The sequence below is a fragment of the Thomasclavelia ramosa DSM 1402 genome (genome assembly GCF_014131695.1).
In the GTDB taxonomy this organism is placed as follows: domain Bacteria; phylum Bacillota_I; class Bacilli_A; order Erysipelotrichales; family Coprobacillaceae; genus Thomasclavelia; species Thomasclavelia ramosa.
The window spans coordinates 3,170,176-3,227,846 of sequence record NZ_CP036346.1; the positions used below are offsets into that span (position 1 = coordinate 3,170,176).

At 31.3% G+C, this 57,671-nt stretch carries 51 protein-coding genes (2 of these 51 only partly in view); 13 read left to right on the forward strand and 38 right to left on the reverse strand.

Going from position 1 to position 57,671, the window contains the following annotated elements; translation table 11 throughout:
• On the forward strand, window positions 1–2,717 hold the 3' portion of the coding sequence (locus EYR00_RS15160; RefSeq protein WP_003535656.1) for an MBL fold metallo-hydrolase. Its footprint begins 154 nt before the window's first position; 2,717 of the gene's 2,871 nt are visible here — the last part of the coding sequence; its start codon lies beyond the left edge, outside the window; its stop codon occupies window positions 2,715–2,717.
• A gap of 160 nt (window positions 2,718–2,877) precedes the next feature.
• On the opposite strand, the gene EYR00_RS15165 is transcribed toward EYR00_RS15160, so the two are convergent.
• The 5 genes from EYR00_RS15165 to EYR00_RS15185 all read right to left on the reverse strand — a co-directional run bounded on the left by EYR00_RS15165 (window position 2,878) and on the right by EYR00_RS15185 (window position 9,338).
• On the reverse strand, window positions 2,878–3,054 hold the full coding sequence (locus EYR00_RS15165; protein WP_003535655.1) for a hypothetical protein: 177 nt from the start codon (window positions 3,052–3,054) through the stop codon (window positions 2,878–2,880).
• Between the two features lie 2 nt (window positions 3,055–3,056).
• Window positions 3,057–4,811 carry a hypothetical protein gene (locus EYR00_RS15170; RefSeq protein ID WP_003535654.1) on the reverse strand — a complete coding sequence of 585 codons (1,755 nt, stop codon included), beginning with the start codon at window positions 4,809–4,811 and terminating at the stop codon, window positions 3,057–3,059.
• Between the two features lie 11 nt (window positions 4,812–4,822).
• Window positions 4,823–6,166, reverse strand: a complete 1,344-nt coding sequence (gene mgtE / locus EYR00_RS15175) for a magnesium transporter (RefSeq protein WP_003535653.1) — start codon at window positions 6,164–6,166, stop codon at window positions 4,823–4,825.
• Window positions 6,167–6,472: 306 nt separating this feature from the next.
• Entirely contained in the window at window positions 6,473–7,948 is a 1,476-nt protein-coding gene (locus tag EYR00_RS15180; RefSeq protein WP_003535652.1) for a sialate O-acetylesterase, read from the reverse strand.
• The gene (locus tag EYR00_RS15185; RefSeq protein ID WP_008792586.1) at window positions 7,929–9,338 is read right to left on the reverse strand and encodes a PTS sugar transporter subunit IIC; all 1,410 of its coding nucleotides are present in this window, start codon (window positions 9,336–9,338) and stop codon (window positions 7,929–7,931) included. Before EYR00_RS15185 ends, EYR00_RS15180 begins: the two co-directional genes overlap by 20 nt.
• A 189-nt stretch (window positions 9,339–9,527) precedes the next feature.
• Between EYR00_RS15185 and EYR00_RS15190 the strand changes: the two genes are divergently transcribed.
• Entirely contained in the window at window positions 9,528–10,295 is a 768-nt protein-coding gene (locus EYR00_RS15190) for a MurR/RpiR family transcriptional regulator (RefSeq protein ID WP_003535649.1), read from the forward strand.
• A gap of 35 nt (window positions 10,296–10,330) precedes the next feature.
• Here EYR00_RS15190 and EYR00_RS15195 read toward each other — a convergent pair whose 3' ends face one another.
• The gene (locus tag EYR00_RS15195; RefSeq protein WP_003535648.1) at window positions 10,331–12,865 is read right to left on the reverse strand and encodes a bifunctional diguanylate cyclase/phosphodiesterase; all 2,535 of its coding nucleotides are present in this window, start codon (window positions 12,863–12,865) and stop codon (window positions 10,331–10,333) included.
• Between the two features lie 231 nt (window positions 12,866–13,096).
• On the opposite strand from EYR00_RS15195, the gene EYR00_RS15200 reads away from it, so the two are divergent.
• Window positions 13,097–13,468 carry a nuclear transport factor 2-like protein gene (locus EYR00_RS15200; protein ID WP_003535647.1) on the forward strand — a complete coding sequence of 124 codons (372 nt, stop codon included), beginning with the start codon at window positions 13,097–13,099 and terminating at the stop codon, window positions 13,466–13,468.
• Window positions 13,469–13,489: 21 nt separating this feature from the next.
• Window positions 13,490–14,458: an HD domain-containing protein gene (locus EYR00_RS15205; protein WP_003535646.1), complete on the forward strand. Its 969-nt coding sequence runs from the start codon at window positions 13,490–13,492 to the stop codon at window positions 14,456–14,458.
• A gap of 47 nt (window positions 14,459–14,505) precedes the next feature.
• Here the strand turns inward: EYR00_RS15205 and EYR00_RS15210 are convergent, their stop codons facing one another.
• The 10 genes from EYR00_RS15210 to EYR00_RS15255 form a co-directional block, all read right to left on the reverse strand.
• A complete protein-coding gene (locus tag EYR00_RS15210; protein WP_003535645.1) occupies window positions 14,506–15,366 on the reverse strand; it encodes a YitT family protein in 861 nt (286 codons plus the stop codon).
• Window positions 15,363–16,097: a copper homeostasis protein CutC gene (locus EYR00_RS15215; RefSeq protein ID WP_003535639.1), complete on the reverse strand. Its 735-nt coding sequence runs from the start codon at window positions 16,095–16,097 to the stop codon at window positions 15,363–15,365. Before EYR00_RS15215 ends, EYR00_RS15210 begins: the two co-directional genes overlap by 4 nt.
• 15 nt (window positions 16,098–16,112) lie before the next feature.
• On the reverse strand, window positions 16,113–17,213 hold the full coding sequence (locus tag EYR00_RS15220; RefSeq protein WP_003535636.1) for a Sapep family Mn(2+)-dependent dipeptidase: 1,101 nt from the start codon (window positions 17,211–17,213) through the stop codon (window positions 16,113–16,115).
• Between the two features lies 1 nt (window position 17,214).
• Window positions 17,215–18,171 carry a glycosylasparaginase gene (locus tag EYR00_RS15225; protein WP_003535635.1) on the reverse strand — a complete coding sequence of 319 codons (957 nt, stop codon included), beginning with the start codon at window positions 18,169–18,171 and terminating at the stop codon, window positions 17,215–17,217.
• A 58-nt stretch (window positions 18,172–18,229) separates the two neighbouring features.
• Window positions 18,230–18,751, reverse strand: a complete 522-nt coding sequence (locus EYR00_RS15230; RefSeq protein WP_003535633.1) for a GrdB-related putative oxidoreductase — start codon at window positions 18,749–18,751, stop codon at window positions 18,230–18,232.
• Window positions 18,752–18,762: 11 nt separating this feature from the next.
• Complete coding sequence (locus EYR00_RS15235) at window positions 18,763–20,130, reverse strand: PTS sugar transporter subunit IIC (protein WP_003535632.1); 1,368 nt, start codon at window positions 20,128–20,130, stop codon at window positions 18,763–18,765.
• Window positions 20,131–20,146: 16 nt separating this feature from the next.
• Window positions 20,147–20,467: a PTS sugar transporter subunit IIB gene (locus EYR00_RS15240; RefSeq protein WP_003535631.1), complete on the reverse strand. Its 321-nt coding sequence runs from the start codon at window positions 20,465–20,467 to the stop codon at window positions 20,147–20,149.
• A gap of 24 nt (window positions 20,468–20,491) precedes the next feature.
• Window positions 20,492–20,815, reverse strand: coding sequence for a PTS sugar transporter subunit IIA (locus EYR00_RS15245; protein WP_003535630.1), 324 nt, complete (start codon window positions 20,813–20,815; stop codon window positions 20,492–20,494).
• 86 nt (window positions 20,816–20,901) lie between these two features.
• Complete coding sequence (locus EYR00_RS15250; protein WP_003535629.1) at window positions 20,902–21,480, reverse strand: RDD family protein; 579 nt, start codon at window positions 21,478–21,480, stop codon at window positions 20,902–20,904.
• A 10-nt stretch (window positions 21,481–21,490) separates the two neighbouring features.
• The gene (locus EYR00_RS15255; protein WP_003535628.1) at window positions 21,491–23,398 is read right to left on the reverse strand and encodes a BglG family transcription antiterminator; all 1,908 of its coding nucleotides are present in this window, start codon (window positions 23,396–23,398) and stop codon (window positions 21,491–21,493) included.
• Window positions 23,399–23,565: 167 nt separating this feature from the next.
• Between EYR00_RS15255 and EYR00_RS15260 the strand changes: the two genes are divergently transcribed.
• From EYR00_RS15260 to EYR00_RS15285, 6 genes are all read left to right on the forward strand, one after another.
• On the forward strand, window positions 23,566–23,916 hold the full coding sequence (locus EYR00_RS15260; protein ID WP_003535627.1) for an arsenate reductase family protein: 351 nt from the start codon (window positions 23,566–23,568) through the stop codon (window positions 23,914–23,916).
• On the forward strand, window positions 23,916–24,701 hold the full coding sequence (locus EYR00_RS15265) for a zinc dependent phospholipase C family protein (protein WP_003535626.1): 786 nt from the start codon (window positions 23,916–23,918) through the stop codon (window positions 24,699–24,701). Before EYR00_RS15260 ends, EYR00_RS15265 begins: the two co-directional genes overlap by 1 nt.
• A gap of 202 nt (window positions 24,702–24,903) precedes the next feature.
• Window positions 24,904–25,686, forward strand: coding sequence for a zinc dependent phospholipase C family protein (locus tag EYR00_RS15270; protein WP_003535625.1), 783 nt, complete (start codon window positions 24,904–24,906; stop codon window positions 25,684–25,686).
• Window positions 25,679–26,902, forward strand: a complete 1,224-nt coding sequence (locus EYR00_RS15275) for an MFS transporter (RefSeq protein ID WP_003535624.1) — start codon at window positions 25,679–25,681, stop codon at window positions 26,900–26,902. Before EYR00_RS15270 ends, EYR00_RS15275 begins: the two co-directional genes overlap by 8 nt.
• A 121-nt stretch (window positions 26,903–27,023) precedes the next feature.
• Window positions 27,024–28,451, forward strand: a complete 1,428-nt coding sequence (locus EYR00_RS15280; protein WP_040434129.1) for a hypothetical protein — start codon at window positions 27,024–27,026, stop codon at window positions 28,449–28,451.
• Window positions 28,432–29,817 (forward strand): hypothetical protein, encoded by a 1,386-nt coding sequence (locus tag EYR00_RS15285; RefSeq protein ID WP_003535622.1) that lies wholly within the window; start codon window positions 28,432–28,434, stop codon window positions 29,815–29,817. Before EYR00_RS15280 ends, EYR00_RS15285 begins: the two co-directional genes overlap by 20 nt.
• 667 nt (window positions 29,818–30,484) lie before the next feature.
• Here the strand turns inward: EYR00_RS15285 and EYR00_RS15290 are convergent.
• From EYR00_RS15290 to EYR00_RS15365, 16 genes are all read right to left on the reverse strand, one after another.
• Complete coding sequence (locus EYR00_RS15290; protein WP_003535604.1) at window positions 30,485–30,691, reverse strand: hypothetical protein; 207 nt, start codon at window positions 30,689–30,691, stop codon at window positions 30,485–30,487.
• A 96-nt stretch (window positions 30,692–30,787) separates the two neighbouring features.
• A complete protein-coding gene (locus EYR00_RS15295; RefSeq protein ID WP_003535603.1) occupies window positions 30,788–31,471 on the reverse strand; it encodes a response regulator in 684 nt (227 codons plus the stop codon).
• Entirely contained in the window at window positions 31,464–32,924 is a 1,461-nt protein-coding gene (locus tag EYR00_RS15300; protein ID WP_003535602.1) for an ATP-binding protein, read from the reverse strand. The genes EYR00_RS15295 and EYR00_RS15300 overlap by 8 nt, the downstream gene beginning before the upstream one ends.
• A gap of 44 nt (window positions 32,925–32,968) precedes the next feature.
• On the reverse strand, window positions 32,969–33,679 hold the full coding sequence (locus EYR00_RS15305; protein WP_003535601.1) for a response regulator: 711 nt from the start codon (window positions 33,677–33,679) through the stop codon (window positions 32,969–32,971).
• Window positions 33,672–36,362: a sensor histidine kinase gene (locus tag EYR00_RS15310; RefSeq protein ID WP_003535600.1), complete on the reverse strand. Its 2,691-nt coding sequence runs from the start codon at window positions 36,360–36,362 to the stop codon at window positions 33,672–33,674. Before EYR00_RS15310 ends, EYR00_RS15305 begins: the two co-directional genes overlap by 8 nt.
• A gap of 108 nt (window positions 36,363–36,470) precedes the next feature.
• A complete protein-coding gene (gene kdpC, locus EYR00_RS15315) occupies window positions 36,471–37,076 on the reverse strand; it encodes a potassium-transporting ATPase subunit KdpC (protein ID WP_003535598.1) in 606 nt (201 codons plus the stop codon).
• Window positions 37,077–37,089: 13 nt separating this feature from the next.
• Window positions 37,090–39,162: a potassium-transporting ATPase subunit KdpB gene (kdpB, locus tag EYR00_RS15320; RefSeq protein WP_003535596.1), complete on the reverse strand. Its 2,073-nt coding sequence runs from the start codon at window positions 39,160–39,162 to the stop codon at window positions 37,090–37,092.
• 15 nt (window positions 39,163–39,177) lie between these two features.
• Window positions 39,178–40,911, reverse strand: coding sequence for a potassium-transporting ATPase subunit KdpA (gene kdpA / locus EYR00_RS15325; RefSeq protein ID WP_003535594.1), 1,734 nt, complete (start codon window positions 40,909–40,911; stop codon window positions 39,178–39,180).
• A gap of 208 nt (window positions 40,912–41,119) precedes the next feature.
• A complete protein-coding gene (locus EYR00_RS15330) occupies window positions 41,120–41,854 on the reverse strand; it encodes an amino acid ABC transporter ATP-binding protein (RefSeq protein ID WP_003535586.1) in 735 nt (244 codons plus the stop codon).
• Window positions 41,855–41,870: 16 nt separating this feature from the next.
• Complete coding sequence (locus EYR00_RS15335; protein WP_003535585.1) at window positions 41,871–42,575, reverse strand: amino acid ABC transporter permease; 705 nt, start codon at window positions 42,573–42,575, stop codon at window positions 41,871–41,873.
• 2 nt (window positions 42,576–42,577) lie between these two features.
• Complete coding sequence (locus EYR00_RS15340; protein ID WP_003535584.1) at window positions 42,578–43,399, reverse strand: transporter substrate-binding domain-containing protein; 822 nt, start codon at window positions 43,397–43,399, stop codon at window positions 42,578–42,580.
• Between the two features lie 338 nt (window positions 43,400–43,737).
• Window positions 43,738–47,187 (reverse strand): choice-of-anchor I family protein, encoded by a 3,450-nt coding sequence (locus EYR00_RS15345; RefSeq protein ID WP_003535583.1) that lies wholly within the window; start codon window positions 47,185–47,187, stop codon window positions 43,738–43,740.
• Between the two features lie 377 nt (window positions 47,188–47,564).
• Window positions 47,565–48,359, reverse strand: coding sequence for a helix-turn-helix domain-containing protein (locus EYR00_RS15350; protein ID WP_003535582.1), 795 nt, complete (start codon window positions 48,357–48,359; stop codon window positions 47,565–47,567).
• A gap of 111 nt (window positions 48,360–48,470) precedes the next feature.
• Complete coding sequence (locus EYR00_RS15355) at window positions 48,471–48,938, reverse strand: VOC family protein (protein WP_003535581.1); 468 nt, start codon at window positions 48,936–48,938, stop codon at window positions 48,471–48,473.
• Entirely contained in the window at window positions 48,935–49,198 is a 264-nt protein-coding gene (locus EYR00_RS15360) for a DUF3795 domain-containing protein (protein WP_009008832.1), read from the reverse strand. Before EYR00_RS15360 ends, EYR00_RS15355 begins: the two co-directional genes overlap by 4 nt.
• A gap of 29 nt (window positions 49,199–49,227) precedes the next feature.
• The gene (locus EYR00_RS15365; RefSeq protein WP_003535573.1) at window positions 49,228–50,034 is read right to left on the reverse strand and encodes a helix-turn-helix domain-containing protein; all 807 of its coding nucleotides are present in this window, start codon (window positions 50,032–50,034) and stop codon (window positions 49,228–49,230) included.
• 178 nt (window positions 50,035–50,212) lie between these two features.
• On the opposite strand from EYR00_RS15365, the gene EYR00_RS15370 reads away from it, so the two are divergent.
• Window positions 50,213–51,559: a hemolysin family protein gene (locus tag EYR00_RS15370; RefSeq protein WP_003535569.1), complete on the forward strand. Its 1,347-nt coding sequence runs from the start codon at window positions 50,213–50,215 to the stop codon at window positions 51,557–51,559.
• On the opposite strand, the gene EYR00_RS15375 is transcribed toward EYR00_RS15370, so the two are convergent.
• Entirely contained in the window at window positions 51,546–52,853 is a 1,308-nt protein-coding gene (locus EYR00_RS15375) for an MATE family efflux transporter (RefSeq protein WP_003535568.1), read from the reverse strand. The two genes, EYR00_RS15370 and EYR00_RS15375, sit on opposite strands and share 14 nt — an antisense overlap.
• Before the next feature lie 223 nt (window positions 52,854–53,076).
• On the opposite strand from EYR00_RS15375, the gene EYR00_RS15380 reads away from it, so the two are divergent.
• Window positions 53,077–54,471 (forward strand): ROK family protein, encoded by a 1,395-nt coding sequence (locus tag EYR00_RS15380; RefSeq protein ID WP_003535567.1) that lies wholly within the window; start codon window positions 53,077–53,079, stop codon window positions 54,469–54,471.
• 26 nt (window positions 54,472–54,497) lie between these two features.
• Window positions 54,498–54,809 (forward strand): PTS sugar transporter subunit IIB, encoded by a 312-nt coding sequence (locus tag EYR00_RS15385; protein ID WP_003535566.1) that lies wholly within the window; start codon window positions 54,498–54,500, stop codon window positions 54,807–54,809.
• A gap of 11 nt (window positions 54,810–54,820) precedes the next feature.
• Here the strand turns inward: EYR00_RS15385 and EYR00_RS15390 are convergent, their stop codons facing one another.
• From EYR00_RS15390 to mnmE, 5 genes are all read right to left on the reverse strand, one after another.
• Window positions 54,821–55,633 carry a MurR/RpiR family transcriptional regulator gene (locus EYR00_RS15390; RefSeq protein WP_008792558.1) on the reverse strand — a complete coding sequence of 271 codons (813 nt, stop codon included), beginning with the start codon at window positions 55,631–55,633 and terminating at the stop codon, window positions 54,821–54,823.
• A 97-nt stretch (window positions 55,634–55,730) separates the two neighbouring features.
• Complete coding sequence (locus tag EYR00_RS15395) at window positions 55,731–56,372, reverse strand: NUDIX hydrolase N-terminal domain-containing protein (RefSeq protein ID WP_003535564.1); 642 nt, start codon at window positions 56,370–56,372, stop codon at window positions 55,731–55,733.
• The gene (locus tag EYR00_RS15400) at window positions 56,335–57,207 is read right to left on the reverse strand and encodes a mechanosensitive ion channel family protein (RefSeq protein ID WP_003535563.1); all 873 of its coding nucleotides are present in this window, start codon (window positions 57,205–57,207) and stop codon (window positions 56,335–56,337) included. Before EYR00_RS15400 ends, EYR00_RS15395 begins: the two co-directional genes overlap by 38 nt.
• A gap of 8 nt (window positions 57,208–57,215) precedes the next feature.
• On the reverse strand, window positions 57,216–57,443 hold the full coding sequence (locus tag EYR00_RS15405; RefSeq protein ID WP_003535562.1) for a hypothetical protein: 228 nt from the start codon (window positions 57,441–57,443) through the stop codon (window positions 57,216–57,218).
• Window position 57,444: 1 nt separating this feature from the next.
• A protein-coding gene (gene mnmE / locus EYR00_RS15410) for a tRNA uridine-5-carboxymethylaminomethyl(34) synthesis GTPase MnmE (RefSeq protein ID WP_003535561.1) crosses the window boundary here: on the reverse strand, window positions 57,445–57,671 show its final stretch. It continues 1,108 nt past the right edge of the window; 227 of the gene's 1,335 nt are visible here — the last part of the coding sequence; the start codon falls outside the window, past its right edge; its stop codon occupies window positions 57,445–57,447.

Consider the following 57,671-nt stretch of genomic DNA (forward strand, 5'->3'; position numbering starts at 1 on the left):
TTACTGATGATGGATATGCTGAATTAGGAAGGTACAAAGTAGAGAAAATCAAGGATAATATTTATCACTGGGATGAGGGAACAAAAAAACTTCCTGGTGGTGCAACAGATGAGAGCGGCGTAACAAATAACCCATCATCTATGTATTTTGTACTAGAAGAAGACGGTGTATTATTAGTTGATTTAGGAAATGGCTCTGAAAACGATGAAGATATTCAAAATGCAAAAACAATCGTAAATTCAATGACAGGAAATAAGCCGTTATCAATTATTATTACTCATAGTCATGGTGATCATACTGGCTTTGGACGATCAGAAACAGTATTCGCAGACGTTGACGTTGAAAAAGTATATATCAGTGAACCTGATTATGCTGCTGCCGCGGAAGCAATCACTCAATTTGATAGTAAAATCACAAAAGTTAATCATGGTGATACTGTTAACATTTATGGTGCCCCATATGTATTCAATGTTGTCAGTGCTCATACCGAAGGCTCTCTTATGATTACAGATACCACTCATGGAGCATTATTTACTGGTGATACATTTGGCAGTGGATTTATTTGGGCACTTTTTGAAACAAATGGTGGAAACCCAATTGCTGCTTTAAACGAAGGATGTGCTTTAGCTAGAACTATTTTAAATGAAAATCCTTCTCTATCTATTTTAGCTGGTCATCGCTGGCAACAATTTTGGGAAGACAATGCCCAAAGACCTAACGAAATGTCAATTCAATATTTCAACGATATGGCACAAGTTATTAGCGGTCTATTAGATGGTACAACTATTTCACAACCTTATCCAGAAGTTGCCTGGGCGCCTGATGCAATTGAGCTTTCAAGCAATGGTGCAAAGGCTAAAATAGATACATTACCAAAGTACGTTGAAGCTTACAAGGCCTCAGTTAATGAAATGAGCGAAGCCTATGTTTACAGTGGTAGCGATAAATTAAGTATTGAATCAGTCAATGCTGCCGCTGCTGCAACTTTCGTTGTTTATCCTGATGGAAATTTAACAGATGAAGAAGCACAAAAATATATTAATGAATCAGGAATAAAAGATATTGTTGATCGGGCGGCAAGCAAAGTTTATGTTGCTAGACCTGCTAATGGCATTTCTTTTACTGATGATGATGTTATAGGTTTTGAAACGATCGTAGGTAAAATTGGTGTTTCAAATAACTTTAAATTAATTGGGATTGGTGATGGAGCAACTTTCATTAATCAAAACTTAACATCTTATATGAACTTTGTATCTGGACTTGCTTTAATTAATCCAGCTCAAGGGCAAGAAGTTAAAGTATCTGTTCCTACTTACTTAGTAACTGATGATCAAGCTGTTATCAATAGTTATGTAAAAGCAAATAATGCTGGTAAGGTAAAAGATGGATATTATGAAAACCCAGAAAGTCATTATGAAATCGTTGTTGTTAATAGCGATACAAAAACAAGTGCTGCTGATGCAACAAAAGATGCATGGAATACTGTTTTAGAAAAATTTGGAAGAATTGGTAACTATAGTGAAGTCTATAAACAAACAGCAACTTGGTACTCTAGACCATTACTTTCTGGTGATAAAGAAGCTGATCAAGCAAGAAAATACCAATATTTTGATTCTGTTGATGCAATCGATAATATTGAGCGTCATGTAGTTACTCAAGATTTAGATAAAGATGGTACTGATTCATTATGGTATGAATATATTCCTGAACAATCTAAAGATGCTCAACCAGGAAGTGTCCCAGTAGTTATTCTATTCCACGGTAATACAAATGATCCTAGAACTCAATATGATACTTCAGGATGGGCACAAATAGCAAGTGAAGAAGGTGTAATCTTAATTTGTCCTGAGTGGCAAGGTCATACATATCAAGGATATACATACGATCCAATGACTGATGATTCTAATGAAACTCCTGATTCAGATGTTATTACAATGTTAAAGATCATTGAAGAGAAATATCCACAGATCGATCAATCAAGAATTTATATTTCTGGATTATCTGCCGGAAGTAGAAATACAACAAATGCCGGTCTATCAGATGCTAAATACTTTGCTGCTGGAGCTGGTCATTCCGGGCCATTCGGTGCAAGTGACTTAAATAAAGAAGCTGTTGCTGCTAATAAAGATAAATATGATATGCCAATTATTTTCTTCACTGGTGATGGTGATGAATATTGTAAAGATGCATTTGATACAACAGAATTAAATGCAGGATTACAAGTAGCTCAACTTTATCAAGAATTAAATGATATGGAAGTTACTCAAGTTGAAGACATCAAAGATGAAGATGCATATCTATATGGTGTTCCTTGGACAAAACGCTATACAATTGAGCCAACCGCTGAAAATATTGCTAAAATCGATGTTGGTGCAATTGAAAATGCCAAAGGTGTAGAAATCAGCATGGCTCGTATTTATGGTTGGGGACATTGGAACTATACTCCAGATGCTAAATTAATGTGGGAATTTATGAGTAAATATGCTCGTGATTTAGAAACTGGTGAAACAATTCGTTTGGATCTACAAGAGCCAGATACTCCTACTGATAATCCTAGTGATACTCCTAACGATACTGAAAAACCAGCAACTCAACCATCAACATCTACAAGTGTTAAAACTGGTGATTCAACAATGATTGCACCATTTGTTATTGTTGCAAGTTTATCATTATTTGCATTAGTAACTGTTATTAAAAAAAGCAAAGCAATAAGATAATCACATACAGTTTTAAATAATTATAGAAATAAAAAAAGCAAAGGTTTATTAAAAACCTTTGTTTTTTTATCCCTAATTGACTACAAAAACATATTAAACAGACAGCTATCTTCTTTAATAATAAAAAGCAACTGCACTAATTACAGCAATTGCTTATAATTTACTTACCTTTATTCATTACTTTATTAAATAATTTTTCAGTTTCTTCAAATTGTTTTAAGATTGCATCATTACTTGGTTTCTTTACTTTTACTGCATTTTTTTCATCAACTAAAATTTGTAAATTCTTATCAATATTTTTTAATAACACAATCATCTCATCTAACTTTTCTTCCATCTCTATCCTCCTATATCTCCCCATCGATTTCCTAAATATTTTTTACCATCAATTCGATAAAGAAAATCTGTTGTTTGTGAAGTATCTGTCGCAATCACTGGCTCTAGCATGGTTAATCCAACATTGACACTACAATCATCACCAACTCGGGCTGCCAAATAATAATTACCAACTTTTCTAATTCGATAGTAATAAGTATTTTTAACTTTACCAATATCTTCAACATCTTGGCGATCATTTGTTGCAACACCAAATTCCTCAAGACTGCCAGACATTATAGTAATCCCTAGAATTTGTGTATCTATTTTCTTATCAGTATTATTTATAATTGTGAATTGTTTTGCCACCTCTAAAACAATTTCATTATAATCACTACTGTCAGCTTTTATTTTAACAAAATCTTCATTTGATTCAAAGGCTGTAATATTAATACTATCCATCTTTTTTATCAACTTTTCACCATTACTTACTTTAATCTCATCACTAACTACATGGTCTGTTTCAGTTTGTGCATCTATTTTATTTTCAGACTTATTATTTGGTTGTGGTCTTACCTTTTCATCATCTGAATCTTTTAAAATATACAAGTTTTGTTTACCATCATTAAGATTAGAAATAACCAATTCCCAAGAACGACGATATTCGTCATCATCATAACCTTTAAAATAATTAAAAATTAAACACTTTTTCACTTCATTATCTTTATATATTTCGAGAATATAACCATTAACCAGCTTTAGTTTATCATAATCATAAACCGCTCCATTGTAATCTATAATAGCTAGTTTACCATCATTAAAAGTTATATGCAAAGCTCCGTGAGTAAAAGTTTTCCCATTATAATAAGCAAAGATCTGCTCTTTTGAATTATTATTTTTTACATCTCGATGGACAATATACTGTCCTGATATATTCGTTCCTTGATACACAATTACTTTTTCATAATTGGTTAAATCTGCAACTTTATAACTATCTAAATTATTAATCGTTTTATCTAAAATTCCATATTCTGCGATAATATCTTTATAAATATTTAACTCACGTTCTTTCATGATACAAGCAAACTTCCCATAATAATCATGGTATGTTTTTATTTTAACAGACTGTCCCCATACAATAAATCCTACAATAATTACAATTATAATGATCACTGTTGCTTTTTTATTTTTTAACCGGTTATATACAAATAGTGCTAGCAAAATACTTATTAATTTCAAAACTCGAACAACTATGCCAAGACTATTAATAATCTCATAGTTATAGTTTAAGCAAGAAATTATTCCAAAAATTAAAACAAATAAATTATAAAAGAAATATATCCCTAAACCATAAATAATTAAAAGTGAAACTCTTTCAAAATTAATAAGACGACCATTATATTCAATCATTGTAACGCCTTGTTCTTGAAGTTTATCGAGCAAAACTTCATGGTATTTTGTTACAATATTAGCAAAACCATAATTCATTTCAATTCTATTATTATCATAAATAACTTTTTTTATCTCGCGATACTCCAAGGTTCCCAAATGATCAACTAACCCTTGTTCACCAATTTCAACATTGCGACAAATTTGTCCTTTTTTATTAAGAATAATAATTACAATAAAAACCACGATCGCAACAATCAAACATGTCATATAATTAAAAATATGTTTAAACCAAATCAATGCAAAAGCTGCTCCAAACAGCATCATAATAATGAAAAATAGACTAATTATGATTTTAGCAATATTCTTTTTCACATATTTTACTTCCATACTTAATTACCTCAAATTAAATATGGCAAAAATACTGTTGCCAATCCTAAGAAAAAGAAAAATCCCAATACATCAGTTACAGTTGTGACGAAAACTCCGCTTGCTAGAGCTGGATCAATATGAAATTTTTCCAAAATAACCGGAATAAAATAACCCGCAATATTTGCTAAAATCATATTTAAAAACATGGCTAATCCCGTTACTAAACCAAAAACTGGATTTCCTTCAAATAACATTGAGCCTAACGCAACTATAATTCCTATTATCACACCACTGCAAAAACCAACAGCTACTTCTTTTAACATGATCCAGGTTGCATTCTCTTTACTCATTTCACCTAATGAAAGCCCTCGTACAACGATTGTTAAAGACTGAGTTCCTGCATTACCGCCCATTCCTGTAACTATTGGCATAACAGTTGCAAGTGTAACTACTTGAGCAATCGTTCCTTCAAAAAAGCTAACCACGGAAGCCGCCATTACTGCCGTAAATAAATTAACAATCAACCAGGGAATCCGACTCTTGACCGATTCTCCAACAGATGAATCTAGTCTTTCTTCAGAATTTACTCCCCCTAATAAATTAATATCTTCTGTACTTTCTTCTTGAATAATATCAATAATATCGTCAAACTCGATAACTCCTAATAAATGGTCCATTTCATCAACTACCGGCATCATGATAAATCCATATTTTTGAAATTTTTTTGCTACTTCTTCCTGATCTTCATTATATAATACAGTTTTTACATTTGTATTAGTAATATCCAGCATAGCTGTATCAAACGAGCTAGTAACAATATCTCGTAAAGATACAACACCCTTTAAAATATTTTGTGGATCAACTACATAAAGATAATAAGTTGTATCTTCTTCGGTGTTTTCTTGAAGAAATTTTAAAGTTTTTTCAACGGTATTGCGCGCACGAATACTAATATATTCCGTCGTCATGATCCCACCGGCCGTATCAGGATCAAACGTTAACAGTCGCTCAACATCTTCTTTATCTTCTTTGTCCATCTTATCTAAGATAGCCTGTTTTTCATCTTCTTCAAGTTCACCGATCAAATCAGTGATTTCATCATTAGACATTTCATCTAAGATTTCTTTTTGTTTAGCATCTGAAAATAATTTCAGTAAATCATACTGGTCATCTTCATCATCTTCCTCTTCAATAATGCTGGCAACAACATCATTAGGAAGATTGTCCATTAATGCTTTAATACTATCCTCGTCTTCATGAAGAATATCTAAAATATCAGCCGGATGAATATTAGTTATTACTTTTTTTATTGTTTCTGGCGTTCCATTTAAAAGAATATCCTTCAGCTCATCGCTGGTAATTGTATCGATCATAAGTTTCCTCCTTTATTGGGGATTAGATACCTGATCTTAGTGGTAAATGATCCTCTAGACTATCGCAACACTGGGGTACAGGCTCGACTTTCATTTTTTACCACCTTCTTTCTCCAAGTCATTTTAACACAATTATGCGATTATAGGGGACTTTTTGAATAAAATTAAATAGTAATTTAAGATTCTGAAATTCTTTTTCTTTTTGCTGAACTAAAAAGAAAAAGAGCCGATTGTAGTGACCGCCTAAAGTTACCCTAACTTTTTAGGACACTACAAATATCATTGCTCTTAAATAAAAATGACAGATTATTTAGTTAATTGTATTTTAAAAGGTGCAATAGGTAAATTATTTTCTCCAAAAATGCTTATCTTACAATAATTTTGATATCCATAACTAATTGTTCTAACTTGGGCAGGTCGCTCAACCAGCAGTTTATTTTCTTTAATTATCCCAACTGTCTCAACTTGATGATCTGGTAATTCTAAAATAAAATTATTAATACCTCTACTGTGTAATTTTTGATCAAACTCAATTATAATTTTAGAATTATTTTCAATATTTATTATCTTCGGAGAATGCCCATTAAATTGATTATCATAAAAAAGTTCTTTGATTCGCCAAAAAATACGATGACCGACTGTTTTTTTATTTTGGGGATGGATATTAAATTCTTCCCCGCAATTCATTGTTACAACTAAATAGCAAGCAGGTACTTCTCTACAAACCTGCTGCTGGGCATCTCTTAAAATAGGCCAGTTATCATTCTTATCATCATCATATTCAGGTAATTGCACAATAATAAAGGGAATTTGAGCTTTCATATCTTCACGCCAATTTTCAATCACCAGTTGTAGCAATTGATGATATAAATAAGCATTTTTAGTATCCTCTTCCCCTTGATACCAAATAACTGCCTTACCACTATATTGACAGATTTTTTTAAACATCGTGTAATATAGTCCTGCTGGACGACAAAAATCTTTTTTCCCCCGCGGTCCCGGCCATGGTGTATGTCCAACATCTTTTTTTAACTGGCTCATATTACGTTCTGGATAAGTTTGCTGATATAATGCCACTTTTTGCTGGTACTGCTTAACACGCTCTTTATATTTAGCTATTTCTAAATCTTCTTGTGCTTCTGTTTGATTCATGATTGCTTGATAATATTCATCATAGTATACTTTTTTGATTTCTTGATTTTTTTGAAGATATGTTTCATTTATCCAGCAAGAACCTGATGTACCACCTTTATTAACTGCAATTAATCCGATTGGGATGTCTATATCATGACGCAAATAATAAGCAAGATAATAACCGATTGCTGAAAAATCATTAATCGTTTGATTATCACATATTTGCCAGCCTTGATTTCTAATGGGCGGTATTTTGATATTTTCATCCTCATATTCAATTTGTGGAACTTCATAATACCTTAAATATCGATCATAGCATACTTCCTGATCAACTTTTACTGAATCACAATCTTTAAATTTAAATTCAATATTAGATTGACCTGCTAAAAAATAAACATCTCCAATTAAAATATTTGATAACGTAATAGTTTCTAATCCAGTTGAAACTATTAATGTTTCATCCGTACTTATTTCTAGCGCCGGCAGCGTAATCAACCAATTATTATTTATTATTGTTGTTGTTGCGGTTTGTCCTTGAATAGTAATAGTTACTTGTTGATTTGTTTCACCGGTTCCAAAAATATTTATTTCTTTGCCATGTTGCAAAACCATTCTCGATGTAAAGATTTCAGCTAATCTTAGTTTCATTTTTTCTGCCTCTTAATAAACTTACTCTTTTTGTCTCCACCGCTTCTAATTTCTCGGTTTCAGTCATTTTATCTAATTCCATTTTATCAGCTATTTTAACAAATGGGTAATATATTGCCATTGATATAACTAGATTTATTAGTTGCACTAACCCGCCTGCAATTGTTCCAGTAAACAAAATTCCCGAAATAATCGGTGGTACTGTCCAAGGAACATTATTACATACTACTGGGATAAAACCAATCTTAGTAAAAAATACCGCAATATAGAAACACAATGGTTGCACAATAATAAAGGGAATAAAATAGATTGGATTTAAAATGATTGGTAATCCAAATGTAATCGGTTCACTAATATTAAAAATTGCTGGAGCTAAAGCCACTTTGGTAATCTTTTTATTTTGTTTTAGTTTTGAGAAAAATAATATCGATAATACTGGTGCTAAAGCAAATGTTCCCGCTGCAATAGTTGAATAATTCATAAACATCGTTGTATATAAATGTTTAGCAACACCTAAAACATTTTCGTTTCCAGCAATATCCCAGGTCATTCCAAAAATTGCTCCCCAAATAGCAGTTGGATGAATTCCCAGCCACTGGAATAATGGCCATGTAATTTGGGAAACTAGAGCAAACGCTGCGGTTTTAGATATTGCTAAAGCTGGTGCTTGAAGCGTTGTTAAAATAAACTCCGGTAATGATTCACCAGCAAAAGTATTACTAATAACGGTTGCAATAATAAAGACAAATAATGTCAACATCCCCGGCACTAAAGATTCAAAACTCTGAGCTACAGCTGGAGGTACCGAATCCGGCATCTTTATTGAAATATTTAACTTAGATAATTTATTAAATATAAATGTAGCACTACCTGCAACAATCAGTCCAAAAAAGATTCCTTGTTGACCTAAAAAATTCGAATTAATAATTCCATTAATATCGACCTCGATTCCCTTAGCACTTGTATAATTAAAATCCCAAGGCAAACAAATAAAAAATGCTGCTAAAGCATACATCACTGAAACCATATGCTCACGATTATCACTAAAATATTTTCTTGAGACATTATATGAAAAAATCACCACAATCAACAGAGCGTTGATCGACATAGCCCCTTTACTAAAAAAATTAAAAATATTTTGTCCTTGTACTAGCATTTGAGCAAATCCTGATGCTAAGAACTCTTTCTCACTTCCAAAGATCATCTCCCCTAGACCAAGTCCAGATGAACCAAAAATAATCCCATTGGGGTCAATAAATACAGAACTGATCATAATTGCAAATCCAGCAATTAATGTCAGTGAAGCAACCAATACAAAAGAATCCCTCAATACATTTAAAAAGCGATTTCCTGATACTTTACAGATCAGTGCAGTAAATTTATCTTTCATTTTTCTCTCCTTTTTTGTTTTAGACATCTCCGGATAATGTCCAAAAGCCCTCTTATGTAAAAGCGTTTACATTGCAATTATATCACCGTTGAGAAATTTATCAATATTATTTTTTGTTATGGGAATTTTCTCTATTGTAATTAATTTGGTTTATCGATATAATTATAAATAAGAAAAAGAGGTATTAATATGGACTTTAAAAAAACAGTTGCCATTCATTATACTGAGTTTACACCTAGTGAACGTAAAATTTGTGCTCGTATCTTAGAAGATCCTCAAATCGTTAATAACTCCATTGTTGTTTTAGGCGACCTTTGTGAAACTTCTAAGTCTGCAATCCTACGTTTCTATCAAAAGCTTGGATACCGTGGATACTCAGAATTCAAATATTCTGTTGAAGAAAGTTTTAAAAATAACGATGAAAAAAAACTCAGCAACGAATCATTACTGAGTCAGATTTCTCAAGAATACAGTAATACGATTTTAGAACTTGGTGCTCTAGATTATGATCATCAACTAAAAGAACTAGCATCATTGATTGACAAATATCCACATGTCTTATCAATTGGGATCAACAATACCTATTTTGCTGCTAGTCAGTTAGAATATTCTTTATACTCTCATAATCGCTTTATTCAAAGTGTACGCGAGGATATTCAGCTTACCTATCTAATTAACTCTATTAATCAAGATTATCTTTGTATTATCTATAGTGTTTCTGGTTCTACTTATACTTATGAAAACTTTATTAAAGAAGCTTCTGCTAAAGGTGCAAAAATAGTTTTAATCACGATTGATGGTAATTCTGAATTATTACCTCTAGTTGATTTAGCATTTGTTTTACCTTCGATTTCCTTACCAATTAGCAGTATCGATTCTATTATTCAAATTGATAATCGTATTATGTTATATTATTTTTCTGAAATTATCTCCTATTACTATGGATTAAATACGTAAAATTAAAAATGCTATGATAACATAGCATTTTTAATTTATATCAACTTATTCGTAATTTCTTCTTCACTTTGAGGACGTCCAAACAAGAATCCTTGAATATAATCTAATTCCATCGGTTCAACAACATTAAATTCCTCTTCTGTTTCAATTCCTTCCAACAATACCTCAATATCAACATCGTGGCAAATTTGAGCAATAAAACGAATAAAAGTTTTATCAAATTTACTAATCTTAATATCACGTACAAACGTTTGATCAATCTTGACAATATCAGCAGGAACAGTCTTTAAAATTTCCAATGAGGCATACCCCGTTCCAAAATCATCCATTGCAATTTTAAATCCCAATTCGCGAAGCTGCTCAAAAATTGTTCTTAGTAAATCCATGTTCCTAACCATATAGCTCTCTGTTAATTCTAAGACAATATTTTTAGGTGCCAGCTTTTCTTTTTTCAGAACCTTTTTTACATCTTTCACAAAATCACTATTTAACATCTGAAGCGCAGATACATTAATACTAACAGAAAATTCAGGATCATATACGACCCACTTCGAACAAGCCTGAATTGCTTTCTTTATAACCCATAGACCAACTGGGATAATTAGCCCGCTCTCTTCAAGAATGGGAATAAATTCAACTGGTGATACTTTTCCTAATTCTTGACACTGCCATCTTAACAATGCCTCAACTCCTTTGATTTGTTTACTACTCACCTCAACTTGGGGCTGATAATTTAACTCGAAGCCACGATAATCATCACTTACACTTTCACGAATATATTTTAAAATTTCTAATGAACGCATCTTATGCTCAAGGATGTAGTTTGAAAAGAAAGTTAATTTATTTTTTCCATTATCCTTGGCATATTGTAATGAATAATCAGCATATTTATTTAGTTCATTATATGTTAACCCATCTTTAGGATAAATTGCACATCCAGCTGAAATTTGAATCGGACATTTATAACGTTTTAATAGTTGTTCATGCAATAATTGTTTCTGTATCTCATTATATAATTTAGTAATTTCCAATTCGGTACTATTTTCAATCAACAGCCCCATTTGATCGCTATCCAATTTATAAATACTAGTATTACCTGGCAAAACTGCCTGAGTCAATTGGGCTACTGTTTTAATAATAAAATCCCCAAATGAACGGTCATATATTTCGTTAATATTTTTAAAGTCATCAATATCAATAACCATAATTCCAAGATTATCGATTGCTTTATCTTTAGTCTTAAGCTCAAAAGCTTTCGCAAATTCTTGACGATTATATAAATGAGTTAGGGGATCAATTTTATTTTGACGGTCTAACTGTGTCATTATTCCAGCAAATAAATTAGGCTCACCAAATTCATCGCGCATTAACTGTCCACGACATTTTAACCAAATATACTCACCATCACTATTCATCGCTCGAAATTCAACAGAATGATAATCCATCTTATTTTCGCCAATTGCCATATTTGATTTATAAAAACGTTCCCAATCTTGGGGATGTACGATTGCCTTCCAAAATGGTAAAGGATGGTCAATAATTTCTCCTGGTAAATTAAAAACTTTTACTTGGGCTGGTGAATATCTAAAAATACCTGTCTTCATATTACATATGTAAATAAAATCATCGGTACTTTTGATCAAAGCTTCATAAAGTTGTGTTGGATCATATTGAAAACAAGCTACATTAGTAGATCCTACTGAAACATCTTCCAACTCTGCTAACTGAGTTCGACGATATCGCAACTTTTCCTGATACATTTGTTCATCTGCTCTAGTTATCACATCATTAACAGTCAATTTATTAGTTGGTAAAACTGTATACATTCCAAAAGCATATGAAAATCCGTAAGGCTTATTGTATAAAGCTTGCAGCTTTTGTATATTTTTTTGATTCTCAATTAAAAATTTAGCACTATCCTTAGTATTTTTATGCCCAAAAACTAGAACAAATTCATCTCCACCTAATCTAAAGATAAGATCTTCCTTATCAAGATCCTGCTTTACTGCATAAGCAATTTGTTTTAATAAAAAATCTCCTTCTTGATGACCAAAAGAATCATTTACTCTTTTTAAATTATTTATATCTAATAAAGCAATTGTAAAGCTTTCTTTAGCTTTTTTCTTTTTCACCATAAACTCGAGCAGTTTTTCTTTTCCAGCACGACGATTTAATAATCCACATAAGTCATCAATACTAGCCTGGTGACTTAGGATTTCAGAATCAGTAATATCGATTGACTGTTGCATGTGAACAATTTTACCATTTTCCCATTTAATTAAACTATCATAGTTTTCAAAAATACGATTAGTAAGATCACTATTTTCACGCCAGCTAATCGACTGATATAAATTATTAATTTGTTTTAATTTGATAAGTGGACAAAATGGACATGGTCCGCTTTGATTCTTTTGAAGTGTTTTCCAACATATTTTACCTTCTGGATCTTTCAAATTATAAGTTTCTTTCATCTTATTATTCATAAAAATTATTTCATTTGTTTGAATATCTGTAAGATATAAATTAATTTGCATATTATCTACCAGCTGCTTAAAATCATCAAAACCCATTGTTAACACTCCTTTACTCCAAATTTCAACTATCTTTATTATACCATACTAACAATTACTAAAGGTAAAAACTATTTTTAAATTATAAAAAACATTAGTTATCATTAAATATAAAACTTTATCCCCAAAAACTTTGAAGATATTTGCTTTGGACTTAGATAAGAAAATGACGAGTATCACAAATAATGCTATACTTTAAGTACTATTAATAATTTAGAAAGGATAATTTTTATGAAAGAAGATCTAATAATTGAATGGTTTCAATCATGGTTTGATTCCCATTGGAATAATTTTGAAGTGATTTTTGAATCCGATGCTTATTATAGTGAATCTTGGGGTCCTGAATACAAAGGAATCATTGAAATAAAAAAATGGTTCAATGACTGGCACGAACACTTTAAATTAGATAAGTGGGAAATTAAACAATTTATTCACACTAATAAACATTCTATTGTTGAATGGCACTTTAGTTGTATTGACTTAGATGGCGTTCATGAATTTGATGGTATATCTTTGATTGAATGGAGTCCTAATAGTCTTATAAAATCATTAAAAGAATTTGGATCATCACTTCCTAAATATGATCCCTTTGAGCAACTATAATTAACACAGGGAGAGATAATAATGTTTTATAAAATATATCATGATACGATTCCACCGTATCTTTTAGAAATCATGAACACAAATATCTTTACTCGCCTCAAAGATATTGGAATGAATTGTGGAATGGAATATACACAGTTTCAAACATTTAAAAATAGTTTTGGAGTTTCAAGATATGATCATAGTATTGGCGTTTCTTTAATAACTTATCATTTTACTCATGATAAGCATGCTACTGTTGCAGCTCTATTACATGATATAGCCACCCCTGTATTCGCTCATGTTATTGACTTCTTGAATAATGATTATGAAAAACAAGAGTCTACTGAAGCTGAAACAAAAAAGATGATTTTTAATAGTCGTGAATTACAAAAAATTTTTCTTAAATACGAGATAGATATTAATCTAATCTATGATTATCATAAATATCCAATTGCCGATAATGAAAGTCCTAAATTATCAGCTGATCGATTAGAATATACTCTTGCAAACGCATATTATTATAATTTTTTATCAGTCGAACAAATTAAGTCAATTTATTACGATTTAATAATTAATGATAAAAAAGATGAAATTATCTTTAAAAGTAAAGATAAAGCAATAATGTTGACAAAAGTAATGTTTCAATGCAGTCGTGTTTACACCTCTGATGAAAATCGATATTGTATGGAATATTTAGCTAATCTATTAAAAACTGCGTTGACAAAAAAGCTTATCACACAAGATGATTTATATACTAATGAAAGTTCTGTCATTAAAAACATCTGCAAAGACAAAGAATTAAGCGATAAATGGGAAGCTTTTTGTCATTTTCATCAAGTTGATATTAGTCATAATAAAAAAGCAGGTTATTATAAAATAAATGCTAAACATCGCTACTTTAATCCTATGATTGGAAATCAGCGAATCATCAACCAGTCTCCCAAATTTAAAAGTGAACTAAACAGTTTTTTAGGAGATCATTTTGATCGTTATGTTAAAGTTACTTAAAATAAGTTATTCTCAAAAAAACAACTGCTAAATAAAGCAGTTGTTTTTTATTCAATTGGGCGTTGATAAAAACCGCCAAAGAAATTTTCCGTAGGAATAACATTAATTATCGCCTTTTCATCAGATTCATGCATTAATTGAACAATATCTTGAACCTCATAAGCAGATACAACCGTATGAAGTAAACTCATTGGATTTTTACTATAACCACCATAACCATTAACAACTGAAACACCATGACGATAATCTTTAACATATCTTTCAATTATCTGTTCCGGGTGGGTTGTTGTAATCTGCAATGTTACCCGCTTATACCTTTGGTAAAATGATGAGATTGTTTTGGTTGAAATAAACTGGAAGACAATTGAATAGCCTGCATATATCCAGCCAAACATATAACCAAAGATACAAAGAATCAAGGCATTGAAAATAAAAACATACTCCCAGATGGATTTACCCATTTTATTAGAAACATATAAAGCAATAAAATCGGTACCAGCTGATGAAGTATTCCCTCTTAATGCAATTACTGTCGACATCCCATAAACAAATCCACCAAAAAAAACATTTAAAATAACATCATTAAATAACGGTGGGAATGTACAAATCCTTAATAAAAAGCTTGTTAAAAAAACTTGGCACAAAGAAGAAATAACAAATTTCTTTCCAATACTTTTAAAACATAAGATTGCTACTGGTACATTTAAAACAATCAGTCCTAAAGAAGTAGAAAAATTAAAGCCATATAATGAAGTAATTCGATCAATTAAAATTGCTACACCAGTAAAACCACTAGATAACAGATTAGCTGGTTCTACAAAAACTTTGATAGCGTATGTTTGCAAAAAAGAAGATGCAATTACTGCTACAATCGTTATTAGATATCGAAACCAGAGTTTGTTTTTCATAATCCTAATTTCACTAATTTTTCAACTAATTCCTTACTAACCATGTCAAAATCATCTTTATGCTCTGCCGGTCCATAGCAATAGTTTACAAATTCTCCACTTGTAGTTGGATCATTTTGCCAATCTTTACATGAAGAATGAATTTGAGCGATTCCTGTATATTCCATGATTGCTTGTCCGTTTGTACTGTTAATTCCACTTCCAGCTAATATTTCTATTTTATCGCCATACTTTGTTTGTAATTTTTTGATTAAATCTTTACCATCAGCGGCTTTAGCTCGTAGTCCGCTCGTAAGCAAGCGATCAATGCCTAAATTAATTAATATCTCAATACTGGCATATGGGTCTTTTACACAATCATAAGCACGGTGGAAAACCGCTTCTTTTTGATAAGACTTTATTAGTGAAACCATTTCCTTGGTTCTTTCAATATCAATTTCATTATTTTTTAATAAAAATCCAAAGGCTATACCATCGGCTCCATTTTCTAATAGATCCTTAGCTTCTATCATCATCTGTTTAAATTCAATATCTGTATAACAAAATCCCGCTCCACGTGGTCGAACCATGCAGATTACCTTTAAGTTTGTAGTATTTTTTGTCAATTTTAATGAACCAATGCTAGGTGTTAGACCACCTAAATGTAAGGCACTATTCAACTCAATTCTTTTTGCTCCACCATAATATGCATTTAGAGCATCTTCATAACTTCCACAACATATTTCAATCACTCTGCATCCCTACTTTCATTTTGCTAGATTATATAAACTTAAGGCGTAAATCTTAGCATTTGTAATAATATCTTCAATTGTCATCCATTCATTAGGTTGGTGACCAATTCCTTTTTGACCAGGAAATGATGGTCCAAAAGGAACAATATTAGGCATCAACTTAGCATATGTCCCACCGGTTGTAGTAACTGGTGTTCCATCATCTCCAGTTACCTTTTCATAAGTATGGACTAATGTCTTTACTAATTTACATTTTAGCGGGAATTTTACAGGATCATAATTTCCCACTAAATTAACTTCAAAATTGCTAACTACCATCTTTATATTATTGACTATTGTTTCCACTGTGACACTCGCTGGATAACTAACACTAAATTGAATACTTGGATCTCCGTCTAATTCTAATTGATAATTTCGAACTTCTAATAATCCAAATTCTTGATCTTGAAAATCAATATTAAACCTTTCACCATTATTTTTAGCATTTAAAATATAATTATTGACCAAATCAAAGAATTCTTTTAATCTATCCTTTTTCCCGCATATTTTAATTATAGCCCGTCCACGCTCACCATAAACAACAGGATATTTACAATCTGGTGTAAATCCCATTAACGGCGGTCTTTCTTTACTTAAATAATATTTTAAATCTTCAAAACCAGATTCTTCATCACAACCAAAGATAATTCTAATCTCATGAGCTAATTCAAGTTTTAATTCTTTAAGTGCATAAAGAGCAAATAGACATGATAAGATTGGTCCTTTATTATCTAAAATTCCCCGACTATAAATCACCCCATCTTCTACATACCCACTAAACGGAGGCTGTTTCCAGCCTGTCCCAACTGGAACAACATCTAAATGACCAATAGCACAAATATAATCTTTACTTTCACCATAACTTGCATATCCGATATAATTATCAATATTTGTTGTTACAAATCCCAACGAAGCAGCTAAATCCAAAGCAGCATCTAAAGCTGCTTTGACCCCTGAGCCAAATGGAGCATTTTCTAAAGGAGCTGTTTCAACACTATCGATTTTTACAATTTCAATAATACTTTTAATCATTTGTTCAGCAATATCATCAACTTTTTTTAAAATTATATCTTCCATCTTATTTTTCTTCTAAAGGGGCTGTTCTTGTAGCCATATAATTATCTAACCATTCTTGACTAGCTACCGTATGTATACATTTTCCATCTTTATTTTCTGTCAAATAAACAATTGGTTCTTGGTCAGCAGTAGCAACAGCAAATGAAAATCCTTCAATATTTGTAGCAACACCCCATTCTCCTTTATTATTCATTGCTACCAAAGACATATCACCTGCTTGACCACGGCGTTCTTTTAATTCTAAATCAAACATATTAACCGCTTTTTCACAAGCAGCCTGAGGATGCATTCCATCTTTCATTAAACGAACAATTTCATAAGCTACGCACCCTTTCATAACATCCTCTCCTAAGCCAGTTGCACTTGCACCACCGACTTTACTATCAACATAGAAGCCCGATCCAGAAATCGGTGAATCTCCGACCCGACCAGCTTTTTTCATAAATAAGCCACTTGTAGAAGTAGCCGAAGTCATTTTACCATGAGTATCTAAACATACCATTCCAACCGTATCATGTCCTGAATAGGGTTTAATTTCCAATGCTTGAACTTCTTTTACACGATTACGATAGTGAATTTTAGCACGATCAGTCAACATATTCTTTCTTTCAAAACCTTCTTTATGAGCAAATTTTTCAGCGCCTTCACCAACTAACAAATTGTTCACTTTTTCTTTTGATAATCGTCTTGCAATACTTACTGGATTTGCATAATCTTTGATTGCCGCTACCGCACCAATATCTAATGTATCACCATCCATAAAAGCCGCATCTAATTCAACTTCCATTTCTTCGTTTGGCAACCCGCCATATCCAACTGACTTATAGTACGGAAAGTCCTCTACCTCTCTAACCGCTATTTCGATTGCGTCACCAGCGTCACCACCTTCTGCTAAAACTTGACTTGCTTTACTGATTCCTTCTACGGCCATTCGCCATGTTGCAATAATACCCCACATCTAAGAGTTCCTCCTTTATTTTTTGATAAAAGGATGCGTTATCCGCATCCTTTTTAGTTTAGAAACAATACTTTGAAGTAATCGGATTTAGATCTTCATGATCAACTAATGCTTTCGCTAATTTGCACATTCCATCTAATGATTCATTTAAGCCAATCCCACCTTTTTTTGGTGTTTCAATAATATGAATTTTATCTTTAAATTCATTAATCGTTTCTTCATTTTCTTTTGACATTGCTGCAAATGCAGGAATATCTGTTGTCTGATTAATATCATAGGCAATATTAGCTGCCATCTTGCCATAACCTAAATAGTTAAATGCTGGTCCACACATTACTACATCAGGTTTTAACTTATTAACCATCGCGCATAGTTTACGACTAACTTCTTCAGGATTTGCTTCATAATACCCATCACCACAATATAAACATGCCATCACGCGTCCGTCAACTGTTTTTAAATATTGTTCCATCATAATTGCTGGTCCAACCGGTTCTTTTTTAGCTCCTAAAGGAATCATATGGTCATCTTTGATTCCTGCACCAGATTGAATTTGATCATAAATCATAATTACTTTCATAAAATTGCCTCCTATAAATCATCAAATGATAAGTCATCTAATGAAAAATCGTCTTCTTCTGCTTCATGAACTGCATTAGCTTCGTCGTTAATATATTGCTTATCCATAATTTTAATAAACGGCATGTAAATAAAGATTCCTAATACTAGTAAGACTGCTTGCAAAATAGCACCAACCCAGTTAGTTGCCAAAAATCCAGAAATAATTACTGGGGTTGTCCATGGAATATTAATCCCTGAGCAAATCGGTACTAACCCCGCAGACATCGCAAGATAAGAAATAATAATATTGATTGTTGGCACCAAAATAAACGGAATAATCATTGTTGGATTTAACACGATTGGTAACCCAAATACGATTGGTTCATTGATTCCAAAAATCCCTGGTACTAATGATAATTTTCCTAATTCTGTAATTCGTTTAGATTTACAGAATAATAACATTGCAATAATCAATGATAATGTTGAACCACAACCCCCGAAAGTTGCAAATAAATCTTGGAATTGTTGACAAATAATATGTCCTTCACCAACACCCGTTTTAAAGAATTCAATATTTTCTACTGACAATGTTTGTAAGATTGGATTAAATACAGCACCAACTACTGAACCCCCATTTACTCCGAAGAACCAGAATAAATGCAAGAAGATATAAGCAATAATCATCGCTCCTAAAGTATCTCCTAAATTAAGTAATGGTGTTTGTAAGAATTCAAATATAATTTGAAACACATTTGTCCCTAAAAAACCAAATAATAAGTTAATTGCAAAGAAGAAAGTCATTACAACAGTTGCTGGAATTAAAGCCGCAAACGATTGTACGACAGTAGGCGGTACTCCTGCCGGCATTTTAATTACCCAGCCTTTTTTCTCAACCCATGAATAAATATGCACAGCTACAAATGCACAGATAATTCCAACAAAAATACCTTTTGCCCCAACCCATCCAGTTGGGATACCTGTTAAAGATATTGGTATTTCTTTACCTGCCATTTCTACAGTTCCTTCTACCGTATAAGGCATGATCAAGAACCATCCCATGATAGCTACCGCTGCTCCAAATATTTTATCAGTCTTCATCTGACGAGCAAATGAATAAGCAATCCCTACTACAGCAAAGACTGCCATAATAGTAAAGGTTGCTCCTGATGGCTTTTCAATAAAAGCAGCTAATGTCTCCCCTGTATTTGAATTAATGACTACTGAACTTAACCATTCTGTCCATGCAGGAATTGGAAAATTTGCAATCAGTAAGAAAATTGAACCGGCAATCAATAATGGTGTTGATACTAAGAACCCATCACGAATCGATACTAAATATTTATTACGGCCAATAGCTTCGGCTAAAGGCATTAATATTTTTTCAAGTTTTTTAATCATTCTTTTACCCTCCTTTTTATTTATTTGCTTTTATCAGTCTAATCGCTGATTTAAGAACTTTTTCACCATTCATCATGCCATAATCACCTTGATCGATTACAGCTATAGGAATTCCTTGGCTACCAAATTGTTCTACCGTTTCCTCATACATGTATTTCACTTGTGGTCCTAATAAAATACAGTCCGGACGATCCTCTGAGATAATCTCCTCTAATTTATTGTGGGGAAAGGCAGCAACTTTAATAGGTAAATTATGTTGATTAGCAACATCCTGCATATTACTTGCCAACATACTTGTTGACATTCCCGCACTACAAAATAGATAAACTTTTTTCATTTCTTTGTCCTCCCTTTGTTATTGTTAATATTTTTCTAATGCTTTGACCCGTTCATTTAAACGAATAATTTCTAAAGCCATGACCTTAATTGTTTCAGCTGACATTAATTGATCTTCGGCATGCATTAACAGAATACTTGGTACAACATGATTTCCACTAGCTTCTTGTTGAATCAATTCACTATGGGCTAAGTGTCCACCGTTAAAAGATTCTTCACCTTCCTTGATTTTTGCTCTAGCTACATCAAATTCACCATTAGCAGCAACCTTCATTGCTTCGATAAAACTTGATTTAGCCATTCCTACAGCTGATATAATTTTAAAACTCACTAACTCTAAACCATCCATTTTTTATCCTCCAATACCCTTACAATCAACATTATAAGTAATTAATTTTTTTATTGTTGCTAGTCATCTTTCCTAGACTTAGGAAATTATTTACATAGCACTACTTTAGTATTTCCTAAATAATCATGCAAAGTACGATGTTCTCCTTTAAATAAATAAAGTAAAATACTGATTCCACTAATTACAAATCCTGCATACATCAAAGGTGTAACAAAATTTGTTTGGGTAATAATCGTAACCAGTTCATGCCAGATTGCACTTGCAGTATATAAAACACCCTCAATTACAATAACTCCCAATAATTGTCTTAATAGCATATTTTTTATTGTTACTTGCTCATTATTCACTTTAACAATTTTGATTTTACAAATTTTCTTGCCGAGCGTTTGCCCCGGATAAATATAAGCTGGAACAATTACAAAGTAAAAAATTGCAAATAAAACAGCTAAAATTCCTGCAATGATCCCATATGGCTGTTTAAATTCAACAATGTTTTGATTTAACATTGTATTCGTTAACTTTTGTGAAATAATCGCAATCGGAATCGCAGTACATAAAGCCCCGACATACCAGTCAATTAAATAGCTTATAAATCGTTTTACTAATGGAGCATCTTCATACCTTATTTTTCTTTCTTTTTTCGCTTTTACTACTTTAGTTGCCATCTTTCTCTCCTTACATTATTACTTGTTCCATAAATTCTTGATGTTCCCGAACTTCTAACAGTTGGGTGAATTTATTTGAATCACTGACAATACTACTCAACCAGTCAAAAAAGATTTTCAATAAATGATTATCTGTTTCTCTGATTGCAAGAAGAATAATCAATTTCACTTCAAAACCACCCCAAATCACCGGTTTATCTAAAATTAAAGTTGATATACATGATTCATTTGCTGATACTTCAATTGAATGTGGTACCGCAAATCCATTTACAAAAGAAGTTGCAGAAACTGCTTCACGCCTAAAAACATCTTCTTTATAGCTTTGTGTTGCTAACCCTTTTTCAATCAGTTCATCACATAAATAATCAATGATTTCCTTAGGATTATTCATAGTATTTTTTACATGAAATAAATCTTCACGCATCAATTCTTTGATCAATGAAACAAAATCATCATGATAGCGATGCTTATCTAAAATATTTAGTGTCTGAAATACTTTACTTTCATCTTCATAATTAATAAATAAAGTTACTTGGACTGTTGGGATATTTAAATTATGTTTTAGTGGTACTGTTGTAATAATCAAATCCGGTTCTTCTTCCTTAACCATCGATTCTTCAAAAAAGCCATAGCTTTGAACAATCATCATTCGTTCTTCAAAACGAATTTTTAACTTGTCCCGACACATCTTTGATAGCATCTGATTATTAGGAATGATCATAATCGCACGATAGCGTTTTAAAGAATTGACCCGATCGTACGCTGCTCCTAAATGCAAAGCTAAAAACGCTAATTCATTTTCATTAATATTAACCTCACAAGTTTCAGCTAATACCTCGCCTGCACGCACTGCCATTTCAAATACTAAAGGATACTTACGTTTAATTTCTTGAAGATAGACATTAGTTACTTGAACATTATTTTTTTGACGCTCTAACAATGATTGTAAGTGCATTGCTAAACCCACTTTTAAATCCTTATCTTTTGAAAAATCAATATCAAAATATTCCTTAACTTCAACAATTACTGCTTCAACTAAATGTTCAACATCGACTGCCAGCTTTTCTTTGATAATATCCTTACGATAATCATTTGCCCTTTTTCCCATTAATAATAAAGCAAATAAAATTACTTCATCAGTAACAAGTTCAATATTGATCATCGTACTAACCTGTGTAAAGAAGTCATATGAAATCTGATATTCTCGACTGCTTTCTAATTTTTCACTAATTGTTTGATTCTTAATATAGTTATGATTAATGATCCGCTCAATCGCCACTCCGGCATGAATCATGATCATTGGAAAAGTCATCTCATGAATCTGATAATCATATTTTTCACAAATTTCTTCTAGTATATCTTTCACTTCTAATAGATCAAAACTATTCCATAATCCTGCAATTGAATTTAAATTCATAAAATTCCCTTGTGTCTCTGCCGTCAATAACTGTTTGTATAACTTTCGCTTATCTGTTTCATTTCCTTCTAAACTAATATAATTTTTAGATCTAACTAGTTTTAAACTAGGGTAATCATTAATCATTTTACGGATCTTTTTTATATCATTATCAATTGAATAACCACTTACAAAAACCTGATCCTGCAAGGCAATCAAATTAATTTCATGACTTTTAAACAAAAGTTCTTGAATAATATATATACAACGTTCTTGGGAAGTTTGTGGGATTATATCTTTAGTTTCAATATCCTGCTTATGCAATAATGTCTCATCTAAACGATATCCTAGACGTTTATTAGCCTGAATCAGTATACAATCATAATAATTATTAATATTCTCTATATCTGAACGAATTGTTCGGTCAGATACATTTAGAACTTTTGCGATTTCTTTACCAGTAATCCATTTTCCATAATCATTTAAAAGATCAATAATATTTGTTTGGCGTTTGTTTAGCATTTCTTTATCAGCTCCTTTTATAATATATCACGCATTCATTTTCCTAAGTTGCAATCTTTTTTCCTAACTGTTAGGAAAAATATCCGGGTTAAATTATAACTTATTTTTCTATGCATAACATTGTTAAAATAGGATAAAATGAGTTAAACTATAGACGAGGTGAGAATATGATAAATTTTATTGAATATCCAAAATGCAGTACTTGTAAGAAGGCCAAGAAATATCTTGATGAACTTGGGATTGATCACCATGATCGACATATCGTTGAAGAACGTTTAAGCAAAGAAGAATTAACTGCTTTGTATCAAAAAAGCGGCTTACCGCTCAAACGCTTCTTTAATACTTCTGGCTTAAAATACAAAGAACTCCAATTAAAAGATAAACTTCCCACAATGACTGAAGATGAGCAATTAGAATTGTTAGCTACTGATGGGATGTTAGTAAAAAGACCAATTGTTGAAACTAAGGATAGTGTATTAGTTGGTTTTAAAGCCAATGAATACGATAATCTAAAATAATGCCGGCAGCTTATAGTCATTATCGTCTTGGACAATTAGTGCTTGATGAATTAAATCAGCCCCTTAAACATGTCTTGGAAACTAATCAAGATCTATTTGATATTGGATTACATGGTCCTGATATTCTTTTTTATAACCGCCCGTATATCCATAGTAAAATCAATCGTTTAGGTAGTGCTATGCATAAAGAAAGAGCTGACATCTTTTTTTACCAAGCTTTAGAAATCTTAAAAGAAACCAAAAGTGCCCCACAATTTGCTTATCTTTGTGGTTTCATCTGTCACTACATTCTTGATAGTAACTGCCACCCGTATATTAATACGATTATCAAAGAAACTGGTGTAACTCATTTTGAAATAGAAACTGAGCTCGATCGTTATTTTATGGTCAAAGATCGTTTAGATCCTCTAAGAACTAAATTAACTGATCACATTAAGGTTAATGATCATACGCTCAACAACATTGAGCCATATTTTAAAGCAACAAAAAAAGAACTCTATAAGAGTCTTAAAGGGATGAAGTTCTATGATCGTTTATTATTAGCACCACAGTTTTATAAACGGGGCTTGATTTACCTAGTTTTAAAAATCACGTTTACATATAAACGATTCCAGGGGTTTGTTGTAAATTACAGACCAAATAAATTAGTCGACCCATACTTAGAAAAGTTAGAAAGTTTATTTAATCAAAGTATTAGTGAATCATATGAAGCAATCTACAATTTTATTGATGTAATTAAGTATGATCGTTCTCTATCATATCGATTTGAACATAATTTCAAATAAAATTATTGCTTTTTAAATATAATCTATTGAACTGTTCATTATAAATGAACAGTTTTATTATTAATAAATTGTAATTATTCTTCGAATTACAGTATAATTTAATCAAAAGATTTCTTAAATAAATATTTACCTAATCTTAAACTAATCATGCTCGTTCAACAAATCATATCTTTATATAATATCCAAGAATGGGAGGTTAACTATGCCGGCAAGTTATACACATCAGCAATTTGGGAATCAAGTTTTAAATAAGCTTGAAAATACTACAATTAAAAAAATTATTAATGATAATTTAAATCTCTACAATATTGGTCTTCAAGGCCCTGATATTTTATTTTTCTATCAACCGCTTAAAAAAAATCCTGTCAATACTTTAGGTAATCAGCTACACCAAGATATTGCACGAGCTTTCTTTGAAAATGCAATGAAACTTCTAAAAGAACAACCAAACGAAAAATCATTAGCCTATATTTTGGGTTTTATTAATCACTTTATTTTAGATAGTGAATGTCATGGTTACATCGATAAAACAATGATTAATCGTGAAATTGGTCACTTTGAAATCGAGCGAGATTTAGATCAGCGATTTATGATACTAAACCATGAATCATTTAACTATTCAACCCCAAAACATTACCAGATCAATCTTGAAAATGCTAAAATTATTGCTCCGTTTTTTAATTTAGCTCCAGCCACGATCTTAGCTTCTTTAAAATCATTTAAACGCTTTAATCATCTTTTTGCTTGCCGGAGTGTTTTAAAAAGATCTTTGATTCTAACAGGAATGAAAATTGTTAATGCTAAGTTATACTGTGGAATGGTCATGACTGCAAAACCAGAAAAAAGAATTGAAGAAAACATTGATATATTAGTTAATCTTTTTAACCAGTCGATAAATATTGCCACAAAGGAGATAATCGAATATTATTACAGTTACCAGAACAATACTGCAATATCAAAACGATTCAATTACAACTATGAATAAACTAACAAAATTAGAAAAGTATTGGGTTTTATATGATGTCGGAAATTCAGCATTTGTATTATTAGTATCAACTATTATTCCAATCTATTTTAAAAACTTAGCTACTGAAGCCGGAATATCTTTAAGTGATTCTACTGCTTACTACAGCTATGCTATTTCAATTTCAACATTGATTGTTGCATTAGCAGGACCTATGCTGGGAAGTATTGGTGATCGTAAAGGTGTGCGCAAACCAATCTTTACATTCTTTATGATGATGGGAGTATTAGGCTTAGCTGCCCTTTCTATTCCAGTTGGCTGGATTGTATTTTTAGCTATTTTTATCGTTGCTAAAACGGGGTTTGCGACCAGTTTGATCTTTTACGATTCTATGCTGGTTGATATTACGACATATGAGCGGGTTGATCAAGTTTCTTCACACGGATATGCTTGGGGCTATATCGGTAGTTGTATTCCTTTTACAATCAGTCTACTATTGATTTTAGGTTGTGATACAATTGGCCTTTCAACTGTTATGGCAACAGCAATTGCCTTTATCATGAATGCTTTGTGGTGGTTTTTTATTACTATCCCATTATTGAAAAACTATCAGCAAATTAATTATACAACCGCTAAAGAACCAATTATTAATAATTTAAAACGTGTTCTAACTAGTATTAAAAATAATAAAAAGGTACTCTTCTTCCTTATCGCATTCTTTTTCTATATTGATGGTGTTTATACTATTATTGAGATGGCAACTTCATATGGAAAAGATGTTGGAATTGATGATAATAGTTTACTACTAGCTTTATTACTTACTCAAGTAGTAGCTTTTCCATTTTCTTTGATTTTTGGAAAACTTGCTAAAAAATTCCCTGTTAAATCATTGATCCTTTCTTGCATTATTGGATACTTTTTCATCGCTGTCTTTGCTTTATGGCTTGATACAGCTTGGAAATTCTGGGTATTAGCTGTTTTTGTTGCTGTTTTTCAAGGCGCAATTCAAGCATTATCGCGATCATATTATGCTCAAATCATTCCAGAAAGTCAGGCGAGTGAATATTTTGGAATTTTTGATATATTTGGTAAGGGAGCCTCATTTATGGGAACTTTATTAATGGGGATTACTACTCAAATTACAGATAATTCAAAATACGGAGTTGTGGTGATTGCATGTATGTTCGTTATTGGTGGCATTATTTTCAAGTCTAAATGCCATAATCAAGCAGACTAAAGTCTGCTTTTTTATTATCTTACAAGTCTTTAAAGCAAAATAATGATAAAATTAAAAAAAGGGGAAATTATTAATTTACTTGATAAATTTGATTACTATATGATGAAAGGGGAAATCAATCATGTTACGACTAAACAAATTTACCAAAATAACAAGTATCTATATTATCACCATGATGATGATTACTACAATCTTCACTTACTTTGGCTATTATGCACATAAAGCAACAATAAAAGATGACTGGCCAACTAAATATGTTGCTGATGATATTAATGATGATTTAAAATATAACTATTCACGGTTTACAGATGTTGTTATAGCTAATATTGATCGAAACGTCACATCAGTTTATCTAGCCTTTGATGAAGATTTTCAACCATTCTTAGCCCCTCATGAAAGATGGCGCTTTGCTGCTAAAAATGGTGATAATATTGCTGAGGTTTCACTCAGTGAAATCAGCTATCAAAAATTAAAATCAATATGTGAAAAACTTATTGCCTTGATGGATGAAGATAAGACTAAAACAATCAATGTAACTTTTAATTATTCTGCAATTACCGATAACCATATTATCGTAAGTAATTTAGTTTACTTTGCAATCAATGACGAAGTATATATCTCTAATGACTCTACTGCTACCATTACTTGCGAACTCACAAATCTATATACACCATTTCTAGATATTCAGATTCCATCAGATGAAGACTGGAATGGTTATTATTATAATTCAAACATTAAAATATATAACTATTTAGAAAATTTCTTTAAGCAAAATTATACAAAAACTCAAGATGACGGTTACTATAAACTATCGACCCCTGATGATGATCCGTTTAAAATAAATAACGAAGCAGAAGAAAATGCATATAATTTTAGTTACTGTATCCAAAAACTGTCACGCGAATATAGTCATCATGACTCATTTTCAGCTAAAGAATTTGATTATCCTGATGATCGTCTTGGCTATCTAGTCTGGAATCAAGTAGACGATTATTATCAAAAATATACTATTTTTAATTATTTTACTGACTATTACTATATATATCTTCTTATTGGCATAACTAGTATTCTCTTTATTTTAATCTTAAAACGAAATATCATCACTTTACCACAATATGAAACAATTGTTCTTAATCCAGTTCCCGCAGTTACACCAAAGAATGTTGAAGATGTTGACATTGAACCGATTATTACTGAACTTATTGATAATAGCTCAAACTTATTACAATTTAAAAAATTGATTTTATCATATCAGCCTCAGACAACTATTATTAAAGGGAATCGTAAACAAATAACAAAACTTATAACTACTTTATATAATTTTGCGATTAGATATAGTGCTAGTAATGATAATTTATCGATTATTTTTATCGAAAACGGACTATCCTTCACTAATGATAATTTTACTTATACTACTGAAAACTTAACTGCATTAAATGACTGTTTAGAAATTATTAAAATTCATAATTATGAGTATACTTTTGACCACAATAATTTATTATTTAAACAAATAATTAAAGGAGCAACCGATGAAACGAATCCACTTTAATAAACTTGCTAAAATAATGATTCTTATAACTTTTAGTATCGCTATCATAATAAGCTTTTTTACATACCAAGATTATCAAAAGGCTAAACAGATCTATAAAGACGATTCACCTGTTAAAATTGTTGCTGATAGTATTAATGATGATTTAAAAATTTCTTCATATCATGTTGAAGATGCCGTTAATGCACAATTCGAGCGTATTCTTACAAATACCTATATTGTTTATGATGAAGAGCTTAATCCCTATTTACCAGCCAGTGAAACTTGGTCAATGACTATAAATAGTAATAATAAAGAATCAGTTATCTCATTAAAGCAGCTAAATTATGATCAATTAAAAATTTTAAGCCAATATCTACTTTCTCAAGTATCAGAAAATAATATTGAAACAATTAATGTTACATTAAATTATGATCAAAACAACAATGATTTTATTGAAGTTTCAAAACTATCATATTTAGCCTTTGATGAACAAGTTATTTTAGGGCAAGCAAATTCTTCAACAATTACTTGCCAGCTTGTCAGTCTAGACTGCCCTTTAATTACTATTTATGAATATGATAGCGACTATGCTTACAATTATACCCTGCAATCTTATGAAAATTTAGAAAAATGTTTTAAAAAAAATTATCAAAATCTTGATCAAAACGGTTATTATCAAAATATTGATTCTAATCAAAAGCAGATTCTAGAAACAACAAGTACAATTACATCAAGTATTTGTATTCAAGAATTATCAGGAAAATATAGCCAGCATACTGACTTTAATGAGCTATATGGAATTAATGATTTTAATGAAAAAGGCTATTTAGTCTGGTATCAATTTGATGGTTTATTTGAAGAGTATACCTTTTTTGATTATTTAGCAACACACTATTATAACTATTTATTAGCGCTCATCCTTTTAGGGATGATCTATCTTGGAGTAGGAATAATCTTTGCTGAAAAAAAACAAATTCCAGTTTCTCCTGATTCTAAAGCTTCGAGTTTTGATTCGATTCCAGAAAATATAGAAGAAATAGATATTTCACAACTAATCACCCAATTAGTACACAACAGTGCTAATGTGTTGAATTTTAAAAAGATAAAGTTATCCTATAAACCACAAATGATGATTATCAAAGGTAATCGTGAACAGATAATTGATTTGGTTACAAGGTTATATAATTTTTCTCTGCGCCATAGTAATCAAAACGACGAACTAATTATTGAATTAAATCATCATAAAATAACTTTTTCAAATAATAATTTTAATTATCTTGATGATGATCTAAAAACCCTTAATGACTGTATTGAGATTATTAAAAGACACCAATATCACTATTCTTTTACTAATCGGAGCTTATCAATAAAGATCGGAGCATGAAATGAAAAGAATCGATATTAGCTATAGAGCTAAACTTATCACTCTTGCTTTTACAATAATTATTAGTCTATTTAGTTATTAAAATTATATTAATTTTTTAATAAATCACCAAAGTGAGAACCCAGTAAAAAATTAGCTAATGCTGTTAATAAATCCAAGCGATAATTAGAACCAGTATTTGTATCAAGAAAACCATTTGCTTGCGGAAATATTTTTAATGGCAATCATCATTTTAATAATCAAAGATAATACAAATAAAGTAGTCTTCATTTCTTCAAAACAAGGCTTGTCTAACAAAATAAAAAATTTTTACTTAGATCAATATATTAATAAATTAATTGATAAAAATATTAATCTTGTTTTATATCTAGCTTCTATCATAATTACTGAAAAAAACTATGATAATTATTATTGTTGAACAGCTATTTAATTTCATAATTGATCATAGTTTAGCAGATAACACCATTGCAAGACAAACATTATCTTTTGGATTGCCTATTACTAGTACGATTCCATTTAATAAAAATAATTTAGTTATTTTAAACGAATTAAAACTATTCCTAAAAACATTAAAATATAAATCTAAATTTGTTAATAACACTGATAGTTACCAAATACTTATTAAAAAACATAGAGTTTTTACCCTATGTCTTTTTATCTAAATTGATTAAATAAATAATGATACAACAAAGTATGGCATTCCTACAACAAGGAATAATCCGCCAACCATTAATGCACCAGTCAATAGCATTAATAAAGCCAATTTGAAAACACAAAATACATCAGTAATAAAATATTTTGTATAGTTTATAATCTTTCCTCTATTTACAATACTTGGGGTATTATGAGGATAAATATATGCTGTTTTCAACATATATAATCACTCCCTTTCTACACTGATATCGTAGCATGGAAAGGAATAAATTTTCTATTTATAATCTTAGCCCTAAATATAAAGATTATATTAATATTATTCAACAAACCGATATCCTACCCCAACTTCAGTAATAATGAAATGTGGTGAGGAACTATCAATTTCAATTTTACGACGAATATTAGCCATAAATACTCGTAATGATTGGTAATCATCTGTAGTTTCATATCCCCAGACATTTTCTTGAATAAAATGATGGGTTAATACTTTTCCACGATTAGTAATCAATAAGACTAACATCTTATATTCAATTGGTGTTAAATGAATTTCTTGATCTTTGACCCATACGTGTCGTCGTTCAAAATCAACTTTCAAATAATCTAATTCAAATATTGGTTCGCTAACTTTTTCTTTTAAGCAATGCCGTAGTGCTGCTCTAATTCGTGCTAATAGTTCTGCGGCATTAAAAGGTTTAGTCACGTAGTCATCACTACCATAATCAAGTGCCATAACTTTTTCAGTTTCTGATGAACGAGCTGAAACGACGATAATTGGTATACTTGAATTTTGACGTATTTGTTTAAGCACCTCAATTCCTTCAATATCCGGCAAACCTAAATCAAGTAAAACTAAATCTGGTCGATTGGCATAGAAAAGTGATAAACCGCTTAGTCCAGTTTCGGCAATAATATAGTTATAATTTTGAGTTTTTAAAGTTACTTTTAGAAAGTTTTGAATTGTTTTGTCATCTTCAACAATTAGAATTGTTGTATTATTCATTGTTCTCTTCCTCCAACGGTAGGCTTAATTCAAATGTTGCCCCACCTAAATCGTTATTAAAGGCCTTGATTTCACCCTTATGCGCTTCAACAATTGCTTTGCATATTGCTAGACCTAGCCCAATTCCACGTTTATGATCACCATTATCTAGACTGGTTGTAAAGAAATCGTCAAAGATATGATTGAGCTGCTTTATTTCAATTCCTTTACCATTATCAATTACTTGAAAAATAATATTATTATTTCGAACAAATGCTTTTAACATCACTTTACTAGCGTCAGGAGTATGTTTAAAAGCATTATCTAATAAATTAACGAGTACTTGAACAATTAATTGAGCATCACAGGGAAACAAAATAATATCTTTGGTTTCTTTAACAACTAATTCATGATTTTCTTTACGATTAGTAATTGCTGAAACTGCTGTAGATATAATATCGTCAACTACTTCTAGTTTTTTATTTATTTTAAAATTTCCTTCTTGAATCCTTGTCATGTTTAATAGGTTTTCAACCATCCCATTTAAACGCATTGCTTCTTTACTAATATCTTGAATAATATTTAGACTAGTATCAGACTCAACTATATCCAAATTATTTACTAAAAAATTAGCCCCACCAGCAATACTAGTTAATGGTGTTCTAAGATCATGAGAAATACTTCTTAATAAAGTACTTTTTAATTTTTCTCGCTCCACTTGTAATCTAGCTTCTTCTTTTTCATGGCTTAAAAGATCTCTTTGTAATACTAAAATCAACTCCGCAATTATTGTTTTTATATAAATAAGATCTTCATCAGTAATAGTTCTTTGATTACAATCAAATTTGATCGTACCATACGTATAATTATCCTTTTTGATTGGTAAATATACTTCCTTTAAATATGTGAATTTCTTTTGATCCTTTCCACATGGTTCACCATGACAATAACACCACCATGCCATTAAATCTTGAAACTCTTTATTTTGATATAGAAATACTTCATTTTTTATTTTCGTTAAATTATATAAACTGTCCTGGCAATAAGTCCTTATTTCCTCATAACCCGATAGATTTAAAAAGCCACTACTAATTTGATTTATTTTAGATGTCACTTCTTCTTGATACAAAGCAATCTCACGCTGTTTTTTTAGTCGATTTGTTAATGTAGAAACAATTATTGCAACAATAATAAAAATAAAAACAGATATTAAATAATTAGGATCATTAATCAAAAAAGTATATCGAGGATCGGTATAAAGATAATTGAAAGTCATAATATAAATTATTGCTGAAATTATTCCCCAGGCAATATTACTTGTTTCAATAATACTTATCAGTACTCCAACAACATAAATTAAAAGAATGTTTTCAACCCTTATTTTAAAATAATCTAATATTAATGATGAAATTGTTGCTAATATCCATATAACAATGATTTTAGTTAAGTTAACATAATTATCCTTATTCTTCATATTAACCTCCTAGCCTGCTACTCAATGATTCAAGAGAAAGTGATTTACTCTTTCTCTCTTTCTACTCTCAACATTCGATAACCAACCCCTACATGAGTTTGAATATATTTAGGATTAGTTGTATCTGATTCTATTTTCTTTCGTAGAGTTGCCATAAAAACTCGTAAAGATGGGACATCACTTTGAATTACATCACCCCATACTTCTTTTAAAATATAATTATGAGTCAAAACTTTATCAATATTTTTTGCTAATAAACACAATAACTTATACTCGATAGGGGTTAAGTGTAATTCTTGATCATTTAAATAGGCACAGCCAGAATCAAAATTAACTTTTAAATCCCCATTAGTAAAAACAACATCTTCAATTTCTTGATGTTCAAGATATTTTAATCTTCGCATCGTTGCCCGAAGCCGTGCTAATAACTCATCTATACTAAAAGGTTTTGTCAAATAATCATCAGCTCCAGTATCCAAAGCTTCTATTTTACTCTTATCTTCGCTCCGAGCACTAATAACAATGATTGGCACAATTGACCAGCTCCGCACTTTTTTAATAATCTCAATTCCATCCATATCGGGTAAACCAAGATCTAGTAAAATAATATTAGGACGACGAGAAACAATTTCCAACAGTGCCTGTTGGCCATTTTGGGCTGTAATATATTTATAATCATGTGTATCTAATGTTGTTGTTACCAAACTTCGTACAGCACGATCATCTTCTACGACTAAAATTAATGGTTTATCCATGTATATCTACCTCCTCTAATGGCAAATTAATTACAAAAATTGATCCTCGGGGATAATTATCGATTACTTTAATTTTTCCGTCATGAGCTTCAACGATTGATTTACATAAAGCCAGACCCAATCCTAACCCACGACGACTATCTCCGTTTAAGTTATTACGAGTATAAAACATTTCAAAAAGTTTTTCTTTTTGATCATCAGGAACGCCTTCTCCATCATCACTGATTTCTAGTGATAATACCTGATTAAGCTTCTTAGTTGTAATTTTTATAGTTGAACCTAACGGTGTATATTTTATTGCATTATTTACAATATTAATAATAACCTGCATAATCAGTCGGGCATCTATTTTTACAAAAATGAACTCATCTGATAAGTCCAATTGAATAATGTGATCTGCACTATCTTTACTAATATGATGCATCGCTTCTAAAACAATTTCATTAATTAATTGTGCTTCCTTATTTATTTGAATATTCCCATTTTCAATCCTTGTTATTGAAAGTAAATTCTCTACTAAATCAATCAACCACATTGAGTCTTCGTAAATATCACTATATATTTCTATTTTACGTTCATTAGATAGTTTATCTGCACTATCTAATAAAACTCCCGCATTGCCAGAAATGCTAGTCAATGGTGTACGCAAATCATGAGAAATAGAGCGTAGTAAATTTGCACGTAGTTCTTCTTGATTCGCTTTAATTTCAACTTCACGTTTTTTACTATTTGAAGCTTCTTTTTCTAAAGCCATCGCTCCTTCATTTAAAATAGCCATTAATAAATTGTTTTCAAAATCATCGATCGCTGTCTTATCTAAATAGATTCCAATTACTCCCAAAACACTATCTTCACAACGAACAGCTAAGTATAGACATTTTGCTCCGGGTAACGTCGTTGTTGAAGCACCAGCATGTTTATTATTATTAAAAACCCAAGAAGCTACCGCTTCCTCATCTTTATTCAAATAAATTTTTTCATCTTCCTGTTCATTACTTTTAAATACGAGTGGTTCACTTAGTTCATGATTTTCAACAGGATAAAAAATAATTGTCTTATCTAGAAGTTTAAATAATTGTTTAGAAATCTCATCAATTATTTCTTTTTTTGTTTTAGCCCGTTGCAATTTTTGACTCGATTTTAATAGAACTTCTGTTCGAAAAGCTTTTATTGCTGATAGACGAGCTTGTTCTTTTACTCGTTTAGTTAGAGTACCTGTGATAAAAGCTGTTAAAAACATGATTACAAAAGTTATTGGATAACCTTTATCATATGCTGTAAATGAGTGCATCGGAATAGTAAAAAAGAAATTAAAAGATAGCACACTTACTAAAGACGACAAAAGAGTATAAATTAGATTTTCCGTTAATAATGAAGTTGCTAAAACACCTAGAATATGCACCATAATAATATTAGCTTCACCAAATCCTAAATCTCTAAACCAAATTCCTAATAATGTAACAATAAGAATAATTACAATTGAAAGGATGGTATCTTTAATTGATAAAGAAAAAAATTGTCGCGGTTTTAAAGACGTATGCTTATAATTGTTTCTAATTTTATCTGGGATGATATAAATATCGATCGTTGGTGTTAAAGCGATTAATTGATCTGCAAAACTATTGTGCGAAAAACGTCGTTTAGTATTAGTTCTTCCTAATACGATTTTTGATACTCCAGCAAACCTTGCATATTCACTAATTTGTTCAGGAACATTATCACCATACAAATTTACTATATTAGCCCCTAATTGAGAAGCCAATTTAGTATTGGCTCTTAATGCCTGTTTAACTTTAGTCGGCATTTTTTCAAAATTAGGCGTCTCTACAAAAACTGCTGTAAATTCACCAAAGAAAGCATTAGCCATTCGAGCGGCTGTTCTAATAACTTTTTGATTTGAAGGAGCTGGTGATAAACAAATTAGAATATGTTCATTGGTATAATGATGTTCGCCGTTTTTAGGTTTAATTTGCTCAAATTTTTTATTAACACGATCAGCTGTACGACGGAGTGCAATCTCTCTTAAAGCAATCAAGTTATCAAGCATAAAAAAGTTTCCTAATGCTCGTTGAACCTGATTTTTCTGATATATTTTCCCAGCCTCTAAACGCTTAATTAAATCTTCAGGCTCTATATCAACTAGTTCTACCTGATCGGCATTATCAAAAATATAATCGGGGATTCGCTCTTTGACCACAACTGCAGTAATTGAAGCAATAATATCGTTTAAACTCTCAATATGTTGAACATTTATCGTTGTATAAACGTCGATGCCATGATCTAGTAATTCATTAATATCCTGATATCGTTTTAAATGCCGACACTGCTCATCATTTGTATGAGCCAGTTCATCAACCAATATTAAATCGGGATTTCGTTTTAATGCACCATCCAAATCAAACTCATTGAGCATGATTCCGTTATGAGTAACTTTTAAAGGAGGTAAGACCTCTAATCCGTCCAATAATTTTGATGTTTCCGGACGCTGATGCGGCTCAACATAGCCTGCTACTACATCGACACCGGCATGATAAGCAACATGAGCTGCTTCCAACATGGCATAAGTCTTTCCAACACCCGCTGCGTAGCCAAAAAATATTTTTAATTTACCGCGCTGTTTAGCAATCTCTTCTTGTTTAATCTGTTTTAACAATTCTTCGGGATCTGGTCTTCGTTCATCCATTACACTTCCTCCTTTACTGTTATTTTTATTATAGCGCCTAGGATATTAAAAAAGTATTAAGATTGCTTTGTTAAAATAAGTGCCTATCATAATGACAGACACTTATTTTTATTTCAAAATGCCATCAAGAGCCAAATTGACTTTAAGGACATTTACTGTTGTTTCTCCAAAATAACCAAGAAATCCATGATCAGTATATTTATCAATAATCTTTCTAATTTCAGCTTCACTCTTTCCTGTTGTTCTTACTAAACGTGGAATCTGATATTCCGCAGCTGCTAGAGAAATATGTGGATCAAGTCCAGAACCAGATACAGTTACTAGATCAACAGGTATTTGTTTACCTTTCTGCTCCGGATTTGCAGCCTCAATCATTGCAACCCTTTCAGCAATAACCTTTTCATAATCTTCACTAGCAGGAGAACTGTTAGATGCTAGACCATACATTGTCTTTTCACCATCTTTATTTGTGAAAGTTTCACCATCAATTATCATGATTCTACCCCACATATGAGTATCATCGATAAATTGTTGACCTAATAATTCACTACCATATTTTTTTCCATCTACTTCAATAATGCTTCCATTTGCTTTGTCAGGAAAAACAATTTGAGCAAAACCAGTAATAGCAGCAGTATAAATAACTCCACAAACAACTGTAAAGATCAGAAATATTTTTAAAGCGGGTAGAACGCTTGTTTTAAGATGTTTCATTAAACTTCTCCTCCTACGATACAATATGCAAAGCAACAATAATTACATCAATAATTTTAATACAAATAAAGGGAGCAATAATTCCACCTAATCCATATACTAATAAATTTCTTGATAATAACTTACCAGCTGACACTTCACGATATTTTACTCCTTTTAAAGCTAATGGAATCAACGCAATAATAATTAATGCATTATAGATGATTGCTGAGAAAATCGCACTATCCTTACTGTGTAATCCCATAATATTCAAAGCATCTAATCCCGGATATAAAGTAATGAATAGTACAGGAATAATTGCAAAGTATTTAGCTACGTCGTTAGCAATTGAAAAAGTTGTTAAACTTCCTCTTGTCATTAATAATTGTTTCCCAATACGAACAATATCAATCAATTTAGTTGGTGAAGAATCTAAGTCAACCATATTTCCAGCTTCTTTAGCTGCCTGAGTACCTGTATTCATTGCTACTGCAACATCTGCTTGAGCCAAAGCTGGAGCATCATTAGTTCCATCACCAGTCATTGCAACGAGGTGACCTTTAGCTTGAAGTTCTCGAATCATTTCTAATTTGCCTTCTGGCGTAGCTTCAGCTAAAAAATCATCAACTCCAGCTTCAGCTGCAATTGCAGCTGCTGTTAAAGGATTATCACCGGTTATCATAACCGTTTTAATTCCCATTTTACGAAGATCAGCAAACTTTTCTTTAACCCCTTGTTTAATAATATCTTTAAGATGAATTACTCCTAAAACCTTTTTATTTTTAGTTACAACTAATGGTGTTCCTCCAAGATTAGCAATCTCAGTAACTACCTTTTCACACTCATCACTATATATATGTCCGTTTTCTGTTACATATTTTTTAATTGTATCAGCTGCACCTTTACGAATTTCATTACCTTGATAATTAACACCACTCATTCTCGTTTTTGCACTGAATGGTACAAATTCCATATGCATTTGATTAATACTTCGTCCCCGAAGATTAAATTGTTCTTTTGCAAGAACAACAATACTACGTCCTTCAGGAGTTTCGTCAGCTAATGAAGCCAATTGAGCAGCATCAGCCAACTCTTCGCTCGTTACCCCATCTACGGGAATAAATGCACTAGCTTGACGATTACCCAGTGTGATTGTTCCTGTTTTATCAAGTAATAAGGTATCAACATCACCGGCTGCTTCAATTGCCCGACCACTCATGGCGAGTACATTAGCTTGATTTAATCGAGACATTCCAGCTATCCCAATTGCTGATAACAGTGCTCCGATTGTTGTTGGTGCTAAACATACTAGTAAAGCTACTAATACTGTCACCGAAGAAGGATTATCCATCCCTGCTTGTTTAGCTCCAAAAGCTGAATATGCGTAAAGTGCCATAGTTACTAAAACAAAGATAATTGAAAGGGCTACAAGGAAAATTTGTAAGGCCATTTCGTTTGGTGTTTTTTTTCGGTTGGCACCTTCAACCATGGAAATCATCTTATCTAAGAAACTTTCTCCAGGTTCACTTGAAATTTGAACAACGATCCAATCTGATAAAACTGTAGTCCCACCGGTTACTGCACTTCGATCACCACCGCTTTCACGGATAACCGGTGCTGACTCTCCAGTTATTGCACTTTCATCAACTGAAGCTACACCATCAATAACTTCACCATCACCAGGAATTTGTTGTCCTGCTTTAACAAGTACGATATCACCTTTTGTTAGCGTTGCTGATGATACAATTTCAACTATATCTTTTTGATCAATGCTTGGAATCTTATAAGCTTCAACATCTTTCTTAGCTGCTCGCAATGAATCTGCCTGCGCTTTTCCGCGTCCTTCAGCAATCGCTTCTGCAAAATTAGCAAACAGCACTGTAAACCATAAAATTACTGCTATTCCTAGAGTAAATCCAGAATTTGCATCTTTAATCCCAAATAACGAAATAACAAACAAAGCCGTCGTTAAAATAGCTGAAATATATACTAATAACATTACGGGATTCTTTGCTTGCGTCTTAGGCGCTAATTTATAAAAAGAATCTTTAATAGCACGAATGACCATTTGTTTATCCATTAAAGCACTCTTTGTTTCTGTTTTCATATATTTATCCCCCGATTAAAACATTCCAAAAAATTCTGCAATTGGTCCTAGAGCTAAAGCCGGAAAGAAACTTAGTGCTCCAACTAATAACACTACGAATACTAATAAAAAGACAAATAGTGGTGAACAAGTTGATAATGTACCCGCAGTAACAGCCACTTTTTTCTTTTGTACCATGCTGCCAGCAATAGCCAAAATACCTAAAATTGGAATAAATCTAACAAATAACATAACCAATCCAAGTGTTACGTTAATAAATGGTGTATTCGCTGCAAAACCAGCAAAAGCTGAACCATTATTACCACCTGCTGAAGAATAAGCATATAACAATTCTGAAAAACCGTGTGCACCGCTGTTATTTAAACTATCCGCAACTTGAGGAACTAGGGAAGCAATCCCACTACCTACAAGAATAGCTACAGGTGTTGCTAAACAAACAACTACGGCCCATTTCATCTCATAAGGCTCAATCTTCTTACCTAAATATTCTGGGGTTCGTCCAACCATTAATCCAGCCATAAATACAGCTAAAATAACAAATCCTAACATTCCATATAAACCACAGCCAACACCACCAAAAATTACTTCACCTAACTGCATTAATAACATTGTTACCATTCCGCCTAATGGTGTATAACTATCATGCATTGAATTGACTGAACCATTTGATGCTGCTGTTGTAAAAGCGGCCCAAGTTGATGATCCAACAATTCCAAAACGCGATTCTTTACCTTCCATATTTCCGCCAGCTTGGTCATGGTTACTAATATCGACAATTCCATTTTGTTCTAATTGTGGAGTTGCCATCTGCTCACTAACAGCAATACTTCCAAGTGCTGCTACCAGCATAATTCCCATTGCGACAAAGATAGCAATACCTTGACGACTATCTTTAATTCCCTTGCCAAATGAAAAACAAAGAGCCGCAGGAATCAATAATATTGATACAACTTCTACTAAATTACTTAATCCAGTTGGATTTTCCAATGGATGGGCTGAGTTAACGCCATAGAAACCACCACCATTAGTACCTAATTGCTTGATTGCAATCTGACTGGCCGCAGGTCCTAAAGGTACTGTCTGTTCTGTAATTTCAGTACCATCTTCTAAAACAATTGGTTCGGCCAATTTAACAGTTTGATACTCATCAATACTTTGAGTTACACCTTGACTCACTAAAATAATTGATAAGACAACTGATAGCGGCATTAAGACATAGATTACAGATCTTGTTAAATCAACCCAAAAATTTCCTAAGCCTTTAGCCTTAATTCTTGTAAAGCCTCTAATCAATGCATATAAAACTGCTAGTCCTGTTCCTGCAGAAACAAAGTTTTGAACCGTTAAACCTAACGATTGTGTTAAATAACTTAATCCACTTTCACCACTATAAGCTTGCCAGTTAGTGTTAGTAACAAAACTTATTGCTGTATTTAACGCAAGGTCCCATGTTGTTCCTTCAACCTTTGCAGGATTACCCGGCAAAACTCCTTGCAGCATTTGTAATAAAAAGACAAATACTAATCCAAATCCACTAAATATTAATACACTTACTAAATACTTCTTCCAAGACATCTCTTCATCTTTTTTTACATGTAAAACTCGATAAATGAAATTTTCACATGGTTCTAAAATTCTTGATAAAAAAACTTTTTTACCGTTCATGACTTTATTAATGTAAAAACCTAACGGTACTGCTAAAACAACAAGAACGATTAGATATCCTAGATATTTGACAAAAATATCCATTACTGTTTATCCCCCTTAATTAATATCACTGTAAGGTAACCTAATATTGCAACACCGATTACCCCAATCACTCCTACGATTACATTCATAAGTGTCCTCCTTTTACACGATGAGTTTAGCATGAATAAAATTAATGTAGCGTTAAGTTAAATATTAAAGATATTAAGATAGTATTAATATCTATTAAAAAGAGAACTAATTAAGTTCTCTAATATTGCCGTGATAAAAATTGAATCATTCCCATACTTCGAGGATGCTCAAATATTTGCTCTGGTGTTCCTGCTTCTTCAATAATTCCATTATGCATAAATATAACTTTATTCGAAACATCACGCGCAAACTGCATTTCATGAGTCACAATAATCATAGTCATACCTTTTAACGCTAAATGTTTAATGATTTTTAAGATATCTCCTACCATCTGAGGATCTAGTGCACTTGTTGGTTCATCAAATAAAAGTACCTGTGGTTCCATACATAAAGCTCTTGCAATTGCAACCCGCTGTTTTTGGCCCCCAGAAAGTTGTGTACTGCTCTTTTTCGCAAACTCAGCCATACCAACTTTTTGTAGATATAATAAAGCTTTTTCTTCAGCTTCTTCACGATTGCGATTTAGTACTTTCATTTGCCCTATAACACAATTTTCTAAAACTGTAAGATTATTAAATAAATTAAAGCTTTGAAAAATCATTCCAACATCACTACGATATTTATTAAGATTAAGTTCTTCTTTTAAAATATTTTTATTACAATACAATATCTCACCATGATCAGGAATCTCTAATAAATTAAGACATCTTAAAAAAGTTGATTTACCACTACCACTTGCTCCAATGATACTAATTACATCGCCTCGATTAACCTCTAAATTAATATCTAGAAGTACCGGCAGGGCTTGATAATGTTTTTTTAAATGTTTAATAGTAATAATATTATCACTCATAAATAATTTCCTCACTTTATCTTAATATTGGATTATTTATTCTTTTTTCAATTATATTTAATAAAATTGTCGCAATTGAGGTTAAGCACAAATAAACCAGGCATGTTATTAAGAAGGTCGCTGAATATGACATTGTTGATCCAGCAATACTGCTAGATTGGAAAAATAATTCTACAACCCCAATCACATTTAGCATTGAACTATCTTTAATATTAATAATGAATTGATTCCCAATTGCGGGAAATGAATTTCTAATTGCTTGCGGTAATATAATATACTTCATAGTTTGAACCCTTGTCATTCCTAATGATAACGCTCCTTCACTTTGCCCACGATCAACAGATTGAATTCCTGAACGAACTATTTCTGCCATGTATGCTCCAGTATTAATAGAAATGATCATAATTCCGGCAGTAAGTGCATTCCATTGAAAAAAAGGTCGCAATCCATGATAAAAAAACATAGCTTGAACCAGCATTGGAGTTCCTCTAAAAAACCAAATATAAATTTCTGAAATTATTTTTAATGCTTTTTTTATTAGTACAATAATCTTTTTATCTTTAATATCTATCGTTGTTGCACGAATCGCTCCAAATAGCAGTCCAATTATTAAACCCGCTATTGTTCCAACTAATGCCAAAATAATTGTTATTTTCGTTCCATACCAAAATAAATCAAAGTTATCTAAAAAAATCGTAAATGATTTATCAAAATCAAACATGATTATTCTCCTTTAGGCTGACTACTACTATATTTACCCATCATTTCATTTCTTTTTTCTGATGAAATATTATCAATGCATTTTTGTACTTTTTTAAATAAAGTACTGTTTCGACTACCCTCTTTTAAACCTATTGAAACTGCGGTATCTACTTTAAACCCTTTATTTTGTTCAAATCTAACAATCGCTAGATCTTGATTTGTTTCTAAAATTCCTTGGGCCACAGGTAATTCCGCAGTAATTCCATCGACTTCACCACTTTGTAAAGCAACCAGCATTTCAGGATAAGATTGTTTAGGTGTAGCATGATCAACTCCATTAATTTGATCAATTACTGTATCATAACTTGTTGACATCTGTCCTACGATCGTTTTACCAGAAAATTGTTGAATATCAGTATAATTTTTACTAGCATCATCACCCCGTACGATCATAACCATTTCAGATTGATAATATGGTGTTGTAAAATCTATTCCTTTTTCACGCTCTTCATCAGCTGTCATTCCTGCAATAATGGCATCTATTTCGCCTGATTCAAGTGCAGGTTGCAAACCATTCCATGCTAATTTTTTTATAACCAGTTTTTTATCAAGACTTTCTGCTATTTCCTTTGCGATATAAACATCATAGCCATCAGCGTAACCACTGCCTTCTAATTCAACTGCGGTATCACTTTGTGTATTTGTCTGCCAGTTAAACGGTAGATAATTACACTCCATTCCAACTACAAATACATCACCTTCATCAATACTCTTATTCCCACTATTACTCTCACAGCCACTAATTAATAAAGCTATTAATAAAAAAGCTAATATTTTCTTCATTTTATCGTTTATTCCTTTCTTTTTAATATTAAATATTGAAATAAGTTAAACCATTATTTTATCCTCCTCTAGCTATTAAAAGTCTAGCATGCTAATAATTAATATAGGATTAAAGAGTTGTTTTAAAATATTAAAAAGACATAAATAAAGAACAAATTAAATTCTTTCTAATTAACATTTATTAATGAACATATGCTTTTTTAGTAGAATAATGTATTATTGATGATTTATTTAAATATGTAGCCAACTCCTTTATTTTCTCAGTGGCTTTTTACAACGACAAAAAAGAATTGGATTTCAAAACCAATTCTTTTTTATAATATTAATTTTATTATAGATTAATCCTCTGCTAAAACTTTATCCTTTTTCATTAAAATCGTTATTAGAACAATTGTACTAATTAAAGAAATTATTGTAATCGCAATGTTGCTGGCATCACCCGTATTTACAGAATGATTTTTGTTATTTGTATTTGTGTTAGAACTATTATTTGTTTCTTCAACCGTTGGTTCTTGTGATGGATTATCAGTTTTATCATCGCCTGATTGATCACTATTTTTTTGCAAAGTCAGATCGTAAACTCCCACTGTCCCAGATACTTCATAAGCAACAACTAATTGTGGTTTCCCTGTAATACTATCATTACCTGCAATAAAATGAATTCCTTCAGGTGAATCATCACCACCAATATCTGTGCTAAAATCACGAGAATTAATATAATTAACAAATTCTGTTTTTTCTGGATTCGTAATGTCATAAACCATTATACCGCCAATTCTCTCTAATCCAATAAAAGCAAATGTTTTATCTTCGATTTGACCAATTGTCACAGCTTCTGCTTCAGGACCTTTTTTACCAGAACGATCATCTATTGTAGCATCATCATTAGAACAGTTAAAATTATTTGGCAAATATGCTGCAGTTTTGACTTCAAAATCATTTCCTGTTGTATAAATTTCTTGTAATGACTGCTCATCAGCTTTAAAAATTGTTGATGATCTTCCCCCAAATAAATAATCATTTTCATTATTAAGACCATCATAATCACTAGTATCGAAGAACGTGACCTTACCAGTTAAACCACTGTTATCAGCCGTTATTTTACCAGTTGGTGAAGTTTTTCCTTTACCAAAATTTACCTCTATTTCATTTGAATAACCATTCCAGTCACGACTATCTCCTTCATTAGCAGTTATTAAATAATCGATTCCATCAACCGTGTAAACAGAAATAGCATCAGGCATCCGAATTCCTTTTAAAGAATCATATGTTTGTGCATTATATTTTTCATCTTTTTTATCAATATCAATTGCAATTTTACTATAATCTTCAAATCCTACTGAATAAATATCTTCTATTTCAAGACTATTTAAATCTAATTTAGCAATCGCATTAGCTTCTTGTAATGTAATATATGCTTTAGAATCACTAACTGCAATATATTCTGGTTCTAAATCTGTTGATGGCAAAACACCTTTTTTCAAAACAATTCCTTTTTCTATTAATGCATCTCGTTGACTATCAAAAGCTGTGAAGTCAACAGTTTTTGCTTTGTTTGTTTTGGTATTAATAACGCTTATACTACCTTTTGGATCAACCGCTCCAGTATACCCGTCCCGAGGTTCTCCTTCGTTAGCTGTTAAAATTTGTCCATCATCATTAGTAAAGACAACCATATCTGGTTGAACACCTACTTCGAACAATTGCTTTAAAGTTATTGTTCCATCTTGATTACAATCAAATAAAGCTACTCTACCATTAGCATTAGTCTCCTTACCTTGAATCGCAACAGCCAATGAGGTTCCATCATGACTAACTGCTACTGATGTCATATCACCATATGTAAAATCAGCACTTTGTACTAACGAACTAATATCAATGTCATTACCGTCCAATAAGTCTATTTTATCCTTATTTTCGATATTTTTTAGGGCAATTGCTGTTAAATTTCCAGATTGTCCATTAACAGCATAAGCCCATCCTGTCACTGTGTTATAATCAACTATTTCAGTTACTCCCCCATCACTGTTAGTTGTTCCTGAATCATAACGAGCTGACTGTTCTAGCGCTAATAATGCTGAATTGTTTTCATAACCAGTTGTTTTTTCACCACCGTCACTATTTTTAGTAACAGTAAACGCATCGATTTCTTTACTATCAGGATTAGTTTGATCACCAGCAAGATTATAAACCTTTACCGATATTCGATTATTTTCAACATTAAATACTGCATAACTAGGACTATACTCTTGATTCCATTCTTGATTTCCAACTGGTAATGAATCTCCTTCTAGGTAAGCCGCAGAGCCACTTTTACCATTAGCTAAGATTGGATAATCAGCATTATTATTTTTATCTAATGTTTCAAACGGTGTATAATATTGCATATCTGAACAACAGTTCCCCGTAATATAAATTGTTCCTTGAGGATTATTAAGTGTATCTAATCTTTCACTATTTCTTTGCCCATCTTTTAAAACATAGCTACGTGAATAAACATGATCATGTCCGCCTAAGACAAAATCCACATTATACTCATCCATAAGTTTTTCAAATCCTGCATCAACATAGTTTTCAATATCACTATCTGCTGCATGTTTAGCAACTGTTTGAGTAGATTTATGATGAGTGACTATAATCCATTGATATTGATTTTGGTATTCACTAGTTGCACTCTTTAATGTTTGAGCAAAATTATTGACGATTGCTTCTGCCTCTGAATTATCTCTAGAGGCACTTGAAACATTAGGATTGTTTGCATTTTCTTCGTCATTTCCCCCAGGATAAGCACTAGTATTTAAAGTGACAAATAAAACATTATTATATAAATAGTAATAGTTTCCTTGAGTTTCCATATCACGGCGTTCACTAAAATCATATTGACCATCACTATTTGGTGTCACCCCATTAGAAGCTGCATTATTTTTAATTTCATTTTCAGTAGCCTGAATATAATTTCCGTGACTTTGACTAGTTCCACTATTTTGTCCTCTAAACGTTGTTTTAACTTCAGTTAATGATTCCATTTGATTTGGTAAATTAAAATGATCTGCGAACATATAGTGTCTATCATGATTTCCAACAGCTGGAGCATATGGAATTGATGCCATTTCTTCTGGTGCAAAAAAAGCCTCATACTCGCTTGATTTTCCCCAGTTTTGATCTTCAACTTGATCCCCTGCTGACACTACTAAGTCAACACCTTGTTTTTCTAAAGTTTCCATCATAGTTGCCCAACCGGTTTGATTTGTTTCATCACTTGGGTTCCAACCTTCAGAATTAATTTCCTTGTTTTCCTTTATTTGTGGATCGCTTGTAAAACCAAAAGTAAATTCATTGCTTGATGGAGTTGTATAATTATATTCCTTTGACCAAGTTGTTCCCCCATCATTTGAAATATAATAAGTATACTTAGTATCTGGTTTTAAATTACTGATTGTCGTTTTACATACTAATTTTCCAGTATCAGTATATTTATCACTTTTTATTTCGGTTGGCGAAGTCAATGGTTTGGCTGTTACATCATAAGTTTGATCACCAAACTGAATTTTTGCTACCGTCGTTCCTGCTGGTGCATACCAATTTAGATTGATTGATGTTGTTGTTGCCCCTGGCTGAAGTGTTAAACTATCCACACTAAATGAACCAGTATGGCTTTCACCTGCAACCTCACTATAAGTATCTTGGGCATAACCTTTAGTCAAAATGTTATTTTGACCAATCAACATTGTCGATAATGTTACTAAACACAGGACCCCTTTAATAATTCGATTATTTACTTTTTTCATATACTTTTCCCCTAATTACATATTTGTACGTAGTGTACTAAGTAAATTTATCATAGCCGTCAATTTCTAACTATTTCTATTTTGTAAATTTTAAAATAAGATTTTGTAAATAAAAAACTATTTCCAGTTAGAAATAGTCTACCTTTGTTTTCATAGCATCATTGCTACAAAAATTTGAATTATTCCCATAATAGCAAGACTAAAACCAATTGTTCTATTAAGTATCATTATTAGAGTACTAATCATGATCAATATTTTCCTAATAATTATTGATACTTTGGTCTTTTACAGGGGTCCTTCTTTATTCAAATAAATTAATTGAATCAAGTTTTTTATTGTTTTTGATAATTTTTTTCAATTTTTGATTTATAAACATCTTAATTATGCTTTCTCGTATAGCCAACCATAATAATAATTGTTCCGACAATCATATTTAAAGCTAAATTCATAATCATCGAAAATAAATTGACACCAGATATGTAGTTGGCAGGAATATTAGTAATATTTAATAAATAGATACATAAACCAATCTTATACCAAATATTCAGCGTTGTTTTTACCCATATCCATATGACTATATATACATACAAATTAGTAAACAAAGCAATAACCAAAGCTTCATGTAAAAACCAGTCTAATGAATACACCTGAACTGAAACTACATAAAGCAGTGGAATTACCCCTATACTGGCTACAATAATAGCTTTAATAACAACATTTTCTTTAGCTTGAACTAAAACTGTTAAAATTATCCAAGCATAAATAATTGCTGCACTACTTATTATTGACCACGTGAAACTATGATTTAGGTAATAATTACATAAACATGGTACAAAGATTCCAATCATCATTACGATTGTGATAAAAAGATAACTGATCTTAATGATTCTCTCCTTGTTTTCAATTGCTTTTATCTTTGTATAATTGATTAGATTTTGAACTGTCTTTTTCTCACTTTTATCAACTACAGTACCACCAATCAATTCATCAATACTCATCTTTAAAGCCTCACTTAACGGTAATAATAATGAGATATCGGGACACCCGATTCCACGTTCCCATTTTGATACAGCTTTATCACTTACATTGATTAAATTTCCTAATTGTTTTTGAGTATACCCAAGATTTTTACGAGCTGATAAAATTCGTATCCCAATTTCTTTATTATCCATAAAATTACTTCCCTTCTACGTCCTAATCCTAACATAAAAGTTATAATTTTACTATCGACGGACTGTTTACCTCACTAGAATCCTTGATCTATAAAAAAAGTTGTAGTCAACCTACAACTTATTGAAAATATTCCTTACATAGTCAATAGGATATTGTGTAATTCTACTTACTTCATCTATATCTTTTTTAGCCAATAATAGATTTGTAATTACTACATCCATTGCTTCACCAATTTCAATCATATGATTATCGGGATCAAAGATTCGTACTACCCGCTGTTGCCAATTATATTTTTTGATTGGGTGAACATATTTAATATTTGGATATGTCTCCAACTTTTTTATAAATTTATCAAAATCATCAACTTCAAAATATAATTCCATATTACAAGCTTTATCACAAACCCAATCACTAGGGACATCAACGAGCCAGGCAAAATCTTTTTGTAAAGCAAAACCACCATCAAAAGTAATATTTAAACCATGATCTAAAATTATTTTTTGATCAAACAATTGCATATAGAACTGTTTAGAAACTTCGAGATTTTTGACTGCTAAGACAGTTGCTTCTAATTTCATTTGATTTTACCCCAACATCTGCATTGTTCTAAACGTTTTCCCTGATCCCCTTGTTTTTCGTCATAAGCATACGATTTAGCCAATTTGCATGGAAAATCTTCACATTCACCACAATGATTTAATTCTTTTGTTTCTACGCACGATTTAACCGGACAAATTTCACCCCAAAAAGGATGTTCGATATTAATACATCCAGCACACCCAATCTTGCTTTTAAACTCACATTCACTACATATAATTCCACATCTCGATTCAATCATTTTCATCACCATCCTAAGCAAATTATAACTTAGAACTTATATATTTCATTGTAAAAATCCGCCAAGTTCGATAAATATTTCTTAGGAGTTGTTTTTGTAATCTGCTTAAACACTTTGTTAAAATGAGCCTGATCAAAATAGCCCCCTTGCAATGCTAAAGATAAAAAATCATCTTCTTCTATTTGCTTTAATAAATAATTAAATCTTACTACCTTAGCATATTCCTTACCACTCAAGCCTATGTAATTATGAAAATCACGTAATAATTGTCGTGAAGAAAGGTGACAATCACTAGCTACCTTTTCTAAACTAACATTTCCGTGATCCTGATCAATAATTTCTTTAGCTCTAATCAAACGAGCTGGTAATAAATTAACTTTTCTTTTTCCCGTAAAATATTTATTAAAAGCTTTGATCAACTGTTCATAATCTTTACATGATTGATAAAGTAATGCTAACTCTTCATCAAGCTGCACATCTAAATATCTCAATTGCTGACGCTGATTTACAAGTTTTTTTTGATGTAAACCACTAATTTGATACAATCCTCCTGGTCTAAATTCTACAAAGAAACGAGCTGGGGCTTTTTGCAAATCATTTTCTAAAACCACGATTTCACTCATTGGACCCCAAAAATCTCTTCGAGAGCGTCCCTGAAAAATAAAACAGCCACTAGCATCAGGAATAATATGAAATAATTTTGATGAGGCGGGAACTTCACTAGGAAAAGTAATTGTATAATGAGCAATAATATCTTTTAATTCTTCAGTAGGAGCAATATAAATATGATGATTTGTTTTATTAATATAACTTCCCTTATAATCGAAATTCTTCATTAAATTACCTCTTTATATTAAATTACCTGCATTATTTTATATACTCAGTATAATATTGGCAGGACATTTAATCAAATCTTAACAATCTTCATTGGCTATAAATATTTACATTCAATCATGAATTTGATAGAATAATTCTCATAAAATTTAATTACATAAAAAAGGAGTGTTTTAATTTATGGATGCAGGCCCCGAGTCTTCAATCACATTGCAATTAATTTTAATCGTTGTTCTTACCTTAATCAATGCATATTTTGCGGCTAGCGAAATGGCAATTGTTTCGGTAAACAAAAACAAGATTCGTCGTTTAAGCGAGGAAGGAAATAAGAAAGCTAAGTTAGTAGAAAAACTATTAGATCAGCCAACTAACTTCTTATCAACGATCCAAGTAGCGATTACTTTAGCAGGTTTCTTTAACTCAGCTAGTGCTGCTACGGGTATTTCTGTTAGTTTAGCTAATCTTTTAAAAGTTTGGTCAATTCCTTACGCTGATACAATCGCAGTTGTCTTGATTACTATTTTAATTTCTTTTATTACTTTAATCTTTGGGGAATTAGTTCCAAAAAGAATCGCTTTACAAAAAGCGGAATGGTATTCAATGTTCTGTGCTAAGCCTATTTTGATCATCAGTAAAATTGCTGGACCATTTATTAAAATTTTATCTTGGTCAACTAAGTTTGTCTTAAGATTATTTGGAATGGATGATGAAAATGTTGAAGAATCTTTGTCACGGGAAGAAATTCGTTCAATGGTTGAAAGTGGACAAGAGACAGGAGTTTTCAATGAAATTGAAACTGACATGATTACCAATATTTTTGAATTTGATGATAGTTTAGCTTTAAACGTCATGACCCCAAGAACTGATGTTTATTGTATTGATATTAATGACCCATTAAGTGAGAACATTGATCAAATGATGTCAATGCAGTATACTCGAATTCCTGTTTATGATGATTCAATTGATAATATCATTGGGATTTTAAATATGAAGGATTTTGCTATTGAAGCTAGACAAGTTGGTTTTGACAATGTTGATATTCGTAAGCTATTACGAAAACCATACTTTGTCTTAGAGACTAAAAATATTGATGATTTATTTAAAGAACTACAAGAAGATCGCCAACATATTGCAATTCTTGTAGATGAATATGGTGGGTTTTCAGGGATCGTCACAGTTGAAGATCTAATCGAAGAAATCATGGGAGATATCGAAGATGAGTATGATCATGACGATGAACCTAAACTACAAAAAATAGATGACTATAATTTTATCGTTGATGGAAATTATCTAATTGACGATCTTGATGATGAATTAGATTTAAAATTAGATAATGTTAATCATGATACAATCAGTGGTTTTGTTCTTCATTTATTAGGAGAAATTCCTGATGATAATCAAGAACGTAGTGTAACTTATGAAAATCTTACATTTAAAATTACTGGTGTAAAAGGTAATCGTGTAACAAAAATCAAATTAACAATTAAAAAATCAGAAGAAAAAGAATCCGATTCTAGTGAAGACTAAAATCGGATTTTCTTTTTAAAATAATAGTAATTATAGAAGTAATCAATTCTGTTACCACATAAGTTAGCCAAACTCCATCTACTTTAAAAATAGTTGATAAAATAAATATTACTGGTGCAATTAAAATAAAACCTCGTAATGATGAAATTATAAAAGCTTGACGTGGTTTATCGCTTGCACTAAAGAAAGTGGCACTAATCATATTTACTCCTGCAAAAATAAAGCCCCCAAAATAAATATGAATTCCTCTAACTGCCAAATCCAGCAATTCCGGATTGCTACTTGAATTAAACAAAGCTACGATCTGAGCAGCAGCAAAATAACTGCTAAGATAAACAATAACTGCAAATATAATAACTGTCCAAAGACCATAATGATAAGCTAAATTTACATTTCGATATTCTTTAAAACTAAGATTTTTACTAATAATTGGTTGAATTCCCTGAGCAACCCCTGTAAACATCGATACAATAACAAAAGCGATATTAGCAATAATTCCGTAGGCTGCAACACCTATATTCCCGCTATACTTCAACAAAGTAAAATTAAATAACAACATTACTATTCCAGTAGCTAATTCTCCTATTAAAGCTGATAATCCTAATAAAAAAATATCTTTACAATGGTTAAGACATAATTTTGTTTTAAGAAATTTAAAATTAGCTTTCTTGATTACATATGGAGACATAATTGAAATTGAAATAACCGGTGCTACCCCTGTTGCTAAAGCAGCCCCAAACATTCCTAAACCAAAAGGGAAAATAAATATATAATCCAAAACAACATTAGTTAAACTACCAATTAACATTCCCATCATTGCTAATCTCGGATTATCATCATTACGAACAAAGCCAATCAATAAATTATTCAACATAAACATTGGTGCAAAAAACATAATTGTTTTTAAATAAGTTGCAGTATAGATAGTTGTATCTTGATTAGCCCCTAAAAGATTTGCTAATGATGTCGACGCACTTAGTCCCAAAACAACAAAAATAATGGCTAGAATAAGCATAAAATAAAGAGCATTACTGAAAATTATATTTTGTGAGGTTCTATTACTATTTACCTTTAACAAAGAATACCGTGTTCCCCCACCGATTCCAATCATTAGTCCTAAGCCATTTATTAAACAGTACATTGGTAAAGCTAAATTTAGAGCTGATAATCCAATTTCACCAACACCATTTGCAATAAAAAAAGTATCTGCCAGAATATAGCATGATAAACCAATCATTCCTAAAACATTTAACGATGTATATTTTAAGAAATCTTTAAAAATATAATTTTTCATCCTCATTCCTCCAGTCTTTCTCCATCTTAAACTATAAGATTACCTTATAGTCAATCAAATTTTAAAAATATTTCAACTAAAGCGACTAGATTAATCACTTTTTTATTTATCAAGTTGTAACTTTTAAATAAACTAGCCTAAAACACTAATCTTCATTTTATTAGCCAATAATTTTGATTATTATTTAATTAGTTATCAGTTATTACTGAAAGGGGAGGTGAAAATGGAAGATTTCCTAAAAGATGTATATACATCGATATATAAAAAGTGGATTTTATTTCAACAGATCGATAATTGTCAAATTATGCTTTCATCAAAAGATCAAAATAAAATTATCTTGGAGACAAAGTATGGTGTAGCTAATGTTATTTTTTATAAATTCAATATTATTGAATTAAATGTTATTAGTAAAATAGATCAAGAATCTTGTTTCTTTTTACACTTTCAAATGAATAACATAAATCATGCAATTAATCTATTTTATGAAATGGTTGAATGTTTAAAAACATTGATCAAGAAACCAAAAATAAAAATCTTATTATGCTGCAGTGGTGGTCTTACAACAACTTATTTTGCTTATAAGATTGATGAAGCAATTCAGTTATTTGCTCTTGATTATGAAATTGCAGCAACTGGCTACAACGAATTATTCAAAAAAGGTGAACAATATGATGTAATCCTACTAGCACCTCAAGTTTCTTTTATGTATGCAAAAGTTAAAAAGATTTTTAAAGATAAATATTTACTTAATATTCCTGCACAAGTATTTGCTAAATATGATGTAAAAGAAATTCTTAATCTAGTTGACCAAGAACTAATTAAAAAACGTAACAAAAATGGTCAAGTTCAATTGCTTTCGATTAGAAATAAAACCATCACCTTTCATCGTAAAATTCTATGTATTTCTCTTTTTAGAAATCGTAATCGGATTCATATTGCATATCGACTTTATCAAAGTCAAAGTGATATTATTGTAAACAATGAAACAATTAAACAACGAATTACAATTCAAGACATCTATGATGTTATCGATACTGTTTTATTAAATTATCCAGGTATTGAGGTTATTGGTTTTTCAACACCAGGAATTGTTAATAATGGATTTGCTACAACTGCCAGTATTAATGGTTTTGATGATATGAATTATAAAAAATTGTTTACAAGCAAATATTCACAAAAATTTATTATTACAAACGATGTTAATACCGCAGCAATTGGCTATCATGCTACTCAAAATCAATACTCATCAATTGTGTTACTTTTTCAGCCAATGAGTACTAAAGCTGGTGCTGGTATCATCATTGATAATAAATTAATCAATGGCAAGCATAACGTGGCAGGTGAAATGAAATACCTCCCCGTAAATCTATTAGAGAAAGGTGCTAATGTATATAAAACACCAGAAGATATTATTAAAATTGTTAAATATATTTCTTTATCGATTATTAGTGTAATTGGGCCTGAGGCAATCGTTATCTTTTGTAGTCTTTTACCTAATATTGAAGATTTAGAAAATGAGTTAAAAACAGTATTACCACAAGAATATATTCCTCGGTTAATTAAAATTGACGATATTCAAGAATATATTTTCCTAGGTCAAACAATTATTTGTACCTAAATTAAATAAAAATTAAGGAGAAAATTATGAAAAAGATTTTATTAGTATGTTGTGCAGGAATGTCTACAAGTTTATTAGTAAACCGGATGCGAGAAGTTGCTAAAACAAAAGAAATTGATTGCAAAATCTGGTCAACAAGTGAAAAAGAATTACCAAATGAATTTGCCCAAGAACCTGCTGATGTAATTCTTGTTGGTCCACAAATCAGATATTTACTTAATAATATTAAAAAAGAAGTAAACAATACTGTTCCAGTTGAGCTTATTGATATGCGTATTTACGGTATGATGGATGGTGAAAAGGTTCTTAATCAAGCTTTAAACGCATTAGAAAAATAATCAACTGACAGCTATTTTAAATAGTGCATATAATTAGATAATTCAAGACGATAGAGCAATGTTGCATATAAAATATTGATTACGTATTCAGCACTAAAAGTAGCACATAAGCTATCAATATCTTCAAATAAACTAGTATCAAATAATAGATAATCGTGGCACAGCTGAATTAGATCCTTACCCTTTTTACCTAATATCCCGACCGTATATACATTCCTATTTTTTAAGATTTTAGCAATTTCTTTAATTAAGTTATTATCGCCGGTCGTAGTGATAAGGATCGAGACGTTACTTTGATGCTGCTGCATATTATCAATATATTTAATATTAATACCATTTTGATATGAACAAGGAAGCCCTAATGATTGTAATTTAAAACACATTTCTTTAGCAATCGTATCTGAAAGACCAATTCCATAAATATCGATAAACGAAGCACTCAATATCCGATTACAAACACGATTAACAACATTTTTATCTAGTAATCGATTTGTCTGAATCATCGCTTTTTCATATAAAGAGGCAATTACTTTTTCAGTATCTTCTAAAGATGTAAAATACTGTTCAGGATGCTCAGTTGGGAGATCATTATATTTAAGATAATCATTTCTTTCTAAGATCAATGTAGATAAAAATTCACGAAAATTATTGAACCCTAATTTCTTATAAAGACGGGTTACTGCCGCTTGTGAAGTATAACTCTGTTTTCCCAACTCACTGCTTGTAAGATTATTAATTTTTTGATCTTTGTTTAAAAGAAATTGAGCAATACTTTTTTCAGTATTGGTAAGGTTATTATCATCTAATAAGTGTTCTATAATCATATTTCGTAGACCTCCTTTAACTATTTGATCGTATCTATATTTTATCAAATAATCAATAAAATAAAAGGGTTGAATAAATCAACCCAGTAATTGTCTATTAATCGCATAAACATTGCCAATTATCATCAAAATGTGCTTTGAAGCACATTTTTATCTGTTCTAAAGTTACTTTCTCCTCAGCCAATTCAGGAAGTTCATCTAGGCTAAAATAACCACTATCAAGTGTTTCGATATTTGGTTTAAATGCACCACCAAGATAAGAACATTCTATGAAAATCTTAGTAATTCCATACGCATAGCGAGGCGTATTATGAATATTACGATCTAGAATTGCAATTACTTTAACTATCTGAGCCTCAATCCCGGCTTCTTCTTGTAATTCCCTAATTGTATTTTCCTTAACACTTGCTAAAGCATCTACCCAACCACCGGGAATTGACCAGCGTCCATCAGATTCCTGCACCAGCAAAATCTTATCACCTTTAAAAACAGCACCACGAGAATCTAATTTTGGTGTTTGAAACCCTGTTTCATTACAAAATAATGAAGTAACTGTTGCAATCGGTAAATCACTTTGTAAAGCGACCATTTCTGCAGATATTTGACGAATTCGCTCAAATCTTTCTTGATCAAATTTATCTTTTGTATATGCTAATCCACCTTGAGCTAAAAATTGTAACTCTTGAGCTAAATCTAACCACCTATTTTGTTTGTTCATCATTTTTTTCTCTAGTTTCATTAATTACAACTCGATGCGGATATGGAATATCAATCCCGTTTTCATCAAAACGTTTCTTAATAATCAAACGCAAATCTGATAATAATTGAAAACCAGCACCACTATCCTTAGAGAATAATGTTGCTCGTAATTGAATTCCACTATCATTAAATTCGACACAATGAACTTTAACCATTGGTTCATGTTTTTTCTTTTGTGCTTTAGTTCTGCCATCTAAACATAATGAATGTTTACTTCCTTCTTCTTGAATAATTTCAATTGCTTTTTGAATATCACTTTCGTAAGAAACCTCAAGATATAAATAGTTGGCTTTTTGAGTCTTAACATTAGATACATTTTCAATAATTGCTTTATTCATTATCGTATTAGGTATAATTACCTGTGTTCTTTCTAATGTTTCAATGACACTGTGGCGCATTGAAATATCAATTACAGTTCCAATAACATTATATTCTCTAACATTGACAAAATCACCAATTTTATAAGGCTTATAAGTCATGATCATAAAACCATTGATCATATTACTTGCAGCTTCTTGTGATGCTAACCCAACTACAACTGCTAAGATTCCTCCACTGGCCAGCAGAGCCTTAATGATTGACTGCATCGCCGTAATTTCACTCATAATAATTGCTAAAACAATTGTTACTAAAACGATTTTTTTAATACGCATTGGAAAAACTAATTTCAACGGATCATTTATCTTCTTTTTTATAATTTTATTGATTATTTTATTAATAACCAAAACTATAACAACTGATATCAAAATACTTATTCCGCTATCAATTAATCCATGTTCAAATAAACTATTTATTCGTTCATAAGTTTTATCCATTTAACCACCTACTTAGATTTTGAACCATAATATTTACCAATAAAATATAGACAGATACATTGAATAGCTCCAATTATTGATAACATCAATAAAACATAGCTAATCCAAAATAATATATCATTACCTGTATTAAAAGCATTAATTATTAGAAATACTACAAACGATATAGCTGCCACAATCCCTAAATACTTTGAAAAGCCTAGAAATCTAGCCGATAAAATTCTATTTTTGTCCATTTTATTTACCTATACAAAAGCGTTTAAATAATTCATCTAATAAATCTTCTTTCGCTTTCTCTCCTAATATTTCTTTTAAATTATTCCAACATTCATATAAATCAGTAACAATCAAATCCGTTGGTATCATCATTTCCATAGCTTCAACAGCTTGCTTTAAAGCCTGACTAGCACGTTGTAATAACATTGTTTGACGTGCATTTGTCAGAATATGATCATTATTATCAA

What these genes read in the sequence shown, in the direction of transcription:
- EYR00_RS15400 (WP_003535563.1), bottom strand. Translation starts at nt 57,207, where the DNA reads ATGGATAAAACTTATGAACGAATAAATAGTTTATTTGAACATGGATTA.
- EYR00_RS15395 (WP_003535564.1), bottom strand. Translation starts at nt 56,372, where the DNA reads ATGAAACTAGAGAAAAAAATGATGAACAAACAAAATAGGTGGTTAGAT.
- EYR00_RS15220 (WP_003535636.1), bottom strand. Translation starts at nt 17,213, where the DNA reads ATGGAAGATATAATTTTAAAAAAAGTTGATGATATTGCTGAACAAATG.
- EYR00_RS15365 (WP_003535573.1), bottom strand. Translation starts at nt 50,034, where the DNA reads ATGAAGAATTTCGATTATAAGGGAAGTTATATTAATAAAACAAATCAT.
- EYR00_RS15295 (WP_003535603.1), bottom strand. Translation starts at nt 31,471, where the DNA reads ATGAATAATACAACAATTCTAATTGTTGAAGATGACAAAACAATTCAA.
- EYR00_RS15265 (WP_003535626.1), top strand. Translation starts at nt 23,916, where the DNA reads ATGCCGGCAGCTTATAGTCATTATCGTCTTGGACAATTAGTGCTTGAT.
- EYR00_RS15290 (WP_003535604.1), bottom strand. Translation starts at nt 30,691, where the DNA reads ATGTTGAAAACAGCATATATTTATCCTCATAATACCCCAAGTATTGTA.
- kdpB (WP_003535596.1), bottom strand. Translation starts at nt 39,162, where the DNA reads ATGAAAACAGAAACAAAGAGTGCTTTAATGGATAAACAAATGGTCATT.
- EYR00_RS15235 (WP_003535632.1), bottom strand. Translation starts at nt 20,130, where the DNA reads ATGATTAAAAAACTTGAAAAAATATTAATGCCTTTAGCCGAAGCTATT.
- EYR00_RS15335 (WP_003535585.1), bottom strand. Translation starts at nt 42,575, where the DNA reads ATGTTTGATTTTGATAAATCATTTACGATTTTTTTAGATAACTTTGAT.
- EYR00_RS15355 (WP_003535581.1), bottom strand. Translation starts at nt 48,938, where the DNA reads ATGAAATTAGAAGCAACTGTCTTAGCAGTCAAAAATCTCGAAGTTTCT.
- EYR00_RS15345 (WP_003535583.1), bottom strand. Translation starts at nt 47,187, where the DNA reads ATGAAAAAAGTAAATAATCGAATTATTAAAGGGGTCCTGTGTTTAGTA.
- EYR00_RS15225 (WP_003535635.1), bottom strand. Translation starts at nt 18,171, where the DNA reads ATGTGGGGTATTATTGCAACATGGCGAATGGCCGTAGAAGGAATCAGT.
- kdpC (WP_003535598.1), bottom strand. Translation starts at nt 37,076, where the DNA reads ATGAAACATCTTAAAACAAGCGTTCTACCCGCTTTAAAAATATTTCTG.
- EYR00_RS15350 (WP_003535582.1), bottom strand. Translation starts at nt 48,359, where the DNA reads ATGGATAATAAAGAAATTGGGATACGAATTTTATCAGCTCGTAAAAAT.
- EYR00_RS15360 (WP_009008832.1), bottom strand. Translation starts at nt 49,198, where the DNA reads ATGATTGAATCGAGATGTGGAATTATATGTAGTGAATGTGAGTTTAAA.
- EYR00_RS15385 (WP_003535566.1), top strand. Translation starts at nt 54,498, where the DNA reads ATGAAAAAGATTTTATTAGTATGTTGTGCAGGAATGTCTACAAGTTTA.
- EYR00_RS15165 (WP_003535655.1), bottom strand. Translation starts at nt 3,054, where the DNA reads ATGGAAGAAAAGTTAGATGAGATGATTGTGTTATTAAAAAATATTGAT.
- kdpA (WP_003535594.1), bottom strand. Translation starts at nt 40,911, where the DNA reads ATGGATATTTTTGTCAAATATCTAGGATATCTAATCGTTCTTGTTGTT.
- EYR00_RS15180 (WP_003535652.1), bottom strand. Translation starts at nt 7,948, where the DNA reads ATGAAACTAAGATTAGCTGAAATCTTTACATCGAGAATGGTTTTGCAA.
- EYR00_RS15185 (WP_008792586.1), bottom strand. Translation starts at nt 9,338, where the DNA reads ATGAAAGATAAATTTACTGCACTGATCTGTAAAGTATCAGGAAATCGC.
- EYR00_RS15190 (WP_003535649.1), top strand. Translation starts at nt 9,528, where the DNA reads ATGGACTTTAAAAAAACAGTTGCCATTCATTATACTGAGTTTACACCT.
- EYR00_RS15300 (WP_003535602.1), bottom strand. Translation starts at nt 32,924, where the DNA reads ATGAAGAATAAGGATAATTATGTTAACTTAACTAAAATCATTGTTATA.
- mgtE (WP_003535653.1), bottom strand. Translation starts at nt 6,166, where the DNA reads ATGATCGATACAATTACCAGCGATGAGCTGAAGGATATTCTTTTAAAT.
- EYR00_RS15240 (WP_003535631.1), bottom strand. Translation starts at nt 20,467, where the DNA reads ATGAAAAAAGTTTATCTATTTTGTAGTGCGGGAATGTCAACAAGTATG.
- EYR00_RS15370 (WP_003535569.1), top strand. Translation starts at nt 50,213, where the DNA reads ATGGATGCAGGCCCCGAGTCTTCAATCACATTGCAATTAATTTTAATC.
- EYR00_RS15200 (WP_003535647.1), top strand. Translation starts at nt 13,097, where the DNA reads ATGAAAGAAGATCTAATAATTGAATGGTTTCAATCATGGTTTGATTCC.
- EYR00_RS15250 (WP_003535629.1), bottom strand. Translation starts at nt 21,480, where the DNA reads ATGGCAACTAAAGTAGTAAAAGCGAAAAAAGAAAGAAAAATAAGGTAT.
- EYR00_RS15275 (WP_003535624.1), top strand. Translation starts at nt 25,679, where the DNA reads ATGAATAAACTAACAAAATTAGAAAAGTATTGGGTTTTATATGATGTC.
- EYR00_RS15310 (WP_003535600.1), bottom strand. Translation starts at nt 36,362, where the DNA reads ATGGATGAACGAAGACCAGATCCCGAAGAATTGTTAAAACAGATTAAA.
- EYR00_RS15280 (WP_040434129.1), top strand. Translation starts at nt 27,024, where the DNA reads ATGTTACGACTAAACAAATTTACCAAAATAACAAGTATCTATATTATC.
- EYR00_RS15255 (WP_003535628.1), bottom strand. Translation starts at nt 23,398, where the DNA reads ATGCTAAACAAACGCCAAACAAATATTATTGATCTTTTAAATGATTAT.
- EYR00_RS15285 (WP_003535622.1), top strand. Translation starts at nt 28,432, where the DNA reads ATGAAACGAATCCACTTTAATAAACTTGCTAAAATAATGATTCTTATA.
- EYR00_RS15170 (WP_003535654.1), bottom strand. Translation starts at nt 4,811, where the DNA reads ATGGAAGTAAAATATGTGAAAAAGAATATTGCTAAAATCATAATTAGT.
- EYR00_RS15210 (WP_003535645.1), bottom strand. Translation starts at nt 15,366, where the DNA reads ATGAAAAACAAACTCTGGTTTCGATATCTAATAACGATTGTAGCAGTA.
- EYR00_RS15390 (WP_008792558.1), bottom strand. Translation starts at nt 55,633, where the DNA reads ATGATTATAGAACACTTATTAGATGATAATAACCTTACCAATACTGAA.
- EYR00_RS15340 (WP_003535584.1), bottom strand. Translation starts at nt 43,399, where the DNA reads ATGAAGAAAATATTAGCTTTTTTATTAATAGCTTTATTAATTAGTGGC.
- EYR00_RS15330 (WP_003535586.1), bottom strand. Translation starts at nt 41,854, where the DNA reads ATGAGTGATAATATTATTACTATTAAACATTTAAAAAAACATTATCAA.
- EYR00_RS15245 (WP_003535630.1), bottom strand. Translation starts at nt 20,815, where the DNA reads ATGGATGGTTTAGAGTTAGTGAGTTTTAAAATTATATCAGCTGTAGGA.
- EYR00_RS15405 (WP_003535562.1), bottom strand. Translation starts at nt 57,443, where the DNA reads ATGGACAAAAATAGAATTTTATCGGCTAGATTTCTAGGCTTTTCAAAG.
- EYR00_RS15195 (WP_003535648.1), bottom strand. Translation starts at nt 12,865, where the DNA reads ATGGGTTTTGATGATTTTAAGCAGCTGGTAGATAATATGCAAATTAAT.
- EYR00_RS15375 (WP_003535568.1), bottom strand. Translation starts at nt 52,853, where the DNA reads ATGAAAAATTATATTTTTAAAGATTTCTTAAAATATACATCGTTAAAT.
- EYR00_RS15260 (WP_003535627.1), top strand. Translation starts at nt 23,566, where the DNA reads ATGATAAATTTTATTGAATATCCAAAATGCAGTACTTGTAAGAAGGCC.
- EYR00_RS15205 (WP_003535646.1), top strand. Translation starts at nt 13,490, where the DNA reads ATGTTTTATAAAATATATCATGATACGATTCCACCGTATCTTTTAGAA.
- EYR00_RS15380 (WP_003535567.1), top strand. Translation starts at nt 53,077, where the DNA reads ATGGAAGATTTCCTAAAAGATGTATATACATCGATATATAAAAAGTGG.
- EYR00_RS15230 (WP_003535633.1), bottom strand. Translation starts at nt 18,751, where the DNA reads ATGAAAGTAATTATGATTTATGATCAAATTCAATCTGGTGCAGGAATC.
- EYR00_RS15305 (WP_003535601.1), bottom strand. Translation starts at nt 33,679, where the DNA reads ATGGATAAACCATTAATTTTAGTCGTAGAAGATGATCGTGCTGTACGA.
- EYR00_RS15270 (WP_003535625.1), top strand. Translation starts at nt 24,904, where the DNA reads ATGCCGGCAAGTTATACACATCAGCAATTTGGGAATCAAGTTTTAAAT.